Consider the following 55,844-nt stretch of genomic DNA (forward strand, 5'->3'; position numbering starts at 1 on the left):
CGTCTGGATCAATCCGCCCAACAACAAGCTCCAACTCCAAGCTTAATCTATCGCTCCGGCTGTCTCACATTCGTTGACACGCTCCGGCAGCCGGTATTGGTTTCGTCCTTTCCGTTGCGCACGCCTGTCGACATGAACGTAAGGGTTCGTGGCAAATTCAGACGGGCCTTCATTACCGCCGCAAGCTGCTCATAGCTCGCGGCGTCGGTGTCACTCTCCACTAACACCTGTCGACGACCGGAATAATCGATTGAGAGAGTAGGAACCCCAAAGGTAAGCCGGTTTAGAGCTTGCTGTTTCGTGACTTTTCGTGGCGAAGAAGCGCTGTCGGCCATCTCGAACAAGGCATCCTCAGGTGCGAGCGCGACGGTGGTCGGCGAATGCGTCGTGAGGATGCAGAACATACCGCGCTCTACTACTAACCCCTCTTGGATGGCTGTCAGCCACCGATGGACCATTTCAGGATGGAGTGACGCGTCCATTTCATCGAGCAGGAGCAGCTTTGGCTCAGTAACGGTGATCCTGCGCGGATCGAACTGTAACAGAGATAGTGCGAACCGAAGCAACACTTTCTCCACCAATGAAAGTGCTTCGATGGATACCCTTGCACCATTGTCCAATCGCTGCAATACGAAACTGCAAGCCTCGGAAATTTCATGAGACGGTGAAACTACATTATAGTTTAGTCCAAAATTCTTCAATAATGTTGATATTTTTTCCCAAGGTGGGGGACCATAGCTCTCTAAAAATTCAATATTATCTAGATGTTTTTTGGTACCCTCTCTTTCATCCGTCAATCTTTTCATATCATTCGCGAACCTGACATCCCTGTAGACAGCGAAAACACCTGCGATATTTGGTTCAAGCGCGCTGAAAGTGGGCCAACTTGCCAGCTCACGAATCTCTTCATTTGAAATCTGAAGTGGGGAGACATCTCTTAGAGGCCGTTTCGAAACCCCGGAAAGCCGATGTTCGTAGTTTCTCCGCATAACCCCCACGGGCAGGAAACCGGCGAAACTGCATCGCTGACAGCGGCCAAATCTCATTCCGAACTGCGTGGTAGAGAGTTTTGAAACGGACTCTTAGAGGCCGTTTCGAAACCCTGCCAAGACCAGCCTCCATGGTTCACCCGGGACGCCCAAACCCGCGGAAATCGGGTATCATGTCATTGCGGAGCGACCATCCGAGGGGCCTTTGAACCCGCCGCAGTGAGTTTCGAAACGGACTCTTACGTTGGCGGCCTTTGCAATAAAGGACTTAAGCGTCACAAATTCCGGGCGGTGATGATGAGGATGCGTTATTTCTTTCTCTGGCGGTGGCGACACAAGCGCGCTCTCAGAGTCCGTTTCGAAACTCACTGCGGCGGGTTCAAAGGCCCCTCGGATGGTCGCTCCGCAATGACATGATACCCGATTTCCGCGGGTTTGGGCGTCCCGGGTGAACCATGGAGGCTGGTCTTGGCAGGGTTTCGAAACGGCCTCTNTGCGGCGGGTTCAAAGGCCCCTCGGATGGTCGCTCCGCAATGACATGATACCCGATTTCCGCGGGTTTGGGCGTCCCGGGTGAACCATGGAGGCTGGTCTTGGCAGGGTTTCGAAACGGCCTCTCAGCCTTCTTGTAGATCTCGCTTATGGAAGCATTCGTTGATGATGATTCTATCCGAGCGCGGCTCGCGATTTCTTTGGAGCCCAATCGCCAAACATCTTCTCCAGGCTCAAGTAGCGCGCGCCATTCTGGCCCCAGCACCTCATTAAGGGCCGCTAGATTTGGAGCAAGCCATTGCTCTCTTAGCTGCTCGAAACGCCCCAAGAGATTTTCCACTGAATCCGGTTGGGGTGTGTCCGTTGGAATATTTGCGTTTCATGAGTTGTCAGCAAAGCAGCGTGTGGTGCAATTCCATTTTCGAGGCGAAGAACCTGTCCCCAGGGGACTTGGTAGCCGGCGCGTTGTCCCGTTTCGTCTAGGAAAAGGTCAGAACTGACGGCTCCCTGCTCAATGGCTTGAAGGAGATGAGTTTTCCCGCTTCCGTTCGGCCCGACCAAAATGGTCAATGGTGGCAGATCGATGGGCTCGAACGGTTTGATGGATAGGAATTCGCGCAATCCCTCTATCTTCATTTAACCTCCGAAGTTGTCCGAAAATTTTACCGGTCAGCGCTCAGCAGGGCGACAGGTCGCACCATTCATACCGATAGAACGGAAAGGCGGTTTCGTCATCCTCACTTGTGAATGCAGCGCTGCGGGTCATTAAACTCCACTCTCCTGTCGCCGACAACCCGCCTCAATCACGGCCACAATGCCGACAGCCACGGCCCTCTCGCCCCTTGTGGGAGAGAAAGCGATTTCATCGGCTTAGCGAGTAACGCGCTAAACGATAGACATCGCAAGAGAGGGGTGGGCGGCTTCTCCGCCATCGCGGCGGCGGTTGGTCCGGTGACACCCCTCACTGGCCTTTTCTACAGTTTAGACCTCGCAAGGCTCGGCCTAAGCCCGTGAAAAGGCTTTCTCTCCCACAAGGGGCGAGAGGGGTGCCGAGCCGCTATGCCACGCGCCGTTCTCAGCCTCGGCGATTGGCGAAACCGTCCAACACGGTCGTCATCCCGGCCTTGAGCCGGGATCCATTCCAAGCCGCTTGAGCCGCCAATCCGTTGACCGACAGGATGGGGATGAAAGTCGCGGCATGGGTCCCGGCTCAAGGCCGGGATGACGAGGTTCCAAGGGCCGCGCGCTCAGGAAAAGCTCTGCGCGGCGGTCCCTTGCCCTGCAAGGCTTTGGGAATGGTCGGAGCGAGAGGATTCGAACCTCCGACCCCCTGAACCCCATTCAGGTGCGCTACCAGGCTGCGCTACGCTCCGACTGCTGACTGTCCTAGATAATCCGGGCATTGCGCGCAACAGGCAAATGCAGTGCGGCGCACGCGATCTCGCGAAAAGCGCCCTTCCCGCTCCCGATTGAAACGGCGACAATGCCAGTGCCGGATCGCCGTGTGCAGCGGCGGGCCGCGCGAAGCCGTTCAGGCGATCGTCGGAGACCGCAGACTGCGCCGCTGTGGCGGCCGGGTCGAATGCCGTTTCCCGCAGGCCCTGAGCGTCGAAAGGCGCAGACACCGCGTCAAGCCGGTCGACGTCACCGCACCTGGTCGAGAAGACGTTTGCATTCGAGCAACTGCAGGATCACGTCGTCGAGTTCGTCGGCGCTCTCGCGTGGGAGCAATCCGCCGCGTTGGCCGTCTTCGGTGCCGGCGTTGCGGTGACGTTTCAGCAACCCGGCAAAGGGCTTGCCGGGTCCGTCCGCCGCGGCGGTCGGTTTGCCAGCCTCTTCCCGCGATTCGGGCGCAATCAGATCGATATCGTCGAGATGGGGCTCGTCGTTCGCGCCGGCACTTGCCGCGCTTTGCCGCCCCGCCTGAATCTGTTCGAGCGCCGCGATGTCACCCGAACCGACCGCCACGACGAAGCGCGCGCCGTTTTCCTTCAGGATCCGCTGCACGCCCTTGATGGTGAAACCCTTGACGTACAGGAGATACTGGATGCCCTTGAGAAGCTCGACATCGTCCGGGCGGTAATAGCGACGACCGCCGCCCCGCTTCATCGGCTTGATCTGCGGGAAGCGGGTTTCCCAGAACCGCAGAACATGTTGCGGCAGGTCGAGATCTCCCGCGACCTCGCTGATCGTGCGAAAGGCGTCGACGCTCTTTTCCGTCATGGCGGTGACCAATCGACCGTCGCGGCCTTACTCGGCGGCTTTCAGCATCTCGAGACCGTGCGCTTTCGGACGTCGCTCGCCATGCGCCCCCAGTATCCGGTCCTTCAGAACGTTGGAAGGCTTGAACACCGCGACACGCCGGGGCGAGATCGGCACTTCCTCGCCGGTCTTCGGATTCCGCCCGACGCGTTCGTTCTTCTTGCGAACCAGAAACGATCCGAACGACGAAATCTTGACCGATTCCCCGCTGGCGATGGTCGAGCAGATCTCGTCGAGGACCATTTCGACAAGTTGCGCCGACTCCGTCCTGGACAGACCGATCTTCCTGAAAACCGCCTCGGCAAGGTCGGCCCTGGTGAGGGTCTTGTCTCCCATACATGTCCCCTAACTTTCTGGAAGACCGTCGGACACAGATCGCTGGTCGGCGCCCTTACGTATGGCCACACTTTAGCGAAAACATCATCTGAATCAAGGCTTGATATCTACCAGCGGAGCAAAACCGCACCCCAGGTGAAGCCGCCGCCCATAGCCTCCAGAAGCACGAGATCACCACGCTTGATGCGACCGTCGCGAACCGCCGCGTCGAGCGCCAGCGGGATCGAGGCGGCCGAGGTGTTGCCATGCCGGTCGACGGTCACCACCACCTTCTCGGCGGCGATCCCGAGTTTCCTCGCCGAGGCATCGATGATCCGCCGGTTCGCCTGATGGGGAACGAACCAGTCGATATCATCGGCCGTTACGCCGGCCGCCGCGAACGAGTCCTCGATCACGTCGGTGATCATCCCGACCGCGTGCTTGAAAACCTCGCGGCCTTCCATGCGCAGCTTGCCGATCGTCCCGGTGGTCGAGGGGCCGCCATCGACATACAGCTTCGACTGGTGGGCGCCGTCCGAGCGCAGCCGCGAGACGATGATGCCGCGCGCGTCGCCCGCACCGGTTTCGGCGGTCGCTTCGAGCACCACGGCTCCGGCGCCGTCGCCGAACAGCACGCAGGTCGACCGGTCTTCCCAGTCGAGAATACGCGAGAAGGTTTCCGCGCCGATGACGAGCGCCCGGCGGGCCATGCCGCTCTTCAGGTAGAGATCGGCGGTGGTCAGCGCATAGACGAAACCACTGCACACGGCCTGAATGTCGAAGGCGAAGCCATGTGAGATGCCAAGTCGATGCTGAACCTGCACGGCAGAGGCAGGAAACGTGTTGTTGGGGGTCGCGGTCGCCAGGACGATCAGGTCGATGTCGGCGGGTTCGAGACCGGCGGCGGCGAGAGCTTGCCGAGCCGCCGCCTCGGCGAGCGACACGGTGGTCTCGTGGTCGCCGGCGATGTGACGCGCCGCGATGCCCGTTCGCTGGCGGATCCATTCGTCGGAGGTCTCGACGATGCCTTCGAAATCCTGGTTGCGCATGATCCGTTCGGGCAGGGCCGAGCCGGTTCCGCGCACGACCGATCTCGTTTCATTCGTCATTGCAGATTGCTTTCGGGAATTGCGACGGCTTCCTCGGAAACGCGCAGATAGAAGCTATTGAGGTCCGCCTCGATCTTTTCGCGCAGGCCGTTGCGGGCCATCGCGTGAGCCAGATCGATCGCCGCCGCGATCCCTTCCGCATCCGTGCCGCCATGGCTCTTGATGACGATGCCGTTGAGGCCGAGAAACACGCCGCCATTGGCCTTGCGCGGGTCCATCTTGTCGCGAAGCCGTTCGAAGGCGCTCCTGGCCAGGATGTATCCGGCCTTGGCAAGCCAGGTCTGCGACATCGCGGCGCGCAGATAGGCGCCGATCTGCTTGGCGGTTCCCTCGGCCGTCTTCAACGCGATGTTGCCGGTAAAGCCTTCGGTCACGACGACATCCACGGTGCCCTTGCCGAGGTCATCGCCTTCGACGAACCCGCGATAGTCGATGCCGGACAGCGGCGTCTCCTTGAGGAAACGGCCAGCCTCGCGAATCTCGTCCTGACCCTTGACCTCCTCCACGCCGATATTGAGCAAGCCGACGGTCGGGCGCTCCACGCCGAAGAGAGCCCGCGCCATGGCGCCGCCCATCATCGAGAAGTCGATCAATTGCTGCGCGTCCGCGCCGATCGTCGCGCCGACATCGAGCACGATGCTGTCGCCACGCAGGGTCGGCCAGATCGCGGCGATCGCCGGACGCTCGATATTCGCCATCGTGCGCAGACAGAACTTGGCCATGGCCATCAGCGCACCGGTGTTTCCGGCCGAGACCGCGACATCGGCCTCACGCGTCTTCACGGCCTCGATCGCTCGCCACATGGAGGATTTGTACCGGCCCTGTCGGAGCGCCTGCGACGGTTTGTCGTCCATGCGAATCGAAATCTCGCAATGGTGAAACGTCGATGCCGCCGCCAGTTCGGGGTCCGCGTCGAGAAGCGGCATGACGAGATCGCTCTGGCCGAAGAGGACAAAGCGCGTGTCGGGGTGGCGCTTCAACGCGATGGCCGCACCCGCGAGAACCACGTCCGGCCCGTGATCACCGCCCATGGCGTCGATCGAGATCGTAATGCCGGTCTTTGAATTCAAAGGTCTCTCGCTTTCCTGCAGTGCACCCGGACGGCGCGGCGCGAAGATATCCGTTTGCGCGCGAACGGCAACCGTCGATTTTTCATCAATTCTTGTCCTCATCGTCACGCGGAACGAGAGACACCAGGGCCTCGAAGGCAGAGTGCGGGCGGGCGTCGGGATCAGGGTCCGTATCGACACGATCGAAAACCGCGTCCGCCTCGCGTGGATACGGGTCGAGGACCAGCGCCAGAGCCTCCACCAGATACGGACCAAGGTCGATGGTGTGACCGGCGTACACCTCAGGCGGATCCTCGCCCTCGGGATCGGTGTATAATTCCTGCTCGCCCGGTTGATCGATACGCGCCAGCTTGGAGCCCTCTGGCACGAAAATCAGCTCGAACGGTTCCGTGATCGTCTGGCGCAGCGGCTCCAGGCTGACGACGCTCAGCTGCACGACCGTCGCCGCAACCTGCCCGGTGACACGCACGCCCTCGGCCCGCCACGGCAGCACGCGGAGATCGCCGACAAACGTTTCGACGGCCGAAATGTCGAGTTCGCCGGCCAGCGCCCCACGCTCCGTTTCATCCGCCTCGAAGCGGACCAGCATGCCATCGCGCGGCAATTTGAGCGGCGATATGGGGTATCGGATGGCCTTGGACCCCATAAACTCCCGAGTCATGCCGCTCCTCCCAACTCGCCAGTCTCGATGTGTCCCGAAAGAATCGCGGAGACCGTCGTCGCCTGAAACCGCGTTTTCATCCCCGCCATGTAAGTTGCCAGCCGCAAGGCAACACCCTCCCCCGCTTCGGCAGGAACAACGCGTGCCTGGAGTGCGGCAGCGAGGCGGGCGAGCGGCACCTGGGAATCGTCGAGCGCCGCCTCATAGGCGGCGACGCGCTCGTAGAAAATTCCTGCCAGCTTGCGCATGCGCTTTGGAACCGAGGGATCGCCCACTCCCAGTTCGCGGATCGACTGCTCGACATCGGTGATGAAACGGTCGACGACATCCTGCGCGATCGCCTGGAGCGCAGGCTCTTCCCGGCAACGCTGGAGAAACAGGAAGACATGGATCGACAAGGCGTCGAACCGTCCCATCACGGTATCCGGGATGCCATGCTCCAGATAAAGCTCGGGACTGCGGGCCAGCGCCACCAGTTCGCCATAGAGACGCTCAACGACTTCGCGATTACGACGGTTGGTTTTCAGTCGGGCGAACATGGCTGGGTCCGATGCGTTTCGGGCGATATCACCGGGGCGGGTGCCACAGCGCCGAGCCGATTGCAACGCCGCCGAAGGTGCTTTACCTAGTCCGACCGGCTTGGTTTGAAAGGCGGTGGAGGAGACCGCCGTGCCTTCGCGGCGCGTTGGAAATCGCCGTTATGCAGCGCAGCCTGCGGGACGCGACGTCAATGGCCTCAAGGAGAATGATCAGCGTGAACTCATCCGTCCGCCTGAAGCGATCGATGCTCGCTTCCGCCGCCGTCGCGGCGGTTCTCGCCCTGTCCGCGTGCTCGACCAGCGAGGTCCTGAACCAGGGCTACGTCGTCGACGAAAAAAGCCTCGAGCTGGTTCCGGTCGGCTCCAGCCGCGAGCAGGTGCTTCTGGCTCTCGGCTCGCCATCGACGACGGCGACGTTCGACAACGAGGTATTCTATTACATCTCCCAGAAGCGCGTTCGCCCGGTGGCGTTCATGCAGCCCCAACTGGTCGACCAGAAGGTGCTTGCGGTCTACTTCAATGCGGACGGACGCGTCGAGCGGATCGCCAATTACGGCCTGCAGAACGGTCAGCTCTTCGACTTCATCTCGCGCACGACGACGACGGGTGGCAAGGATAAAACCTTCCTCGGCCAGATCCTGACCGATACCGGCAGCGGCGGGCGCGGTATCCGCCTCTGACCTGAGCCGGACAGTCGGCATGAAAAGAGCCCCGCGAGCGATCTCGCGGGGCTCTTTCCTTTTCGCGACTCCCCGCGAGATCAGCTGTGGGCGAGGACCGCCAAAAGCAGCAGCGCGACGATGTTGGTGATCTTGATCGCCGGATTGACCGCCGGACCCGCCGTATCCTTGTAGGGATCGCCGACCGTGTCACCGGTGACCGAAGCCTTGTGGGCCTCCGAGCCCTTCATATGCTTAGTGCCGGAGGCATCGACAAAACCGTCCTCGAAGGACTTCTTCGCATTGTCCCAGGCGCCGCCGCCGGACGTCATCGAGATGGCGACGAAGATGCCGGTGACGATGACGCCGAGCAGCATCCCCCCCACCGCCGAGAAGGCCTGGCTCTTGTCGGCGATCAACAGGACGCCGAAATAGACGACGATTGGCGCCAGAACCGGCAGCAGCGATGGCACGATCATCTCCTTGATCGCCGCACGGGTCAGAAGGTCGACCGCCCTTGCATAGTCGGGCCGCTCCGTGCCGGCCATGATGCCCGGCTTCTCACGGAACTGTCGGCGCACCTCCTCGACCACGGAACTCGCCGCGCGTCCGACCGCCGTCATCGCGATGCCGCCGAAGAGAAACGGGATCAGGCCGCCGAGGAACAGGCCGACGACGACGAAGGGGTTGGTGAGCGCGAAATCGGGCTCGACCCCTTGGAAATATTCGAAGCCCTGCCCTGCGTTGGCCTGCTGGATAAAATATTGCAGGTCGTAGTTGTACGCGGCGAACAGCACCAAGGCGCCGAGACCGGCCGAGCCAATCGCATAGCCCTTGGTGACCGCCTTGGTCGTGTTGCCGACCGCGTCGAGCGCATCGGTCGAACGGCGAACATCGGCGGGCAGACCCGCCATTTCCGCGATGCCGCCCGCGTTGTCCGTCACCGGCCCGAACGCGTCGAGGGCGACGATCATGCCGGCGATGCCGAGCATGGCGGTCACGGCGATCGCGGTCCCGTAAAGGCCCGCGAGTTGGTAGGTCGAGATGATGCCGGCGACGATGACGATCGTCGGCAGCGCCGTTGCCTCGAGCGACACCGCGAGACCCTGGATGACGTTGGTTCCGTGACCCGACACGGATGCCTCGCTGATTGAACGGACGGGGCGGAAGCCGATCCCGGTATAAAATTCCGTAATCCAGACGATCAGCCCGGTGACCACGAGACCGATGATGCCGCTGAAGAAAAGGTTCAGGCCGTTGATCGTCACGCCATCCGTGGACTGGCCGATGTCGCCGAAGCCAATCGTGGCCCAGGTCGCGATCGCGAGGCCCACGATCGACAGCAGCGTCGTCGCCCACAGGCCCTTGTACAGGGCGCCCATGATCGAGCCGTTCGAGCCAAGCCGAACAAAGAACGTGCCGATGATCGACGTGATGATGCAGGCGCCGCCGATCGCCAGCGGATATGCCATCACGCTTTCGATGATGTCGGAGCCGGCAAAGAAGATCGCGCCGAGCACCATCGTCGCGACGATGGTCACCGCGTAGGTCTCGAAGAGATCGGCCGCCATGCCGGCGCAATCGCCGACATTGTCGCCGACATTGTCGGCGATGGTGGCAGGATTGCGCGGGTCGTCCTCGGGAATGCCGGCTTCCACCTTGCCGACGAGATCACCGCCGACGTCGGCGCCCTTGGTAAAGATGCCGCCGCCCAGACGGGCGAAGATGGAGATCAGCGATGCGCCGAAGCCGAGCGAGACGAGCGCGTCGATCACGGTGCGGTCCGAGGCCGCGAAACCGAATTGCGTGGTGAGAAGGAGAAAATAGACGGTGACGCCAAGCAACGCCAGTCCGGCCACGAGCATCCCCGTGATCGCCCCCGACTTAAAGGCAATACCGAGACCGAGGCTGAGCGAGCGCGAGCACGCCTGGGCGGTCCGGACGTTGGCGCGCACCGACACGTTCATGCCGATGAAGCCGGCGAGACCTGACAAGACTGCGCCGATGAGGAAACCGCCCGCGGCATAGGCCGACAGGAGGAACCAGGTGATGGCAGCAACAACCGCGCCGACGATCGCGATGGTGGTGTACTGGCGCAAAAGATAGGCTTGGGCGCCTTCCCGAATCGCACCGGCGATCTCCTGCATTCGCGCCGAGCCCTGATCGGCCGCCATGACTGATCGGGTGGCCCAAATCGCGTAGACGATCGCCAGTAGCCCGCACAGAGCCACAATAATTAAGATTGTCGGCATGCTGTTCCCTCACTCCTCGCCAGATATGTGTCCGGCGATTTCCCCAATTTTCCCGACGAGAACGAATTTCATTCCCCGTCCCGCAAGGCGACCGGGAGGTTATAGAAGGGCCGGATGCCGTCAAGCGCCCAGATTGGTCGGATGGGCGAATTTACCCTTGCGGCTGCGTCCGCGGCGCGAAGCGCGACTGCACGACCAATGCCACGAGACATAGCGCCACGATTGGGAAGATGACGACATTCATCGTCTCCCAGCCCGCGGCTACGAAGGTCCGCCCCGACATGAAGGACGCGAAGGCGACCGTGGAAAACAGCAGGAAATCGTGCAGCCCTTGCGTCTTGTTCTTTTCCGACGGCCGGTAGGTCTCCGCGACCATCGCCGTTGCCCCGATAAATCCGAAATTCCAGCCGAGGCCAAGCAGCGCGAGACCGACCCAGAAGTTCCAGACCGCGAGACCGGACATGAAAATGCCGCCACTCGCCGCAAGCAGCAAAAGCCCGGTCGCCACGATGACCTGTTTTCCGAACCGAGCGATCAGGCGGCCGGTGAAGAAGCTCGGACCGAACATCGCAAGGACGTGCCACTGAATGCCTAAAACGGCCACGTCCTTGGTGAGTCCGCAGCCGACGATCGCCAGCGGCGCGCCGGTCATGACGAAGCTCATCACCCCGTACGTGCCGACGCCACACAGCAGCGCAACCAGGAAACGCGGCTGTGCGACGATCTCGGACAACGGCCGCGCCGGCATCGCATCGTCCGGATGGGTCTCCTCCGGGCCGTCGGGAATTCGCAGAAATGTCAGGACGCCGGCACCGAGGATACCAAGGATGATGACTCCAACAAACGCTCCGGCGAAATCGACCGGCAGAAAGAGGCCGTCCGTCAGCCGCACGGTCTGCGGTCCGATGACGGCGGCCAGGATGCCCCCGGCCAGCACAATCCCGATGGCCCGCGGTTGATACAACCTGGAGGCGCCGTCGGTCGCGGCAAAGCGATATTGCTGGGTGAAGGAGCCGCCGACGCCGACCAACATCAAGGCCAGCGCGAAGAGCCAGAAACTGCCGCCGAACAAGGCAAGGGTCGCGACCAAACCGCCGGTGGACGTCACCAGCGCCCCCGAAACGAAACCGAGCCGCCGTCCGACTGCCCGCATCAGCGCCGCCGCCGGCAAGGCCCCAATTGCGATGCCGAGATTGAATCCGGTCACCGGGAGCGTCGCCATCGACTTGTCTTCGAGGAGCAGCCACGCACCGGCGAGACCGCCGATCGAGATCACGACCGGCGCGGCGCCTCCGACCAGAGCCTGCGCGCCCGCCAGAATGAAGGCGTTGCGGCGCACGGCCCGTTCACCGAGCGAAAGGGGCGCCGCGTTCTCCATCAAACCTTAGCGTCCTTAGCGTCCTTGGCGTCTTTGCCTCGGCCCTCGCCGCGCGCGACGCGGTCGAGCACCGCATTGACCAGCCCCGGTTCGTCGTCGTTGTAGAACGCCTTGGCGACGTCGACATATTCGGAAACGATCACGGCGACCGGAACGTCCTTGCGGTTCGTCAATTCGTAGGCCCCGGCCCGCAGGATCGCCCGCAGGGTGGTGTCGATGCGCGATAGCGGCCAATCCGTAGGCAACGAGGCGTGGATGCGCGGATCGATGACTTTTTGGGTCCGCACGACGCCGGAGACGACATCGCGGAACCAGGCCGCATCGGCGTCGCGATAGATCTCTCCGTCGATCTCCTGGCCGAGCCGGAAACCCTCATATTCCGCTACTGTCTCCAGCAGGCCGGTACCGCCCACATCCATCTGGTAGAGCGCTTGGACGGCGGCGAGTCGTGCCGCGCCTCGCTTGTTGGCGGGCTTGACAACGCGAGGCTGTGGCTCAGTCCCGGCCATGATCTCAGGCCCCCAACCGATCGCGCAGCGCGATCATCTGCAGCGCCGCGCGGGCGGCCGCGCCGCCCTTGTCCTTGCGGCGGCGATCGGCGCGATCGAGCGCCTGCTCCTCGTTCTCAACGGTCAGGATGCCATTGCCGATCGCGACGGTCTCGTCGAGCGACAGCGCCATCAGGCCCCGCGACGATTCGTTGGCAACGAGCTCGAAATGATAGGTTTCGCCGCGGATGACACATCCGAGCACGATGAACCCGTCATAATCGGCCCTTCCCTCGTCCGCGCCGGCGAGAGCGAACCCGACGGCCGCGGGCGCTTCCAGCGCGCCCGGCACAGTAACGACATCGAAGGTCGCGCCAGCTTTGTCGAGTTCGGCCTTGGCCCCTTCGATCAGCAAATCGGCGATGTGCTCATAGAACCTGGCCTCGACGACGAGGAGATGCGGCTTGGATGCCATGGGTGTTCCTTCCTGGCGGTCGAGTATTCCGGCAGACGGGGGCGCGGCGCGGGCGACGTTTCGCCGCAGTGAGATCGCGTGGTTCCGTTGTGGTGACCGGTCGGCGCTTCTTAGAAATTCCCGGCAGCGAACCCCGCCGCTAGGATGCGGTCGAGTTAGCGCCGAACAGGCGCTCGGCATAGCGCGCAATCTGATCGACCTCAAGATTGATGCTGTCGCCCTGGCGGCGGTCACCCCAGGTCGTGACCTCCAACGAATGGCGTATGAGGAGAACGTCGAAGCGATCGTCGGCAACGGAATTGACCGTCAGCGACGTGCCGTCGAGACAAACCGATCCCTTTCTGGCGATGTATCGCTTCAGATCCTGGGGCGCGCGCAAGCGGAACCGGACCGCCTCGCCCTCCTCCTCGACGGCGAAAATCTCCGCCAGACCATCGATGTGTCCGGAGACCAGATGGCCCCCGATTTCATCGCCGATCCTCAGCGAGCGCTCCAGATTGATGGCCGTGCCCTCTGCCCACCGCCCGGCGGTGGTCAGGCGCAACGCCTCCTCCCAAGCCTCGACTTCAAACCAGCCGTCATTCGCGGTCTCGCCGGACAGAGCCGTCACGGTAAGACAAACTCCCGAACATGCGATCGAGGCGCCTATGGCGATCGATGCGGTATCGTAAGCGGTCGCAATTCGGAAGCGGCGGCCCGAATCAAGTCGTTCGACGTGGTCGATCCGGCCTATATCCGTGACAATTCCGGTGAACATCAGGCTTCCCTCCGGGCGAACTCGAACGCGTGGTCGGCGCCGAAGCGATACTCCCGGACCAGGCGAAAACGCCGCCGCGCGGCCGCGACATCGATCGGGCTCGCGATACCGTCTTCGCCGATGACGACCTCGCCCCGCAAAAGCACAAACCGATCGACGACGTCCTCGTAGAGGAAAGCTGCAGCGGTCTCCGCTCCACCCTCGACCAGAACGCTCGACATGCCCCTGGCAGCGAGATCCTCGAGAAGTTCGGGGAGTGCGATCCGGCCGGTGTGCGGATCGGCTTCACAGGCGACGAAACCGACGCCGGCCGCAGCCAGCGCCGCGCGCTTATTCGGGTCCGCATCGGCGAAGCTGGCGATCTGCGTCGGCGTTTCCCTCGCGGTCCGCACGACGGACATCTCAGCTGTCGTGCGCAATCGCGGATCGAGCACGATTCGGGTTGGCGAACGGTCGGCGAGCCCAGGCAACCGGCAATCGAGGCGCGGATCGTCATCGAGAACGGTCCCCGCCCCGACCAGGATGGCGTCGTGTCGTGTACGTGCCAAATGGGTCTGGGCATTGGCGGTCGGACCGGTGATCTTGACCTGTCCCTGCCCTTTCAATCCAAGTTTTCCGTCCGCCGAGAGCGCCAGCTTCAGAGTCACTTCCGGGCGTTTCCTGCGATGCCGGTTGAGATATCCGGAGATCGTCTCCGCCGCTTCGTCCGCCATCAGCCGGCTTGTGACGGCCAGGCCGGCGGCCGCGAGAATTGCGTGCCCCTTGCCGTCGACCCGCGAATCGGGATCGGCCACGGCCGAGACCACCCGTGCGATGCCCGCCGCGATCAAAGCTTCCGCGCAAGGCGGTGTCCGCCCATGATGGGCGCAGGGCTCGAGCGTGACATAGGCGGTCGCTCCCTTAGCCAGTGCTCCTGCTTCGGCCAGCGCCACCGGCTCGGCATGCGGCCGTCCACCGACCGCGGTGACACCGCGCCCGACAATTCGCGGGCCATCGCCGTCGTCGCGAACGATCAGGGTCGCGACGGAGGGATTGGTCGCGGTCCGCCCGACATTGCGCATCGCATAGCGAATGGCGGCGGCCATGAAGCGGTGATCCGCGGCAGTGGCCGCCCTCCCCGCCGACAGCTCGATTGGCGCTGCCGCAGTCATCGGCCGAGCCTGATCCGATCGACGGTCATTGGGGCTCCCCGGCTTTACCCGCCGGATCCGCACGGGCCAATTCGCCGATCAACGACTGGAAATCCTTGGCCTCGCGGAAATCACGGTAGACCGATGCGAAACGGACATAGGCGACGTCGTCGAGCTCCTTCAACGCTTCCATCACCATCTCTCCGATCGTATCGGACGGAATATCCTGCTCCCCGGACTGTTCGAGACGACGCACGATTCCCGAGATCAAGCGTTCGATTCGCTCCGGTTCGACGGGTCGCTTGCGCAACGCCACCTCGATCGATCGGGCCAGCTTGTCTCGATCGAACGGAACTTTCTTGCCCGACTTCTTCAGGACTTGAAGCTCGCGGAGCTGGATGCGTTCGAAGGTGGTGAAGCGACCGTTGCAATCGGGGCAGACGCGCCGGCGGCGGATCGCGCCGCCGTCTTCGGCCGGCCGCGAATCCTTGACCTGACTATCCTGCGAGCCGCAATAGGGGCAGCGCATGGGCCCTCGTTACTTGTAACGGCGTCCAGTCTCTGCCGCCGGACGCCCGATGAAATTCGATGGGTTCTGGATCCGCGGGCGCGCGAGCCTCAGAGGTTCGGGTAGATCGGAAAGCGATCGGTCAATGCGATGACCCTGTCCTTCACCGCCGCCTCGACCGCCGCGTTGCCCTCCTCGGAATTGGCGCTCGCCAAACCGTCCAGCACCTCGACGATCATCCGGCCAACCTCACGGAACTCCTGCGCGCCAAAGCCACGGCTGGTTGCCGCCGGCGTACCCAAACGAACGCCGGAGGTGATCGTCGGCTTCTGCGGATCGTTCGGGACGCCGTTCTTGTTGCAGGTGATGTTGGCCCGGCCCAGCGCCCGCTCGGAATCCTTGCCGGTTAGGTTCTTGGGGCGTAGGTCGACGAGCATCAAATGCGTGTCGGTTCCGCCGGAAACGATGTCGACACCGCCCTCGCGCAACGTCTCGGCAAGGGCCTTGGCGTTGTCCGCCACCGCCTTGATGTAGGACTTGTACTCCGGCGTCAGAGCCTCCCCGAAAGCCACCGCCTTGCCGGCGATCACATGCATCAGGGGGCCACCCTGCAGGCCAGGGAAGATCGCTGAATTGATTTTCTTGGCGATCGCCTCGTCATTGGTCACCACGATGCCGCCGCGCGGACCGCGCAGGGTCTTGTGGGTCGTGGAGGTGGCGACATGGGCATGCGGGAACGGGCTCGGGTGCTGGCCGCCGGCAACGAGGCCAGCGAAATGCGCCATGTCGACCCATAGATAGGCCCCCACCTTGTCGGCGATGGCGCGGAAGCGCGCGAAGTCGATGCGGCGGGAATAGGCCGAACCGCCGGCGACGATGACCGCCGGCTTGTGCTCGGTCGCGAGAGCCTCGACCTGTTCGTAATCGATCATGCCAGTGTCGAGATCTAGACCGTACTGGACGGCATTGAACCAGCGCCCCGACAGATTGGGCTTGGCGCCGTGGGTGAGGTGACCGCCCGCGTCCAGACTCATTCCGAGCAGCGTGTCGCCGGGCTTCGACAGCGCCAACAACACAGCCTGGTTGGCTTGGCTGCCGGAATTCGGCTGGACGTTCGCGTAGGCGCAACCGAACAGCTGCTTGGCGCGCTCGATCGCGAGATCCTCGACGATGTCGACGAATTCGCAGCCGCCATAATAGCGCCGCCCCGGATAACCCTCGGCGTATTTGTTGGTCAGGACCGAGCCCTGGGCCTCAAGAACCGCACGCGAGACGATGTTTTCCGACGCGATCAGCTCGATCTCGTGCTGCTGGCGAGAGAGTTCCTGGCGGACGGCGCCAGCCACATCCGGATCCCGTTCCGCCAGTGTCGCGGTGAAGAAGTCCTCGAAATCAGACGGGGCAACGGCGCCGGAAACCTGGCTCATTCGTGTTCTCTCCTGATCGGCAAGGCGGGCGCGCGCCGCCTTTGAAATGTCCGGTCTGGCCATATCACAGCCGTTACGCCAGACCAATGCGCCAACAAACAACGCAAACGGGCCGGAGACTGTCGCCCCCGGCCCGAAAAATACGTCACTCATCTACGTCTGGAGCGTGGCTTGGGGTCAGTAGCCGTCCTCGCCCCGGGCGTAGGGGTTCTGCTCGTTGGCGGCGTAGGCAGTCGCATTGACATCAGTCATCGCGAGCTGCTGCGCCCCGTCCCGCTGATAGATGTCGTCGCGGAACTGCACCACAGACGGATCGGTCGCCCAGGCGGTGAAATAGCTGAAATAGACCGGGATGGTCGTGGTCAGGTTGATATCCTCGCGCTGGCGCGATGCGATCACCTGTTCGATGCGCTGGCGATCCCAGCCCGGCACGTCGCGGGCGATCCAGACGATCAGATCGCGGACGTTCTGCACCCGCACGCAACCAGAGGATTCGAAGCGCAGCAGTTCGGAAAACAGGCTCTGTTGCGGCGTGTCGTGCATGTAGACAGCGTGCGGGTTCGGGAAGTTGATCTTCACCGAGGCCATCGCGTTGATCTTGCCGGGATCCTGACGGAGCAGATATTTCACCGCCTCGTCGGTATTCCAGTCGATCGACTGGGGCGGAATCTCGTTGCCGCTGCCATCGAAGATCCGGATGCTGTTGCGCTCCAGATAGGTCGGATCCTTCTGCATCAGCGGAATGATGTCCCGGCGAACGATCGATGCCGGCGCGTGCCAATACGGGTTGAGGTTCAAATTGGTGATCTTGGAATTCAGGATCGGGGTCTGACGATCGACTTTGCCGACGATGGCGGTATGGCGCTGGACCACCTGGCCGTTCTCGACCGCCTCGATCGAAGCAGCCGGAATGTTGACCATGACGAAGCGGCCGGCAAGCTCGCCAAGCTTTGACTCGATCCGCGTTATGTTCGTCTGCAACTGACCGAGACGCAGGTCGGCCGGGACGTTCATCGCCTTGTAGGTATAGGTCGAGGCGACCCCGTCGGCTGGCAGTCCGTGGCGCGCCTGGAAGCGCTTCACCGCCGCGTCGACATAGGTGTCGAAGGCCTGCGACGCACCTGCGCTGGCCGGCAGATCGCCGGAGATCGCAAGACGCTGGCGAAGCGCCACGACGGCGGGCGACTGGACACCGAGACGCATTGGCTGACTATCGGGTACCATCGGCCATCCGCCCATCTGGACGATTTGCTGGTAATTGGCGATAGCGGCCTGCATCGACGCGACGGTGTTGGACGACAGCGTGGGTGAATTGGATGCGACCTCGCGGACATTGGTGCCGCGCGTATCGAATTGATCGTCCCAATTGCCACGGCTTGGCGCCTGGAGGAGATCGCTCAGGGCATTCTGGGCCAGAACCGTACCCGGCATCAACGCTGCGCTGGCCGCGGCCGTGCCGAGAACGAAGTTCCGGCGCGTCAGGCGTTTTCCGTGAAGCCGATCGGTTGCGTTGGCCATGAGTTCCCCTCGTCAATCTGTTGGTTGCTCGCCGCGACCCGGTCACCCTTGTGAAGGGTGACTTGCAGGTCGCCAAGCGCTGGCGCAGGGCGCCGCTCCCCTGCGTCATGTCGGGTAAGACATCGCAATATGGCCAAAGCGTGAAGCGCGGGCGATCACGCGGCGGATAGGTACAATCTCCGACGGCGCAAGCTCCGCTATTCAGTCTGAGTGTGCTATTCTGACCGCAACTCTGAGCCCTCGGGCTCATCAGGAAAATGCCGGCTGGCGTTACGAATGTCAGGGACGTCAGGCCACGGAGCACGGCTGGGCGCCGTTACCTTTGTTGCCGCTGGCACATCGATCCATGGAGGACGTCATGTCGCTGATGATCAACGAGACCGCCCCTGACTTCGAGGCCGACACCACCGAGGGACCCATCAGGTTCCACGAATGGATCGGCGATTCCTGGTGCGTGCTGTTCTCGCATCCGAAAAACTTCACGCCCGTCTGCACCACCGAGCTTGGCTATATGGCGAGGATCAAGGGCGAATTCGATAAGCGCGACGTAAAGGTTATCGGCCTGAGCGTGGATCCCGTCGCCGAGCATGCCAAGTGGTCGGAGGACATCAAGGAGACGCAGGGCGTCGCACCCAATTATCCGATGATCGGCGATCCCAATCTAGCGGTCGCCAAGCTTTACGGAATGCTTCCGGCGAGCCTCACCGGGACGTCCGAAGGGCGCACGCCGGCGGACAACCAGACTGTGCGTAACGTCTTCGTCATCGGGCCGGACAAGAAGATCAAGCTGATCCTGGTCTATCCGATGAGCACGGGACGCAATTTCGACGAGGTGTTGCGGGTGATCGACTCGCTCCAATTGACCGCCGCGCACCGTGTCGCCACCCCGGCCAACTGGAAGCCCGGCGAAGATGTCATTATCGCCGGCTCAGTCTCGAACGAAGAGGCCGAGAAGATCTATCCGCAGGGCTGGAAGGCGCCCAAGCCCTACATGCGCATCGTGCCGCAGCCAAGGAGCTGAGCACCGTGTCAGCCGTCCCGCGACGGCGCCAATGCACCGTCTGCGATGGTCGAGCCACGTGCCGTCGGGATCAGAGGCGGTAGAGGATCTGATCGTTCCAGAAGCGATCGAGCCGTTGCAGCGACCGGTTCATCTTCTGGAATTCCTGCTCGTCGAGTCCGCCGACCTTGTCGATGGAGCCGATGTGGCGATCATAGAGTTCCGCGACGATCGCTGCGACGGCCATACCCGCTTCGGTGAGCGAAACGCGGACGGCGCGGCGGTCCACCCGCGACTTCTGATGATTGATGAAGCCGAGGTCGACCAGCTTCTTGAGATTGTAGGAGACGTTGGAGCCCAGATAGAAGCCCCGGCTGCGCAATTCTCCAGCGGTCAACGTGGAGTCGCCGATATTGAAGAGCAGCAACGCCTGCACGGCATTGATGTCGGTGCGGCCGTTGCGATCGAACTCGTCCTTGATGACATCCAGCAGCCGCCGATGCAGCCGCTCGACGAGTTGCAACGTCTCGAGATAAAGCGACTTCAGTTCGTTCTTCGCCGAGGGCTGCGTGGCGATTTCGCTCTTGATCTGCGCGTTCATAGTATTGCTCCGCTGTTGTCTTGATGGATGTTCTTTTCGACCCCATCTTGAGACCCAACTTACGCGACGCATCTAAAATTCGACTTAAACCGCAGGCTTAATGCAAGCTTACGATTGCCCGAACAATTTTTTTGCTTAACAAGACGTCTCTCGGCGGCTCAGTAGCCGCGGGCCAGCCGCCCCTCGCGCCACGCCATGAGACGCAGAACTCCCAGCAGGGACAGACCGGATGCATGAAATCCGAGCCGCAGTAGCTCGGAGCCGAAGAGCTCGGGAAAGCCGAGATACATCACTGCTTCGACGATCGCGATCAGGACCCAGACGACCGAACCCCAGCCGACCGTCATCCACAGCCCGATACCGGCGACCGGATAAAGCACCGCCAATGTCGGGGCCGCCATCTTCCACCAGATCGGCATCAGGTCGAAGCGCGCGAGGGGGCCCGCTTCAATGCCGACGAGCCGAATCCAGTAGCCGACACCTGCGACGAACATGACAACCGCCGACAAGCGGCAGAGCCAGGTCGTCAAGCTGCGATTCAGGCTCCTGGCCTTGTGTTGCGGCGCAAGTTCGATCGTCACATCTTGCCTTTCCCGGCCTGCTGGCCTGCGAACGCAACGCCGCCGCGATCGCCCTGGGAGAGCGGTCGACGATCGAAACCGATGACCAGGATTTTGCGGCATGCCTGTTCGTGGCCGGACCCTATGGTCGCTCGGGTGACCCCGTCAATCTTGAACTCCCGCCCCTGACGGCATAGGCAAATCCAAGTTGGCGCCTCGTGGGTCCTTATCCGCAGCACCAGGTGAGATACCGGCGCGTCCGATCGCGCGAGATCAAGTACGAACAAAGGACGGGCGTTCCATGAGTCAGCCAAGCGGTTCCCTTTCTTCGATAAGTGAACGTATCGACACCGTGACCGGCGGCATGAGAATGCGGCGGCTGCGGCAGGCGGATTGGTCCCGGCGCCTGGTTCGGGAAACCGCTATCGGAGTCGATGACCTGATTTGGCCGATTTTCGTGCGCAACGGGGACGGCGAGCCGCAAGCCGTGCCCTCGATGCCGGGCGTGTTCCGCTTCTCGGTGGAAGACTGCGTCGATGCCGCGCGCAAGGCCCGCGATCTCGGCATCCCGGTCGTCGCGCTGTTTCCTTATACCGACGCCTCGAAGCGCGACGAAAGCGGTTCGGAGGCGCTCAACCACGCCAATCTGGTCTGCACCGCAAGCCGAGCGATCAAGTCCGCCGTGCCCGAAGTTGGCATTCTTTGCGATGTCGCCCTCGATCCCTATACGAGTCACGGCCATGATGGTCTGCTCGAGGGCGAACGCATCCTCAACGACGAGACGGTGGACATGCTCTGTCGCCAGGCGGTCGTACAGGCGGAGGCCGGCTGCGACATCATTGGCCCCTCGGACATGATGGATGGCCGCGTCGCCTGCATCCGCGCGGCACTCGACGCGGCCGGCCATCGCGACACGCTGATCATGTCCTACGCGGCGAAATACGCCTCAGCCTTCTATGGGCCGTTTCGCGACGCGGTGGGTTCGGGTTCGATGCTCAAGGGCGACAAGCGAACCTATCAGATGGATTGCGGCAATTCCGACGAGGCGATTCGGGAGGCGGCGCAGGACATTGCCGAAGGCGCCGACATGATCATGGTCAAGCCGGGCATGCTCTATCTCGACATCGTCGCCCGGCTGGCGGGCGAACTCGGTGTGCCGACCTTCGCCTACCAGACGTCGGGCGAATACGCGATGATCGTGGCGGCGGCGCAGAATGGCTGGCTCGACGGCGACCGGGCGATGATGGAGAGCCTTGCCGCCTTCAAGCGGGCGGGCGCCGCCGGCGTGCTCAGCTATTTCTCGCCGAAGGTCGCCGACATGCTGCGCCGTCGCTGAGCCGTCCTTTGGGAAGGTGTCGGCACGTTGCGCCAACGCGTCACAGTCCCCATTTCAGCCTCACGCAACCAGGATGACAGAGGGCCAGCCGTGATGGACCGAACCGCAAACCCGTCGAACGATTTTTCGACCACTGATCTGGATCTGCCTCGCCTCTATGAAGGCGTGCGGACGCGACGAATTGCTTCGTTCGTCATCGACTATGCGCTGGTGCTTTTCCTGTCGGTTCCAGCCGCGATTTTGATCTTCCTGCTCGGCATCGTCACGCTGGGAATCGCCTGGGGCCTCTATGCGGTGCTGCTGCCGGTGATCGCCATCGTCTATATCGGCTTCACCATGGGCGGACACCGGCAGGCGACACCGGGCATGCGTTTTGCCGGCGTCCATGTCGCGCGCCTCGACGGCGAACGTGTCGATCCTGCTGTCGCCGTTCTTCACGGCGTCCTGTTCTGGGCCTCGGCCTCGATCCTGACCCCGCTCGTTCTGCTGGTTAGCCTGTTCACCGCCCGCAAGCAGCTGCTGCACGATCTTCTGCTGGGTACGGTCGTCGTTCGCGATCGCTGATCCCGCACTCGTAGCGGCTACCCCGGCGGCAATGTCCGGCAGGCAGCGCCAGCACGGGTGGCGGCCTGAATTCGCGTCCGGTGATCGTCGCCCAACGATGAGCGGGATAGACGCAGGTTGCCAACAAGGGGGCGGAGAACGATAAGGTTCCGCGGTCAACGGAACGCGGCGCCACATGGATTCGATACACGTCTGGGCCACCTATCTCCTCATTCTGGCGAGCGTGATCGGCTATGCTTGGGAGCGATGGCCGATCGAAGCCGTCGCAGCGGCCTCGCTCAGCGCCTTCCTGCTTCTCTTTGCGGTCGCGCCATACCGGGATGCCGCGGGCTTTGCGGTCACGAGCGGCGACCTGCTTTCGGGATTTTCCAATCCGGCGTTGATCACGGTGTTGGCGCTGCTGATTGTCGGACAAGGGCTTTTCGCCACCGACGCGATGGCGCGACCGACGCAGTGGCTGACCCGAATTGGGGGTACCGTCGGCGGGCGCGCCACCGCGGTGGTGCTGCTCAGCGCGGCCTTGCTGTCCGCATTCCTCAACAACACCCCCGTCGTCGTCATCTTCATCCCGATCCTGACGATGCTTGCGACCCAGCGTGGTATCCCGCCGGCCCATGTCTTCATGCCGTTGTCCTTCCTGTCGATTCTCGGCGGTATGACGACGCTGATCGGTTCGTCCACCAATCTGCTGGTCGCAGGCGTTGCCGCCCGTTCCGGCATCGAGATCGGCTTCTTCGACATCACCGTGCCGGGGCTTGCGATCGCGGTCGTCGGCGGAATTTACGTGATCGGGTTCATGCCGCGCATTCTCACGCCGCGCCAGGGATCGGAAGGCCGCGTGGCGGATTCGGGCGGCAAGCAGTTCCTCGGCGAAATCGATATTACCGAAGGCCACGCCTTCGAGTGGCTCACGGCGAGAGCGGGCCTCTTCCCCGGTCTCGGCGATCTGATGCCGCGCATGATCCTGCGCGGCGAACGAACGATCCTGCCACCCTTCGACGACATCACGCTGGCGGTCGGCGACCGCCTGATCGTGACGGCGACCCGGCGCGCTTTTTCCAAGGCGCTGTCCACAGGCAATCTGACGGTCAAGGCGCTGGATCCCTCGGCGGAAACCCTGGGCGACCAGACCAACAAGATCGGCCCCGACATGGTGATGGCCGAGGCCGTGGTCGCACCGGGCTCGCGCTATGCCGGCCGCACGATGCAATATTCGGGTCTGCGCACCCAGTTCGGCATCACGCTCTTCGGCTTGCAGCGCAAGAGCCGTATGGCGCGCTCCGCGCTGTCGGAAATCAGGCTGGAGCCCGGCGACACCTTGCTGCTTTGCGGACAGGCAAGCGCGATCGCAAAGTTGAAGGGCAACCACGATCTGCTGCTGCTGGAATATTCCGCCCAGACGATTCCGCAAAGCGCCAAGGCGGGCCTTGCCGCCTCCATCTTCTTCGCCATCGTTCTCATGGCGGCGACCGGCGCCCTTCCCATTGAGGTGCTCGCCGTCGTCGGCGCCCTCCTGATGGTCGCCACCGGGTGCCTGACGGTCGGCGAAGCGGCGCGCGCGTTCGATCGATCTATATTCATGTTGATCGGCGCCTCGATCGCCGCTGCGGTGGCGCTCGAACGGACGGGCGGCGCCGCAATGATCGCAGAGACCGCCATGACGGCGCTGGCTGGCTTATCCACCGCGGCGATCCTGTCCGGACTGTTCCTGGTGATCGCGATCATGACGAATGTGCTATCAAACAACGCCACCGCCGTTCTATTCACGCCGATCGCGCTCGACCTGTCGCGGCGACTGGGAACCTCGCCGGAAGCGTTTCTCGCCTGCGTCATTTTCGCAGCCAACGCGTCCTTCGCAACGCCGATCGGCTATCAGACCAACTTGCTGATCATGGGGCCGGGGCGCTATCGCTTCATCGACTTCGCCAAAGCCGGTGTTCCCCTTGTGATCCTCGTGTGGTTAACATTCTCGATCGTGGCACCGTGGTATTATGGACTATGAGGGAGGCGCGACGGCAGTGACAGTTCATCATCCGCAAACGCCGCAGTTCTTCCTCACCTCGCCCTCCCCCTGCCCGTATCTCAGAGGTCAGGCCGAGCGGAAGGTCTTTACGCACCTCGTCGGCGAGCGCGCCCCGGGTCTACTCGATCTCCTGAGCCAGGGCGGGTTCCGGCGCAGCCAGAACATCGCCTACAGGCCGGCCTGCGAATCGTGTCGGGCCTGCATTTCCGTCCGCATACTGGTCGACGAGTTCAAGCCGAGCCGCTCGATGCGCCGGATCATGGCCCGCAATCAGGATCTGGTCGGCCGGATGGGTGTGCCGGCTCCATCAAGCGAACAGTACTCGCTGTTCCGCCGCTATCTCGAAGACCGGCATACCCATGGCGGGATGTCGGAGATGAGCGTTCTGGACTACGCCATGATGGTCGAGGACAGCCAGGTCGACACGCGTCTCATCCAATATCGCCTGCGGGGGCCGGATTCGTTCTTCAGCGACCGATCGGACGGCGACCTCGTCGGCGTCGCGCTGAGCGACGTGATGGGGGACGGAATGTCGATGGTCTACTCGTTCTTCGAGCCGGGGCAGAAAGCCCGAAGCCTGGGGACCTACATGATCCTCGACCATATCGAGCAGACCAGGAAGCTTGGCCTGCCCTATCTCTATCTTGGCTATTGGGTGAACGGCTCGTCGAAGATGGACTACAAGATCCGGTTTCAGCCGCAGGAGCACCTGATGCCCAAGGGCTGGGAGCGCTACGAGGGCTGAGCGACGCGTCGTTGCGCACGCTTTTCCGGCCGCGGTGTTTCACCGTAGCGTGCGATGATGCTAAGGCGAAGCATATCGGCAGTTTTCGCTGGCGCCGCTCACCTATCCCGATCTGTCCATAACGGAATTTTATGTCTGTCCCGCCGCAAGCGAGCGAGTCGTCGCCGTCGTCATCCTACGCGCAGGGACTCGCCCTTGTCGGTTTCGGCGGCTTCGTCCTCTCTTTCGACATTCCGCTCATTCGGCTGTCGGAGAGCGCCTTCTGGACCGTCCTGCTAGTACGCGGCGCCCTCACCTGTCTGGCGGCGGTGCTGATCTGGCGCATAGACCGCTCGCTGTTTCCGAGCAGCCGGAAGCTGATCGCCGGGCGCGCCGGGCTTATTGTCACGGGCATCTATTCCCTCGCGGCCGCGACCTTCGTCTTTTCGGTTTTCAACACCAGCGCCGGCAACGTCGTCTTCATCCTTGCCTTCAATCCGATGTTCTCGGCGCTGCTGTCCTGGCGGATGGTCGGCGAGCGGCCGTCGACAGCGACCCTCCTGGCCATCCCAGCAACGCTCTTCGGCGTTCTACTGATCATCGGAGCCGGCTTCGAGACCGGCAACTGGATGGGCGACTTGGCCGCGCTCGCCACCGCCTTCCTCATCGCCCTCGCCATCACCCTTGCCCGGCGCAGCCGAACCGACATGCGTTACGCCGCGGCGCTTGGCGCCTTCCTGCCGGCGCTGATCGCCGCTCCCTTCGTCGCCGTCGAGGGCATCCATTCCGAGGCGATTGGGTGGCTCGCCCTTAACGGCGCGGTGATCATTCCCATCGCGTTGATCTGCCTGGCGCTCGGGCCGATGTTCGTGCCGGCGCCCATCGTGTCGATGGCATATCTGGTGGAAACCGTGCTCGCGCCCGTCTGGGTCTGGATGGTGTTCAGCGAGCGGTCGACGGATCTGGCGCTTGTCGGCGGCATCGTCGTCGTCGGAACGCTCGTGGTGCACTCTCTCGTCGAGCTCGGTCGCGCGCGGCGCTCCCGGCGGCCGCGTATCGCGGTCGCATCCCGCCACGTGTGACGGGAGCAACAAGCGCTCACCCGGCCATCGATCGAGCCGACGCGATGCGCCGCGACCTCAGCCTTCGAACTTGTTGGTCTTCGGAAAGCCCTTCGGCACCAGGCGCCCGGCCTGCGCCCGGTCACCGCGCCATTCCAGGAGTTCGGCTTCGGAGCGGGTAAACATCCGGCCGGCGGAATCCGACCAGACCAGACCGCCCGCCATCCCGAAGACCTTGGCGTCCGAGACCCCACCATCCTTGTAACGCTGCAGGCGCACGCCCTTGCCGCGCGCCATCTGCGCCACCTGCGCCAGCGGGAAGACCAGCAGTTTTCGATTCTCACCAACGATCGCGACGTGGTCGCCCTCGTCGACCGTCGGCGCGAGCGCCAACGCGGTCTTGCCGGACAGATTCATCAGTTGCTTGCCCTTGCGCGTCGCCGACAGCATATCGGCCTCCGCAACGATGAAGCCATTGCCGTCCGACGAGACCAGCAGACGACGGCGGTCCGGATCGGACACGAAGGCGATAGCGATGTCCTGCTCGTCGTCGAAGTCGAAGGCGAGACGAATCGGCTCGCCCTGCCCGCGCCCGCCCGGCAGCTTGTCGGCGCCGAGCGTGAACGCCCGACCGCCCGTCGACAGAAATACCAACTTGTCGGTCGTCATGGCATGGAAGGCGAGCTTCAGGCCATCGCCTTCCTTGAAGGTCAATGTCGAGAAATCCGCGAGATGCCCGCGCATGCCGCGTAGGAAGCCCTTTTTGGACAGAACGACGGTCACCGGCTCCTTCTCGATCAGCGCGACGGCGATGTCGTCGAGAGCCCGGTTGGGCGCGTCGGCGAAGAGCGTGCGGCGGCGTCCGAGTTTGGTCTTCTTGGAATAGGTTTCGCGGACTTCGCGAATCTCGCCGGCAACCGACGACCATTGTTGATCGTCGGAGGCGAGTAGCGCTTCCTTTTCGGCTTTCTCTTCCGTGAGTCGGTCGAACTCGCGTCTGAGCTCGAATTCCTCCAGCTTGCGCAAGGAGCGAAGGCGCATGTTCAGGATCGCCTCGGCCTGCACGTCGGTCAATCCGAAGGTGCGGATCAGCACCGCCTTCGGCTCGTCCTCCTCGCGGATGATCCGGATCACCTCGTCAAGGTTGAGAAAGGCGATCAGATAGCCGGCCAGGACCTCCAGCCGCCGCTCGATCTGCCCGAGCCGATAACGCGCCCGGCGCACCAGCACCTCGCGCTGATGGGCGAGCCACTCGCTCAGCACGTCCTTGAGCGACATGACCTTCGGCACCTTGCCGCCGGACAGCACGTTCATGTTCAGCGAGATGCGCGATTCCAGATCGGTCAGCCGAAACAGCGATTCCATCAAGAGTTCCGGATCGACGGTCCGGCTCTTCGGCTCGATGACGACGCGCACGTCCTCGGCCGATTCGTCGCGGATGTCGGCGAGCAGCGGCAGTTTGCGTGCTTGCAGCAGTTCGGCGATCTTTTCGATCAGCCGCGACTTCTGCACTTGATACGGAATTTCGGTGACCACCACGACGTAAGCGCCGCGGCCCTGGTCCTCTGTCTCCCAGCGGGCCCGGACACGGAACGAGCCGCGGCCGCTGTCGTAGGCTTCACGGATCTGCGCATGGCTGTCGACGATGACGCCGCCGGTCGGGAAGTCCGGCCCCTGCACGAAGCGCAGCAACGCATCGATCGAGGCGTCTGGATTTTCGATCAGCTTGAGGGCGGCGTCGCAGAGTTCGGCGGCGTTGTGCGGCGGGATCGACGTCGCCATCCCGACCGCGATCCCGGACGAGCCGTTGGCCAGGAGATTGGGGAACGCGCCCGGCAGGACGATCGGCTCCTGATCCTCCTCGTTATAGGTCGCGCGAAAATCGACCGCGTCCTCGTCGAGGCCCCGCAGGAGCAGCGTCGCAACGTCGGTCATGCGTGCTTCGGTGTAGCGCATGGCCGCCGCGCTATCGCCGTCGACATTGCCGAAATTACCCTGACCGTCGATCAGCGGATAGCGGATGGCGAAGTCCTGGCTCAGCCGCACCAGCGCGTCATAGATCGACGCGTCGCCATGGGGATGGAACTTGCCCATGACGTCGCCGACGATGCGGGCGCATTTCTTGTAGCCTTGGCCTGGGTCGAGCCGCAGAACGCGCATGGCATGGACGATGCGCCGATGGACGGGCTTCAGGCCATCGCGCACATCGGGCAGTGCCCGCCCCATGATCGTCGACAGCGCATAGGCGAGGTAACGCTCCTCGAGTGCCGCCTTGAGATCGATCGCTTCGATGTTGCCGCCGCCCGACGGCGGCTCTACAGCCTTGCCCATGCGGCTGGTCTAGGCCAGGGCGGCGCCCGGAACAACTCCGGAACGTGGTTATTCAAGGATTTGTAGGCGCCTAGGCGAGCGCCGTTACTCTAATTCCGTCGCTCGCCGCCCCTCCCCTTATCGCGACGGGGCTTCCGTCCTACAATAGTACGCGACACCGGTCCGCATTCTCATCGCGCCGCGGCGCGCCCAGGTTCAAGCGAAAGGTTCTCTCATGCTCGCCAGGACAGGCATATCCCTCGCCACAACGACGCTGCTGCTACTCAGCTCGACGTCGGCTTTCGCGGTCGACGCCGAGGCCTTTGCCGAGCGGCTCAAGGCCGTCGCGCAGAAGCAGAACATGTCGCTGACATTCGACAGCGCGGAAGCCGACGGCGAAAATGTCGTCCTGAAGGGCGTCTCTGGAGCCAAGGCCGATGGGAAAGGCACGGTCGCCGAGATCACGTTCGAGAACGTCTCCGGCTCCACCCCCGATGGATGGGAGGTCGAGCGGGTCGCGTTTCCGGACTTCGATGAGACCGAGGATAGCACGCGCACGCGAATCGGCGGCATGGTGGTTGAGGGCCTGGAGCTCGTCGGGACCAGCGCGACCGACGTACCGGCGGCGATGAAATTCTCCGACTTCTATTTCGAGAGCGCCACGATCGGATCCGTGGAGGTCGAGAAGGACGGCAAGAAAATCTTCAGCCTCGCGGATGCTTCCTTGAGCAACGAGATCGGCGACGATGGTGCGTTCACGGCGGAGTTCGATTTCGGCAGCTTCACGGCGGATCTCACTTCGGGAGACGATCCAGAAGCCACGAAAACGATCCAGGAGGTCGGTTACAGCACGCTGAGTGGCGAGATATCCGGCTCCGCCACCTGGACCCCCGCGAGCGGCCTCCTCGAGCTCGATCCGTTCGACATCAATTTGAAAGATGCCGGCAGCCTGTCCTTCACTTACGGAATTTCTGGCTACACACCAGCGTTTATCGAGTCGCTGCAACAGCTGCAGCAGCAGATGGCCGCCAATCCGGACAATCAGCAGGCATCCGGCATGGCGGTCATGGGGCTGATCTCACAACTCTATCTGAACGCCGCCGACATTACCTTCGTCGATGACTCACTCACCGGCAAGCTGCTCGACTACTATGCCGAGAAGAATGGGCAGACGCGCGAGCAGCTGATCGAGGGGCTCATCGGCATGCTGCCGATGTTCCTCTCCTACCTGCAAAACCCTGACTTCCAGAAGGACGTCACCGACGCCGTGACGGCCTATCTCAACGATCCGAAGTCGTTGTCGATCACCGTCGCGCCGGCCAATCCAGTGCCGGCGACACAGCTGATCGGCGCGGCGATGGGCGCCCCGCAGACCTTGCCGAGCGTGCTGTCGCTGACCGTCAGCGCCAACGATTAAGCGTCGACGGCCAACAAAGTAGGGGGAAGTTCAGCGATCGCTGATCGCTCTCCCCTTCGCGAAAGGTGCGGAGGGGAGAGCGCTTGGTCAGTTTTTCGCCGCCGGCGCCAGACGCAGGCCGAGTTCACGCAGCTGAGCCGGACTCGCCTCATTGGGCGCGCCCATCAGCAAATCGTGAGCCTGCTGGTTCATCGGGAACATGGCGATCTCGCGCAGGTTCTTGGCGCCGCACAGAAGCATGACAATACGGTCGACGCCCGCCGCCATGCCGCCATGGGGCGGCGCGCCGTACTGGAAGGCACGGTAGAGCCCGCCGAAGCGCTCTTCCACGGTCTCCTTCGAGTAGCCGGCGATCTCGAACGCCTTCACCATGGTCTCGGGAATGTGGTTGCGAATGCCGCCCGAGGCGATCTCGAAACCATTGCAAACGATGTCGTACTGGAATGCCTTGATCGCCAGCGGCTCGTCGCCCTGCAGCGCGTCCATGCCGCCCTGCGGCATCGAGAAGGGATTGTGTGCGAAATCGACCTTCTTTTCCTCGTCCTGCCATTCGTAGAAGGGGAAGTCGATGATCCAGGCGAGCTCGAACCGGTCACGATCGATCAGGTCCAGTTCCTCGCCGACCCGCGTTCTTGCGGCGCCGGCGAAGGCCGCGAAAGCGTCCGGCCGCCCGGCGACGAAGAAGCAGGCGTCGCCCGCTTCGAGGCTGAGTTGGGTGCGCAGCGCCTCGGTGCGCTCCTCGCCGATGTTCTTGGCAAGCGGACCGGCGCCGGCCAGCTTGCCCTCCTCCTCGCGCCAGAAGATGTAGCCAAGGCCCGGCTGGCCCTCGCCCTGCGCCCAGGAGTTCATCCGGTCGCAGAAGGCACGCGAACCGCCGGTCTTGGCCGGGATTGCCCAGATCTCGACCGCCGAATCGTTGGCGATCATGCCTGCGAACACCTTGAAACCCGAACCGGCAAAATGCTCGGTCACCGCTTGCATCTCGATCGGATTACGCAGGTCCGGCTTGTCTGTGCCGTATTTGCGGATCGATTCGGCATAAGGAATGCGGCGGAAATTCTGGCTGACCGGCTTGCCGTCGGCGAACGTCTCGAAGACGTTGCGGATGACCGGCTCCATGGTCGACAGGATGTCTTCCTGCTCGACGAAGCTCATCTCGACATCGAGCTGATAGAACTCGCCGTAGAAGCGGTCGGCGCGAGGGTCCTCGTCGCGGAAGCAGGGCGCGATCTGGAAATACCGGTCGAAGCCGGACATCATGATCAGCTGCTTGTATTGCTGCGGCGCCTGCGGCAGCGCGTAGAACAGGCCGTTGTGCAGTCGCGACGGCACCAGAAAGTCGCGCGCACCCTCCGGCGAGGAGGCGGTGAGGATCGGCGTCTGGAACTCGAAGAAACCCCCGTCGCCCATTAGCTGGCGCATTTTCGAGACGATCTGCGTGCGCCGCATCATGTTCTTGTGCAGCGTCTCGCGGCGAAGGTCGAGGAAGCGGTATTTGAGCCGGATATCCTCCGGGTACTCCGGCTCGCCAAACACTGGCAGCGGCAGTTCCTTGGCCTGCGACAGCACCTCGATCTCGCGGGCGAACACTTCGACCGCGCCGGTCGGCAGCTTGGCGTTAACGGTTTCGTCCGAGCGCGCCTTCACTTCCCCGTCGATCCGGATGACCCATTCGCCACGCACCGTTTCCGCCACCGCGAAGGCAGGCGAGTCGGGATCGACGACGACTTGCGTCAGCCCGTAATGGTCGCGCAGGTCGATGAACAACAGGCCGCCGTGATCGCGGATTCGATGGGCCCAACCGGACAGGCGGACGGTTTTGCCGACATCGTCCTTGCGAAGGGCGGCGCAGCTGTGACTGCGATAGCGGTGCATGGCATTCTCTCTTGAATCTGGCCCGGGTCCGGCCGCACGTCGGCGCGCGCAGGCACGGTTTGGCGGCTCGATTGAATCGCGGGGGACAAGCGCACGCAGCTTTCGTCCTGTCAAGATTTCACGGGTGCTGTGGCGCATCCGCCTTTCGCACGGCACCGCGATCGGGCTAAGGATATCGGATGCAAATGATCACCACGACCGCGGACCTTGCCAAGGCCTGCTCCAACCTCGCCACCGCCGAATATGTCACCGTCGATACCGAGTTCATCCGCGAAACGACGTTCTGGCCCGAGCTCTGCCTGATCCAGATGGCGTCGGACGATCTTGCCGTGCTAGTGGACCCGCTCGCCAGCGGCATGGATTTGGCGCCGTTCTTCGAGCTGATGGCCGACGAGAGCGTCGTGAAGGTGTTCCACGCGGCGCGCCAAGATCTGGAAATCGTCTACAAGCTCGGCGGCATCTTGCCCAAGCCGCTCTTCGATACCCAGGTCGCGGCGATGGTCTGCGGGTTTGGGGAATCAATCGCCTACGACCAACTCGTCGCCCGGACCACCGATGGGCGCATCGACAAGACCTCGCGTTTCACCGACTGGCGCCGCCGCCCGCTCAGCGAGCAGCAGCTAACCTATGCGCTTGCCGACGTCACCTATCTGCGCGACGTCTATCGCGAGTTGACAAAGCAGTTGGAGGCCGACGACCGCGGCCACTGGCTGGCCGAGGAAATGGCGATCCTGGCGGACCCGGCCACCTACGACCTGCATCCGGACGACGCCTGGAAACGACTGAAGCTGCGGGTGCGCAAGCCGATCGAATTGCAGGTGATGAAAGAACTGGCGACATGGCGCGAGCGCGAGGCACGCGACCTCGACAAGCCGCGCGGGCGTATCCTCAAGGACGATGCGATTTACGAGATCGCCCAGCAGCAGCCGACAGACGAACAGGGGCTCGGCCGCCTGCGGACGATACCGAACGGGTTCGAACGCAGCGCCGCGGGCCGGGCGATCATCGCCGCAGTGAGCCGCGCGCTGGCGGTGCCGAAATCGGAGCTGCCCCCGATTCCGCGCTCTCGGCAACTGCCCGAGGGCACGGCAGCTGCGGTCGAATTCCTCAAGGTCCTTCTGAAGATCGTGGTCGAGGAAAAGGGCGTCGCGGCCAAGATGATCGCGTCGGGAGACGACCTGGAAAAACTTGCCTGGAAGGGTGAGGAAGCCGAAATTGCGGCGATGTCGGGCTGGCGCCGGGAAATTTTCGGCGAACGGGCGCTCGGGCTGCTGCAAGGCGAGACCGCCCTCGTCTATCGCAACCGCAAGGTCGAAGTGGTCTCGCTTGAAAGGGACGCGTGAGGCCGCGCGGCTACCGCACTTCCATGCGCAGTGTCTTGTCGACGGTCTTGGCGAATTGCTGGAGGCGGCCTTCGGGCCGCTCCCCGATCAGTGCGGCGAGTGCGCGCGGGATCACCAGCGTGAAGCCGCCGCGTGGATCCTGTGCCCATTTCAGTTGATCGAGCACGCCAGGCATCGACGCCGTCAACAGATAGGTCGCGCGAAACAGCGATGCGAGAATGCGGGCACGCGTCATCAGTCGGTCCTCGATCAGACGCTCGAGTTCGGGCAGCTGCATCTGCTCGAAACTGCCCTCGTGCCGGTAGTAATTGGTCAGGCCGAGATAGGCTCGGCCGCGATGGTCGACCGCCGGAAAGGCGGCATGGGCGATGATCGAGAGGGATTGCTTGCCGCGATAGTCCGGATGGGCGCGCCAGCCGATGTCGGCGAGAAGACAGGCGGCTTCGCGCAGCCGCTCCTCGTCCTCGGTTTCCTCGATGCCAAACGCCTCGAAGGTGCGCCGGCTCCATTCGACAAGTTCCAGGGCATGGGTGGGCGAGCGAGACCGCAGGATCGACAATTCGCGGGCGGATTCGATTAACGGGTCCTTGGCCTTTTCCGCGGCCGGTAGCAGCGAATAAAGATAGCCCTCGCGCACCCCAAGTGCCGACATCACGATCTTCGACGGCTTGATGTGACGCATGACGCTTTTCAGCGCGACGGCGCCATAGGCGAGCAGTGGCCGGCGCGATTTCGAGACCGCGCTAATTCCCTGCAGCTTCTCGGGATCGCCGCGCAGGATGGTGTCGAGGAAATCCTCGATCCCGGAGGGGTCGATCTCGTAGCCATGCATAACGTGCAACGGGTATTTGGTCTGTGCCATGTGCAGCTTGGCCAAGTTGCGCCATGTGCCCCCGACAGCGAAGAAGGGACGCCCCTCGCCTTTTCCGGCAAGAGCGCAGGCGGCCAGGTGGCTGTCGGCGATGGCCTGCGCCCGCGAAAGATCTCCCTCGGCGAGATCGCGCAGACGCAGACCGCCGAGCGGAAGAGTCAGTCCCCCTTCGAACTGCCCGTCATGAATGTCGACCAATTCGAGACTGCCGCCGCCGAGATCACCACCAATGCCGGCGGGCGTATGGAAACCCGCCAGCACGCCCTCGGCCGCATAGCGTGCCTCGTCGGCGCCCGACAGGATTGAAATCCGGGAACCGATCGCTTCTTCAGCCGCGACGATGAAATCCGGCCCATTCTGGGCTTCGCGCGCGGCCGCTGTCGCGATCGGATGGAGTTCGACGACATGGGCCTGCTCGGCAAGCTTGCGAAAGCGCCTGAGCGCGGCCAACGCGCTATCGATGGCTTGCGGATCGAGCCGGTTGGTCTGGGTCAGCCCCTTGCCCAACCCGCTCAGAACCTTTTCGTTGAACAGGACCGTCAAGGTCCGGCAGTTGCCTTCGTAGATGACCAGACGAACGGAGTTCGATCCGATATCGACGACGCCGACGGGTTGGCGGTCCTGAAGCCGGCCCTGGGCCATCGGCTCAGTCGAAACGGGCGTGGTCCGCACGTTGCCGCGCGATGAGTTTTGGGGCATCCGTTTTCAGTGCTTTCCCGCGCCCCGACAGACTCGGATTGGTCATGAAATAACGTTGGGCGTTGAACGGCTGTTCACCCGGCGAAGGAAAGATATGGCGCGACGTCCCATCGGCGGCGACCGACCAACTCTGCTGATTGTCGAGAATGTTGCCGAGCATGATCTGCGATAGCACCTGACTGTGAACAGTCGGCGTGGTGATGGGCACCAGTGTCTCGACCCGGCGGTCAAGATTGCGCGGCATCATGTCGGCCGAGCCCATATAGACGATCGCCGCCTCGGAGGGCAGTCCCTGTCCATTGCCGAAGCAGAAGATCCGGCTGTGCTCGAGGAACCGGCCGACGATCGATTTGACGCGGATATTGTCTGACAGGCCGGGCACACGCGGTCGCAGACAACAGATGCCGCGCACCACGAGGTCGATCTCGACGCCCGCCTGGCTTGCCCTGTAGAGCGCATCGATGATCGCCGGGTCGACCAGCGAATTCATCTTCATCCAGATCTGGCCCGGACGTCCCGCCCGCACATGAGCGACCTCGTCCTCGATGTGTCCGACGATTCGGCTGCGCATCGTCAGCGGCGAGATGGCGAGCTTCTTGACCTCGGCCGGTTCGGCGTAGCCAGTGATGTAGTTGAACACCAGCTGGACGTCGTGCGCGATGTCCGGGTCGGCGGTGAAGTAGGACAGGTCCGTATAGATTCGCGCGGTGATCGGATGGTAGTTGCCGGTGCCGATGTGAACAAAGTTCACGAGCTTTCCATCCTCCCGCCGAACGATCAGCGATAGCTTGGCGTGGGTCTTCTTTTCGATGAAGCCGAAAACCACCTGGACGCCCGCCCGCTCCAGATCGCGGGCCCAGCGGATATTGGCCTCCTCGTCGAACCGCGCCTTCAGCTCGACCAGCGCCGTCACCGACTTGCCGGATTCGGCGGCGTCGACCAGCGCCCGGACGATCGGGGACTCGTTCGACGTGCGATAAAGTGTCTGCTTGATCGCGATGACGTTCGGGTCCTGCGCCGCCTGCCGAAGGAACTGCACGACCACGTCGAACGATTCATACGGATGATGGACGATGATGTCCTTCTCGCGGATGGCCGCGAAGCAATCGCCATTGTGTTCGCGGATCCGCTCGGGAAAGCGCGGAATGTAGGGTTTGAACTTCAGATCGTCGCGCGGCAATTTGCAGATCTGCGACACCGAATCGAGCGCCAGCATGCCGTCCATGACCGAGACGCGCGACTCCGGCACCGCCAGTTCGCCCGCGACGAAATTGCGCAGCGTCTCCGGCATGACCGAATCGAACTCGATCCGGATTACCGACCCGCGGCGTCGCCGCTTCAAGGCGCTTTCGAAATGGCGGACGAGATCCTCGGCCTCTTCCTCGACCTCGATATCGCTGTCGCGAATGATACGGAAGGTCCCCGCGCCCTTGACCCTGTACCCTGGAAACAATCGACCTATAAACAATGCGACGATGCTCTCCAGCGGCACCAGGCGCAGGAGCCCCTTGTCAGTCGGCGGCATCTCGATAAATCGCTGCAGCGCCGGCGGCAGGCGCAAAAGCGCGTTCATGGGCTGGGAATCGCGCTCGCGCAGCAGGGCGAGAGCGATCGAGAAGCCCAGATTGGGAATGAATGGAAACGGATGCGCCGGGTCGACCGACAGCGGCGTCAGGACCGGGAAGATCGTCTCGTCGAAATGCTTCTCCAGCCAGGCCCGGTCGTCGCGCTTGAGATCGCCAGCGCCGACGATCTGGATGCGCTCCTGCCGCAGTTCCTTGACGAGTTCGGCCAGCGATGCCTGTTGTTCCCCCTGCAGATGCCCCACATCATCGAGAATCCGGTCGAGCTGTTCCTGCGGCGTCAGGCCGTCGATGCTGCGGACGGTGATTTTCTCGCGCACCTGACCGGCGAGACCGGCCACCCGGACCATGAAGAATTCGTCGAGATTGTCAGCCGAGATCGACAGGAAGCGAATGCGCTCGAGCAAGGGATGCGAGGAGTTCTGCGATTCCTCGAGCACGCGGCGGTTGAACTGAAGCCACGAAATCTCCCGATTGATGAAACGGTCCGCCGGCAACTCGCTGTCGGCCGGCCGGTCGTTGTTCGCCGCCGCCTCCACCTCCGCCGGTGGTGTTTCCAGGATGACCGAAGCCTCCGACAGGATCGGCGTGGTCGCGGACGCATCCCGCTCCGGGACCGCCGATGCCGCGGCGTTGTCGACGCTCGCCGGCGTGTCGGCCGGAACCTCAGCAGCCGTTTCCTGCCGCCCTGTTGCCGCGCCAGCCATAGGCTTGCGCGTGCGGGATTTCCTCGATTTGGCCCGGGGCGCCGGTGATGCTGTATCCATGATCAGTCCTCCGTCGCGCCCGGGTAGCGGGCCGGCACGACCGCCTGATGACGCACCGCTTCGCTCTCGCGGTCAAGCACCCGCTTGAGAAGGCGCGTGCTTATGCGCTCCTTGGAAGCCAACGCCTCGCGATCGACGGCGGCGACGACGCGGCGGGCTGAATCGAGCGAGCGCTCCATTCGCTCGGCCAGATAGCGGACCATCCGCGGCGCTATGTCGAGCTGGCGGTCGGCGAAAAGTTTGACCAGGACGCCGGCCAAAAGGTCGTCGTCGGGGGCTCCCAGCTCGGCGATCGTCGCGGCGCAAAGGCGCGAACGAAGATCGCTGAGCGTGAATGCCATTCCCGCCGGTGGCGTCCGGCTTGTCGCAAGCACGCTCCCGGCTCCCAGCCGCGCGGCGTTGACGAGGCCGAACAGGTCGGTTTCCGACAAGTGCGAGCGATCGAGATCGTCGACGACGATGCGAAATCCCGACTGGTCGAGATGGGCGGCCATAGCGCCGGCCTCGGCGGTCAGCGCCCCGGCCCGCTCCGCCCATACATTGGCAAGGTGCGTCTTGCCCGCTCCGGGCGGTCCCACGATCACCAGCACCGAATGCCGCCAATGCGGCCAGGTGTCGACAGCCTCGACGGCGACCCGGTTCGACGCCGAGACGATGAGATCCTCACGGGCGTGCGAGGCGGCGTGGGGAAGATCGAGAGGGAGTTGCGACGGCATGGCGGCCTTGCCCTATTCGCCGGCGCCCGAGCGAGGTTCGGCGCTAATCACCTTCGGAGCCGGAGATTCCTCGACCGTCACGCCAGTGGCATTCTCCGGGGGCGACGGCGGGCCATAATACATCTCGCTTTGTAAATATTGCGTAATTGCAAAGCGGGCCAGAACGCCAACCGCTGCCGCGGCGGGGACGGCGATCAAGAGACCGACGAAACCAAACAGGGCGCCGAAGGCGAACAGCGCGAACATCAGCCAGACCGGATGCAAGCCGACCGAGGCCCCGACCAGTTTCGGCTGCAGGATGTTGCCCTCGAAAAACTGTCCGACGAAGAAAATCGTCGCGACGGCGACGATCCAGATCCAGTCCGGCCAGAACTGCACCAGCGCCACGCCGACGGCGAGCACAAGGCCGACGGTCGAGCCGATATAGGGGATGAACGAGATCAGCCCCGCGAACAGGCCGATCAGCAACCCGAAATTGAGCCCGGTGAGCGTCAGTCCGACGGCATAGAAGGTGCCGAGGATCAGGCTGACGCTGCCTTGGCCACGAAGGAAGCCGGCCACCGAACGGTCGATGTCGTGCGCCAGATGCCGAACGGTCGTGGTGTGCTGGCGCGGGATCCAGGAATCGACCTTCGCGATCATCCGATCCCAGTCGAGCAGGAGATAGAAGGCGACGACCGGCGTCACCACGAACAATGCCACGAAATTGACCACAGCCAGCGACGAGGTCCAGACAGAGCCGAGGAAGGAGGTGATGAACCCGGTTCCCTCATTGACGATCTTGGCAAAATCCTGCTTCAGATTGCTCTCTTCTCCCGAGAATAGAAACGCCAGCGGCCCGCTTCGCGCTGCGGTGGCCAAGCCCTGCAACCGATCGAGATAATCCGGAACGCGCTCTGCGAAACTGGCAATCTGACTGCCGATAACCGGCACGAGAATCAGCACGGCGGCAATGAAGGTCGCCGCAAACAGAACAAGGATGACGACCGTCGCCGCCACCCGCGAAAAGCCGTGGCGCTCGAACCAGTCCGCGACGGGATCGAGGAAATAGGCGATCACCATACCGAGGACGAAGGGCAGCAGAATCCCGGAAAACAGCCATAGCAGCAATACGGCCAGAACCGCAGCTGAGCTCCAGAAGAACACCTGTCGGCGGATCAGCGCACTTCGGTCGTTCATGTCGGATCACCTTCCTCACGCCCGGGATGCCCCTCGGAGGCCATGTGCCGAAGCCAATCAACGAGATAGGCGGCGGCCGACAGTCCGGTCAAGAGCGCTGTGATGCCGACGAGAACGGCAATGAGCAGGTTAAGCTGGAGGCCGAAAGCCGGCTCCGCAAGAGCCACCGCCGCTAACATGAGTTGCGCCAGGGTGGTCATTTTGGAGACCAGCAGGGGACGAACCGTTATCGGCTGCCCCATGACGTAGGACAGAAGCACAGCGGCGATGATGAGAAGGTCGCGGCTGACCACCGCCACCGCCAACCAGGCCGGCAGGTGGTCGAGCAGGCTGAGGCCGACGAAAACCGAAATCAGCAAAGCCTTGTCGGCGAGCGGATCGAGGTAAAGGCCGAGGGTGGACTGCTGATCGAAGTGGCGCGCGATCGCCCCGTCGACGGCATCCGAGATGCCCGCGAGAATGAAGATCAGAAAGGCAAGCTGCCAATCGCCGTCGATCAATGCCCAGACCAGTATCGGGACGCCGAGAAGCCGGGCGATCGAGATGAAATTCGGGACGGTCATGCGGCCGCACCAGTCGTTGCAGAAAACCGCTCGCTCGCCCACCGATACATCGTGACAATTCCTCGCGCCATGGCATCGGGTCTTGCTCACAGGCCGTGATCATGTCAACTCGGCGGAAACGGGTGGGGACCATGACCGAAACGAGCAACTCTCTGACTTACCGGGACGCGGGCGTCGATATCGACGCCGGCAACGAGCTCGTGCAGCGGATCAAGCCGCATGTGCGCTCGACGCGGCGCCGCGGCGCCGACGGCGAAATCGGCGGCTTTGGCGGCCTCTTCGACCTCAAGGCGGCCGGCTTCGACGACCCGCTGCTGGTCGCGGCGAATGACGGCGTCGGCACGAAGCTCAGAATCGCCATCGAGACCGGCCTGCACGAGACGATCGGCATCGATCTCGTGGCCATGTGCGTCAACGATCTCGTGGTCCAGGGCGCCGAGCCGCTGTTCTTCCTCGACTATTATGCCACAGGGCGGCTCAACCCGTCCGAGGGCGAGGCCATCGTCAAAGGCATCGCGAGCGGCTGCCGCCAGGCCGGATGCGCGCTGATCGGCGGCGAAACCGCCGAGATGCCGGGCCTTTATGCCGACAAGGACTACGATCTGGCCGGCTTTGCCGTCGGCGCGGTCGAGCGCGGCCGCCTGCTCCCGGCCGGTACGATCGAAGCTGGTGACATGATCCTCGGGCTCGTGTCCTCCGGGGTTCACTCGAATGGCTATTCGCTGGTTCGGCGCATCGTCGAGCGGTCCGGCGCGCGCTATGGCGACCCGGCTCCCTTCGACGGCGATCGAACGCTGGGCGAAGCCCTGATCGAGCCGACCCGCATCTATGTCAAAGCGCTGCTTTCGGCCTTCGCCGAGACGAACGGCATCAAGGCGCTGGCGCATATTACCGGCGGCGGTTTCGTCGAAAACATCCCACGAGTTCTGCCGGACACGCTGAGGGCCGACATCGACCTGTTCGCGGTTCCGGTGCCGCCGGTGTTCGGATGGCTCTCCAAGGAAGGCGGCATTGCGGAATCGGAAATGCTGCGCACCTTCAATTGCGGAATCGGCATGATCGTCGTCGTGTCCGAGGCCGACGCGGCGACGGTCAGCGCGATCCTGCAGAAAGCGGGCGAAACCGTCGTTCCGCTCGGCCGCATCCTGCCGCGCAAGGACGCGGCGGTGACCTTCAACGGCGCGTTGCCGCTACCATGAACGCGGTCCGCCGGCAGAGGATCGCGATCCTGATCTCCGGACGCGGCACCAATATGAGCGCGCTAGCCGCCGCCTCGATGGATCCGACCTATCCGGGCCAGATCGTCGGCGTCATTGCCAACCACGCCGACGCGCCGGGCCTGGAGACGGCGGAGCGCTCGGGAATTACGGCCATCGCCATCGAACAGAGCGCCTTCGCCGATCGCGCCAAGCACGAGGCTGCGGTCCTCAAGGCGCTGGACGACCTGAAGCCGGACGTCGTCTGCCTCGCGGGCTACATGCGAATTTTGTCGGAAGGCTTCGTGCGGCGCTACAGCGGGCGCCTGATCAACATCCATCCGTCGCTGCTGCCGCTGTTTCCCGGTCTGGACTCCCATAGGCGGGCGCTGGCGACGGGAATGCGAATCCACGGCTGCACGGTCCATTTCGTCACCGAGCGCATGGACGAGGGGCCGATCATCGCCCAGGCGGCGATCGCGATCGAGCCGGACGACACCGCCGAGACGCTGGGGGCGCGACTGTTGCGGGCCGAGCACCGGCTTTATCCGCATGCGCTGAAGCTGGTGCTCGACGGCACCGTGCGCATGTCGAACGGCCGGGCAATCACGAAGGGCTCGCGGAAATCGGCGGAGGACAACACGGCCAACCCGCCGCATATCCTCGTGTCTCCGGACGCCCGGAGGGATTGAAACGGGATTGGGAATTCTGTTTCAGATTCGGCGGTGCGGGGGCGGGCGGGCAGCCCACGAAGTCGATCCGCCTTCGTTCGGTGACAAGCAGCGGATTTCAAGGCGGGTCAAACCTGAAGTTGCTGTCAACATTCGCGCCCTCAAGGCTGCCGAGACGAGCGATGACGATGTCGCGTTCCGTCACGTCGCCGTATTTCGCGTTGATGTCAAACAGGTTGGCCTCGTGCGGGGCGCTGTGCCGGTCGCCAACGCATTCGCGCGGCACGATGACCCGGAAGCCGTGCTGCATGCCGTCGATCGCGGTGGCGCGGATGCAGCCGCTGGTCGAGCAGCCGGCGAGCACGATCGTGTCGACCCCCTGGGCCGAAAGCGTCGGCTGCAGCGAGGTGCCGAAGAACGCGCTGGCGTAGTTCTTCACGATCACCAACTCGTCCTCGCACGGCGCGACCTGTGGATCGAATTCGCCGAGCGGCTCGCCGGCCACGAGCGTGCGCAAGGCCGGCACCTTGCGCACAAACAGGCCACCATCCATGCCGGACGGGTGGAACTCGATCCGGGTATGGATGACGGGGATCCCCGAACGCCGCGCCGCGGTGAGAAGTTCGACGCTTGCGGCCACGGCCTCGACCACGCCCTGGGCGAAGAAGGGGGAACCCTCCTCGGTATAGGCCCGCATGAAGTCGATGACGACCAGCACCGGCCGCCGACCGAACCCGATGCTGCCGTCAAAGACTCCCGTGTAGTTCTCGGCAAGCTCGCTCATCCCGATTCGGCCTCCTTGGCGTGGCGTTTCTCGAACTCTCAGACCTCCTCGATGCCGACGGCCCGGCTGAATGCGTCGAAGTCCTCGAGTCGGTCAAGCAGCGGCGTCCGCGACATCTCCAGCCTCTGAGCCAGGCGCGCCTCGACGAGGCGGTCTCCCATCGCGATCTCGCCGGCCAGAATCATCTGACGGATTCGGGCATAGACGTCTCGGCGAGATTCTCGCTTACTGTTCACCATTGTCAATTGTATACATACTCGATGTCAGGGCTTGCGAAAAGCGCGAATATACGATCTCTATGCAGCGAGAGCATCGAGTCTGCACCGTCATTGTATGCAATCTGGCATGACGCTGGTCGGAGAGACGGTGCTGAGACCTGAACAGTGACCGCGCTCTGTGCCGAGCGCGGCGGCGCAGCCGCCAAAACCGATCCGAAGACCGAAACCATCGTGGGGTTACAGAATGATTCAGAACCGCCGCAACTTCCTGATGACTGCTGCAGCCTTCGGTGGGGCGGCGGTTGTCGGCTTCACCAGTCGGCCGGCCCGTGCCGGGACGACCATGACCGGCGTCTACTACATTCCTCAGAGCTACCGGGCCCTTTCCTACGGCCCGAACGGCTTCGTCGAGCGCCTGAACGCCAGCGACGCGGTCGACGTGGAATACTACGACAGCGGCAGGTTGGTGAAGGCGGACGAGCAGCTTCCGGCGCTGCGCGCGGGATCGATCGACTTCATGTTCCACACCACGAGCTATATCAACCGCTCTATTCCGATCCTCGGGGCGGTGGGCCTGCCGAGCGTGGCGGGCGAACTTTACGCCAATCCCAGCCGGCTCGCCAAAGGCAGCCCGCTGTTCGAGCTCATCAACGAAGAACTCGCCAAGGATGACCTCTACATGGTCTCGATGATGGGTAACATCCTCGAACCCGAATACATCTGGTCGACCAAGGATGCGCCGATACGCTCGATCGACGACCTCAAGGGCAAGAAGGTGAGCGTGGTGAGCTACGAGGCCACCAAGGTGATCGAGAGCTTCGGCGCGGCCGCGGTGCGCATCCCGTCTTCCGAGCTCTACCTCGCCTTGCAGCGCCGCACCGTCGATGCCGCTGTGGTCAATCCCTCCACCGTCATCGGACGCTCGTTGGAGCCGCTGCTCGACATTGTCTACAAGCTCCCGATCAACGGCTACGGCATCGCCCTCTTCGTCGATCGCCGCAAATGGGAGGTTATGGACAAAACCGTGAAGGCGGCCGTCGAGGAAGCGGCGGCTTGGCTCGACGAGAACGGCGCCGCCCACGCGAACGACAAGATCTATCCCGAGGAATACTGGCCGACGATCATCGAGGCAGGAACCGAGGTGGTCGAACCGCCGGAAGATGAACTCACCCGGCTCGAGCAGGCGGCCGAGACGGTGATCGCCGAGTGGAAAGCTGGAGTTGGCGAGGGTGCCGGCGCCCGCGCCATCGCGCTCGCCACCGGCGCCGGGGGCTAAGCCATCGGCGCCGTCGAGAGAGCGTTTGGCTGGCTCGCCTAGGCGCGGCCGGACAGCGGACAGGTCGTGCCCGACCTTATGGTCGGCACGATCCTGCAAAAGGCCGGCGAAACCGTCGTGCCGCTCTGACGCATCCTGCCCCGCAAGGACGCGGCGATAACCTTCAACGGCGCGTTGCCGCTACCATGAACGCGGTCCGCCGGCAGAGGATCGCGATCCTGATCTCCGGACGCGGCACCAATATGAGCGCGCTAGCCGCCGCGTCGATGGATCCGACCTATCCGGGCCAGATCGTCGGCGTCATTGCCAACCACGCCGACGCGCCGGGCCTGGAGACGGCGGAGCGCTCAGGCATCATGGCCGGCGCGGTCGATCAGGCCAACTTCGCCAGCCGTCTCGTGATGCTTTGATCGCCTTCAAGATGCCCGCAACCACACCCGATTATCGTGGAACTCTGCGCCGCAGGGTGAAGCGTTGTGGTGGTCAAATCGGATGCTGTCAGTAAATTTCGATGGAGGCGAGGGCTTCTGTTTCCAGAGCAGCAATGATTTGCGCGCAGTGCCGACGCAGCTTTTGCTCCACGGTTGCCGTTGGCTGATTTCCACCGCGCAGCCAGACGAGCTTCGGCGGCGGACCACGAAATGCGACCATTTCCGCAAATCTGAATCCTGCGAAACCAGACCGAAACCGTTTTCCGCCGCAAAGCGCCAGATTTCGCGGTCCGTTGCCCTGTCAAACCCGACGAGGCGAGCCTGGGTGGTTCCCGGATAAAGATCGGCGAGACGATCGCAGAGTTTGAAGCTGAGATTCTGGTCGAAAAACAGCTTTACTCTGCCGCCGTGATCGTATGGCGCTCCCATCAGCGGCATAGCTCAAGGCCGCGCGGATATCAGCCTCAGTCAATTCGGGGAAATCAGCCAGAATTTCACCATTGCTCATACCGGACGATAGCCAGCCAAGGACATCAGCGACCGTAATGCGGGTGCTGCGGATGGTCGGCCGACCGCCGCGGATGTTCGGATCGAGAGTGATATGACCATCGGGCGACTGACGCATTGGTTTTAAGACCCTTTTCCCGTCGCAAGCGGCATAAGATCACCCTTTACGCGCTGGTTTTCAACCACACCCGATTGTCATGAAACGCCGCGCCGCCGAAGGGCGCCACCGGATCGGCACCGGTGAGCGTGTTGATCCCCTCCTCGTCGAGGAAATCGGTATTCGCCCAGATCCCCTCATGAACGAGAACGCCGGGCTTGACGGTCTCGGTGATGGTCAGCGCCAGCCGGACTTCACCTCGCACATTGCCGATCGTCACGATATCGCCCGCGACCAACCCCTCACGCGCCGCGTCTTCGGGATGAATCATCAGCTCGGGCGCCCCTTCCCGCGAGCGCGAACCGGTCGTCTCGGCGAAGGTCGAATTGAGGAACTGCCGCGCCGGTGATGTCGCGAGCCGGTAAGGATGCGACGCGTCGGCTGCCTCGATCAACTCGGCATGATCGGGAAACACCGGCAGAGCCGCGACCGGACCCTGCGGCCCCAGACTGTCAGGCGGCCGGTTCGGCGCATGGCCGCCGGTCCAGTCGGGCTTGAACCGGAACTTGCCGCCCGGCCAGGCGAAACCGTTCAGGAAATGCGCCTCCTCGAAGGGCGGCTGACAGTCGATCCAACGGCCGCGTTTCAGCCCGTCGTAACCCTCGGTGTGGCCGGCGGCCTTCACCATGTTGTCGATGAGCTGGCGTTCGCTGAGGCCGAAACCCGGCCGGTCGGCGACGCCGAGGCGTTTGGCCAGTTCCTCGAAGACGAAATGGTTTGTCCGCACGGTTTGCGGCGGCTCGACCAGCTTCGGCCCCAGGACAATGTGGTTCTGGCCGCCGCCCCGATAGATGTCGTCGTGCTCCAGGAACATCGTCGCCGGCAGCACCAGGTCGGCGAGCTTGGCCGTGTCGGTCATGAACTGCTCGTGGACGCAGGTGAACAGGTCGTCCCGCGCGAAACCCCGTCGCACCAGTCGCTGCTCCGGGCAGACATTGGCCGGGTTGGTGTTCTGGATCAGCATCGCGGTGACAGGCGGCCCGCCGGACAGCGCCTCGGCATCGCCGGTCAGCGCCGCACCGATCCGGCACTGGTCGATAAAGCGGATCGCCGGGTCGCGATAGGCGGTGCCCATGATCTCGCTCTTGTCGAGCCCGAAGATGTCCGAGTTCGAGTGGAAGGCGCCGCCGCCTTCATAGCGCCAATGGCCGTAGACGGCGGGAATCGACATCGCCGCATGCATCGCCACCGCGCCGTTGCGCTGGCGGGTAAAGCCGTAGCCGAGGCGGAAATAGCTGCGCTGCGTGCGGCCGATCAGCGCCGCGAAGGCCTCGATCTCCTCGACGTCGAGCCCCGTGATCGCCGCCGCCCATTGCGGCGTGCGGGTCGCCAGATGCGCTTCCAGTCCGGCCGGGTCGTCGGTGAAGCGGGCGAGATAATCGCGGTCCGCCGTCCCATCGCGAAAGGCGATGTGCATCAGCGCGCAGGCCAGCGCGCCGTCGGTACCTGGCCTGAGCTTCAGCGCCAGATCGGCCTGCTTCATCGTGGCGTTGTCGTAGACGTCGATGACGACGATCTTGGCTCCGCGCTCCTTGCGCGCTTTGGCCGCGTGGGTCATCACATTGACCTGCGTCGCCACCGCGTTGGTGCCCCAGATGATCACGCAGTCGGACTTGGCCATCTCGCGCGGGTCGGCGCCGCGCATGGCGCCGGCACCGACGAACCAGCCGGTCCAGGCCATGTTGGTGCAGATCGTGTCGAACTGGCCGGAATAGCTCTTGGCATGGCGCAGCCGGTGGATGCCGTCGCGCTGCACCAGGCCCATCGTCCCGGCATACTGATAGGGCCAGACCGTCTCGGACCCGTGCCTGGCTTCGGCCTTGATAAATTCCTCGGCAGCCAGATCGAGCGCGTCGTCCCAGCCGATCTCGCGCCAACCGCCCTCGCCTTTCGCGCCGACCCGCTGCAGCGGCTTCAACAGCCGGTCCTTGTGATGGATGCGCTCGGCGTAGCGGGCGACCTTGGCGCAGATCACCCCGGCCGTGTAGTCGTTCGCCGCCGCACCACGCACGCGGCCGATCGTGCGGCTATCGAGCACCTCGACGTCGAGAGCGCAGGTGGACGGGCAGTCATGCGGGCAGGCTGAGTGCCCGATGGCGACGGGGAGCGGCTTGTTCATGCCTGATCCATACCGCAGTCGGCCGGCCCGCCAAAATTCATTTTGGCGATCGCATCCATTCGTGGGGCGGTCGAAGCCGCCGGTGCTGATTTGCGCACCGGGCAAGAAAAAGGGCCGGAACGCGCGTTCCGACCCTCGTCATGCGGATTTCGCCGTCGCCCGATCAGGCGGCCTCGGCGTAGCGGGCGCGTTCTTCATCGCTCAGCGCGGGATAGTCCAGGTAGCCCTCCCTGGCGCCGCCATAGAAGGTGGCCTCGTTCCACTCGGCCAGCGGCGCGCCGATTTCGAGCCGCGCGACCAGATCCGGATTGGAGATGAAGGGCCGGCCGAAGCAGATGAGATCGGCCTCATCCGCCTCGATACGCTCGATGGCGAGCTCGCGGTCGTAGCGGTTGTTGCCCATGTAGAGACCGTCGAAATGGTCCTTCAGCGTCCATGCCTTGAAGGCGTGCGGATCGCGCTCGGTCCGCGTCGCGCCCTCGATGACATGGAGATAGACGAGCTTACGCTTCGACAATTCCTCGACATAGCGGGTGAACAGCGGCTCCGGATCGCTGTCGCGAAGATCGTTGGCCGGGCTCACCGGCGAGATGCGGATGCCGACCCGGTCGGCGCCCCAGACCTTGACCACGGCGTCGACGACTTCCAGCGGGAAGCGCATGCGGTTTTCGATCGAGCCGCCGTAATCGTCGGTCCGCTGGTTGGCGCCGTCGCGCAGGAACTGGTCGAGCAGATAGCCATTGGCCGAGTGGATCTCGACGCCGTCGAAGCTCGCCGCCTTAGCGTTTTCCGCCGCCTTCACATAGTCGGCGACGATGCGCGGCAGTTCGTCCCGGTCAAGCGCCCGCGGGGTCTCTGCGTCCTTGAGGCCATTGGCGGTAAAGGCCTGCATCTGCGGTTTGATCGCCGACGGGGCGACGGGGAGCGCGCCGCCCGGCTGCAAATCGGGATGCGAAACCCGCCCGACATGCCAGAGCTGCAGGACCATCTTGCCGCCCTCTGCATGGACGGCATCCGTCACCTTCTTCCAGGCCGCGACCTGCGCGTCGGAAAAAATGCCCGGCGTCCAGGCATAGCCACGTCCTTCGGGCGAAATGTTCGTCGCCTCGGCAATGATCAGCCCGGCGCTCGCGCGCTGGCGATAATATTCCACGTGAAGGTCGTTCGGCACGCCTGCTTCATTGGCGCGGCTGCGGGTCAACGGCGCCATGACGACGCGGTTGGCGAGCTTTATCGGGCCGAGATCGACGGGCTGAAACAGTTTCGACTGAACCATTGCGGTGTCCTTTCGTGAATGCCAAGACGGGCGAAGATGGGCGTCATGTCGCAGCCCAAGATGGGACTTTGCCGCAGCGCGGTAAGGGCTATGAACGCAGCGTTCGCCGCGAAAGCTCCTGTTCAGGCGCTGGCGTGCCCCCTGAACCCTAAGGGGGTACGGCCATGTGGCCCCCTGCAGCGCAAGAGAACGGCAGCAGGATGAACTACCGTCATGCCTATCACGCGGGAAACTTCGCGGACGTCGTGAAGCATGTGCTGATGAGCCGGCTGATCGAATACCTGAAGCGCAAGGACAAACCGTTTCGCGTCTTCGACACCCACGCCGGACGCGGTCTTTACGCCCTATCCGCCAACGAAGCGGTTCGAACCGGCGAGCATGCCGAGGGCATTGGCCGCCTGCGCGCTGCCGCCGAATTGACGACAAACCCGCTCTTCGAGCCTTATTTCACCGCGTTGCAGCCGGACTTGGAACAGGAACGTTATCCTGGCTCGCCGTTGATCGCGCGACGCCTCTTGCGCCCAAAGGATCGTTTGTCCGCCTACGAGCTTCATCCCGAGGAGGCGACGGTATTGAAAGCAGTCTTCGTCGGCGACATCCAGACCAAGGCGATCGAACTCGACGGCTGGCTCGCGCTTGGCTCGCACGTGCCGCCGAAGGAAAAGCGCGGACTCGTTCTGATCGACCCGCCCTTCGAAAAGCCGAGCGAGGTGGAGGATATCGTCCTGGCTCTCGGCAAGGCGCTGCGCCGCTGGCCTGGCGGGATCTATGCGCTTTGGTATCCGCTGAAACACCGGGAGACCGTCGAGGCGCTGCATGACGGGCTGCGCGCGCTCGGTATCGCCGACATGGTGGTGGCGGACTTCTTCCGCGCGCCCTATTCGGCGGACCAGCGCTTCGTCGGCACCGGGATGGCGGTGATCAACCCACCCTTCGTGTTCGCCGAGGAAGCCGAAGCGATCATGAAAGCCCTGCTGCCGGTGCTGGGGCGCGACCCCGGCGCAACATATGAGGTTTTTGCGCCTCCTCCCGCCAAGCCCTGACGGCGCCTGGGCCGTTTCATGCTATTTGTCGACAGGATCAGTCCTATCGCAGCGAGTTCCCATCATGCGCCGTCTCCTTACTGCTCTTCTCTCCGCGTCCCTCGCCAGCTTGGCGACGGCCGGCCCGACGACCGCCGCGGACATGCAACGCTTGCAGGCGCCCGCCGTCGCGAGTGCCAATGTTCCGGCCTGCGACGACGCTGACGTGCTGGCCGAGGTCGAAGACCAGTTCGAATATGGCGCCCCACGCATGCTCGAAACCAAGCTCGAAATCCTCGAATTCAGCGGCATGATCGAGACCGGCTATTTCCCCCAGCGGCTGGACGAACCACTGCCCAGCAGTCCGATCGAGCGCCGCTACTGCCGGGCGACGGCGTTGATTTCCGACGGCAAACACCGAACCGTCTACTACGTCATCGAACACCCGATGGGCTTTGCCGCGGCGGGCGGCCATCTTGGCAGGTTCTCGCCGGTCAAATCCTGGCGGGCCGAGGGCTGCGTGCTGGGACTTGACGAGTGGCATATCTATGGCGCCGATTGCCAGTCGCTTCGCCGGTTCCCGGCGGCGGGACGCACCAGTCCCGGCTATGTCACGAAATAAGGTCGATCCATCACCATGCGTCTTTATTATTCCCCCGCCTCGCCGTTCGCGGCCAAGGCCCGGATGGCCGCGCGCCATTGCGGGATCGAGATCGAAAGCGTCGCGGTCGACACGTCGGCCGAGCCGGTCGAACTCACCTCCGCCAATCCGCTCGGCAAGATCCCCGTGCTGGTCCTCGACGACGGCACCTCGGTCTACGACAGCCGCGTCATCTGCGATTTGTTCGACCGGATGAGCGGCAACCAGCTCGTCCCGCAAGAACTCGACGCCTGGCGGTCGGTCAAGACCTTCGAGGCCGCCGCCGACGGGGTCGGCGACGCGCTGATTCTCACTGTCTACGAAGTGCGTTACCGGCCGGAGGAAAAGCGCCATCAGGCTTGGGTCGAGAAACAGATGCGCAAGGCCGATCGCGGCCTGGCGTTCCTCGAAGACCATATCGACGAACTCTCCGACGAGCCGACGACCGCTCATTTCGCGCTGGCGGGCCTGCTCGGCTGGATGGCATTCCGCTTTGCCGGGAAAATCGAGAGCGAGCGGCCGAAGCTCGCGCAATGGCTCAAGCAATTCCCCGAGAGCTTCCCGGACTACGACGAATTGCAGCCCCGCGCGGCGTAAGGGTCAGACGCCAGGGCGCCCGACGGTCCGGCCGGCATCAGAATTTCAGCGCGATGCCGGCGCGGATCGAGTGCTCGTCGAAGCCCGACGAGATGCTGGTATTGCCAAGGTCGTAGGTCTCGCTGCCGAAATCGGAATAGCGATATTCGAGCCGCGACGTGACGCTGTCGGAAATCTTGGCCTCGATCCCGGCGCCGAGCGTATAGCCGATGCTGGTCTGGCTGTCGGATGCTCCGCCCAGGGACAACTCGTTGCGAGACGCGGCGACGCCGCCGGTCGCGAAGACGAGGAACGGGTCGACCGCAACACCGGCCCGCGCCCGCAGCGATCCAAAAATATTCGTTTCAGCGTCGATCGGCGCTCCGACAGCACCATTAAAGCCGCGGCCGTCCACACCCGAGCCGCCGATATCGGCCTCGATCCCGTAAACGATGCGATCGGTCTGTAGATTGTAGCCGGTGTAGACACCTCCGACGAAGCCGTCGCCGTCAAACGTGGCTCCGCCGGACTGATCGAAATTGGACGTGTTGTAGCCGACGAAAGCGCCCGCATACGGGCCAGACCATAAGTGAATCGGAACGGACGGGGCGAGCGGGGCCGGAACGGGTGGCTGCGGGCTGTCGAAGACCGCATCAGCCGCATGGGCCGACGTTGCCAGCAGTGCGACGGTCAAGCTCACCATCAAATGTCGAAGCGGCGTCACCATTGGGCTTCTCCTCTCTTCAACCGACCACATTCTGCTCTCATCGAGCCGAGCGGGTCCGGAACGCTCTCGTCAAAATGACATCGCATTCATCGTCAGTAGATGGGGTGCGTTGTGTGAGGCGAACAGGACCTGCCTCGGGCCATGGTGTGGCGATCGATGAATTTTTTATCGTCGTTGCCGATTTGCAACTTGGACGTCATCAACCTACCGACAGCTCATTCCGGCGGGCGAATTGTCCACTGAAAGCCCCGTGAATTTCCTCTTTCGCGCAATCATATAAGAAGCCGGATGATAGAGATGGACGGACATGAGCCGATCGCGTCCGCAACGCATTTTCCAGAGAGTCCGGCTGAGCGCTAAACCGCGTGGGCCGGCCCAGGATGACATGACCGCCGAAACCGAAGACTTCGACGACGAGCGTGTCCCCGAGACGGGAAACGCGGCGACCGATACAGCGGCCGCGATCGGCGCCTCGCTGATCGCGGCGATAGACTGGGACGATGCCGGCAAGTTCGTCGCCGGTGATCTCGTCGGGGTTGAGCTGATCGCGGCGCTGGCAAAGCGCCTGCCCAACCAATCCGGCGTCTACCGCATGTTCGGCAAGGACGGCGAGGTTCTCTACGTCGGCAAGGCCCGCTCCTTGAAGAAGCGGGTGACGAGTTACACGCGGATGGGCGGTCACACCCAGCGCATCGCCCGCATGATCCGCGAAACGCGGCAGATGGAATTCGTCACCACGCGCACCGAGACCGAGGCGCTGCTGCTCGAAGCCAATCTGATCAAACGCCTCAGACCACGCTTCAACGTCCTGATGCGGGACGACAAGTCGTTTCCCTATATCCTCGTCAGCGAGGACCACGAAGCGCCAGCGATCATGAAGCATCGCGGCGGGCGTTCGCGAAAAGGCAGCTATTTCGGCCCCTTCGCCTCGGCCGGCGCAGTCGGTCGCACGATCAACTCGCTGCAACGGGCCTTCCTGCTCAGAACCTGCACCGATTCGGTCTATGAGAGCCGGACGCGCCCGTGCCTGCTCCATCAGATCAAGCGCTGCTCGGCCCCCTGCACCGGCGAGATCGGAATCGACGATTATCGAGGTCTCGTGAACGAGGCCAAGGCGTTCCTGTCCGGCCGCTCCAACCAGATCAAGAACGGCATGGCCGCCGCGATGCAGGACGCGTCGGACGACCTCGATTTCGAGCGCGCCGCCATCTACCGCGACCGTCTTGCCGCGCTGTCGCACGTCCAGAGCCATCAGGGCATCAATCCGGCCGGGATCGAGGAGGCGGACGTCTTCGCCATCCATCAGGAGGGCGGCCTTACCTCGATCCAGGTGTTCTTCTTCCGCACCGGCCAGAACTGGGGCAACCGGGCCTATTTTCCCAAGGCCGACCCCTCGCTGGAGGCAGCCGAGGTGCTGGGAGCCTTCCTGGCGCAATTTTATGACGACAAACCGGCTCCGCGGCTGATCCTGCTGCCGATCCAAGTCGAGGATGAAGCGCTGCTCGCGGAAGCCCTCAGCGTCAGGGCCGAACGGCGCGTCGAGATCGCTGTGCCCTCGCGCGGGCTGAAGAAGGATCTGGTCAACCATGCCGCCGCCAACGCCCGCGAGGCGCTCGGGCGTCGGCTGGCCGAAACCTCGTCCCAGGCGCGGCTGCTCAAGGGCTTGCGGGAAACCTTTGCCCTGCCCCATCCGCCCCGACGAATCGAGGTCTACGACAACTCCCACATCATGGGCACCAACGCTGTCGGCGCGATGATCGTCGCCGGGCCGGAGGGGTTTGCCAAGAATCAGTACCGCAAGTTCAACATCAAGGGCGCGGACATCACGCCGGGTGACGATTTCGGCATGATGAAAGAGGTCATGACGCGGCGGTTCTCGCGGCTGCTCAAGGAGCACGCAGAAGGCCCGCAGGCTCCTGAACCCGTCGTCGAGGAAGACGAGGATGACGCCGCACTGTCCGACACAGCGATGCCGGCCTGGCCCGACCTTGTTCTGATCGACGGCGGCAAGGGTCAGATTTCCGCAGTGCGCGGGATTCTCGCCGAGCTGGGCATCGCCGACAAGGTCACCACGATCGGCGTCGCCAAGGGCGTCGACCGTGACGCCGGGCGTGAGCGATTCGTCACCGAGGGCCGCGAGCCGTTCTCACTGCCACCGCGCGACCCGGTTCTGTATTTTTTGCAACGGCTTCGCGACGAGGCGCACCGTTTCGCCATCGGGTCGCATCGCGCCCGCCGCAAGAAGGAGCTGGTCAAGAACCCGCTCGACGAGATCGCCGGCATCGGGCCAAACCGCAAGCGTGCACTGCTCCATCATTTCGGCACGGCGAAGGCCGTTTCACGGGCGGCCTTGAGCGACCTGCGGGAGGTCGAGGGCGTCTCCGCCACGATGGCGAAGTCGATCTACGACCATTTCCACGAACAGGGATGAGACAATCGTCACGTTTCGTTGCGATGATGACGGTTGACGCGAGGCCGGCGGGCAGGCTTGTACTGTCGCGCACAGCCGAAGCGGACGATCTCATGGCATCTCAGGCCCTCAGCCTACCCAACATCCTCACCTATGCACGCATTGTCTGCGTGCCGCTGGTCGTCGCCTGCTTTTTTGTGGAGGGCGAATTCAACGCCTCGGAAGCGGCGCGGTGGTGGGCGCTGTTCATCTTCGTGGCCGCAAGCATCACCGACTTCTTCGACGGCTATCTGGCGCGCGCCTGGCAGCAGACCTCGACGATCGGGCGCATGCTCGACCCGATCGCCGACAAGCTTCTGGTCGCGGCAGCGCTGCTTCTACTCGCGGCCGCGAATACCATCGTTGGCTGGAGCCTTTGGGCGGCGATCGTGATTTTATGCCGTGAGATTCTGGTCTCTGGCCTCCGGGAATATCTGGCCGAACTCAAAGTATCCGTCCCGGTCACCCGGCTCGCCAAATGGAAAACGACGATGCAGATGATCGCCATCGGCTTCCTTCTCGCCGGCCCCGCAGCCGACAAGATCGTCAGCTTCACCACGGAAATCGGGATCGGGCTGTTGTGGATTTCGGCAATCATCACGCTCTATACGGGCTATGACTATTTCCGGGCCGGGCTTCGGCACATCGACGTTTGATCGTCACGCCCCTGGATCGCGGCGGCGCGAAAACCCATCTGTTCTTCTGAACGATTGACGAGGTCCACGGCCATGAAACTTGCTTATTTCGCATGGGTCCGCGAGCGGATCGGCGTCGCCGAGGAAGAGGTGGAACTGCCGGCCGGCATCACCACCGTTGCGGATCTGCTGCATTGGCTGAAGGGCCGTGGCGAGACCTACGACATGGCGCTGCAGGCGCCCGAGATCATCCGCGTCGCGATCGACCACGAGCATGTCGATCATTCCGAGCCGATCGCCGGCGCCAGGGAGATTGCACTATTTCCGCCGATGACGGGCGGCTGACCATGGCCGCGAAATCCGATCGATCGGCCGTCAGCGATCCCTCCGGCATATCGCCGGTGGTGCGAATTCAGGCCGATCGCATCGACATCACCGCCGAGATCGCAGCCATGACGGGTGGCGCGGCCGAGGGCGCGGTCGGCGGCCTCGCCAGCTTTTCCGGCTATTGCCGCGACGAAGGCGGGCGTCTCCGCGCCCTCGAGCTCGAACACTATCCGGGCATGGCCGAGCGCGAAATCGAGAGGATAGCGCGCGAGACAATCTCTCGCTGGCCCCTCCTCTCCTGCCGTGCCATCCATCGCTTCGGCCTGATCGTGCCCGGCGAAGAGATCGTCTTTGTCGCCTGTGCCTCGGAGCACCGCCAGGCGGCCTTCGAGGCGGCCTCCTATCTGATGGACTTCCTCAAGACGCAGGCGCCATTCTGGAAGCGGGAGCATCTGAAGGACGGTGCGACGGGCGGCTGGGTTGAGGCGAAGGACACCGACGACAGCGCCGCCGATCGCTGGCACCGGCTCTGACGCAAGGATCGATTGCCGCGTTCGACGGCTCGCACGATCGCCGCCATCGTCGTCGAATACAAAAAAGGGAGGCACGTGGCCTCCCTCCAAACCCCTTTATCGAGGGCCGCATTCAGACTGATAGCCTTAGCCGACGATCTCGGTCTCGGAGAACCAGTAGGCGATTTCTTGCTGCGCGGTCTCTGGCGCATCCGATCCATGCACGGAGTTCTCGCCGATCGACTGGGCGTGCGCCTTGCGGATGGTGCCCACGGCGGCGTCGGCCGGGTTGGTCGCGCCCATGATTTCGCGATTGCGCGCGATGGCGTTCTCGCCCTGGAGAACCTGCACGATCGTCGGACCCGACGACATCGACTCGACGAGTTCGCCGAAGAACGGCCGCTCCTTGTGGACCGCGTAGAAGCCCTCGGCTTCGCGGCGGCTCATCCAGACCCGCTTGGACGCGACGACCGTCAGACCGGCCTCCTCCAGCATCTTGGTGATGGCGCCCGTGAGGTTGCGACGGGTGGCATCGGGTTTGATCATCGAGAACGTGCGTTCGACCGCCATGGCGTGGTCCTTCTTTCGGAATGGTTCGGGAAAAATGTGGGCGACCTATACCCGCCGGCCCGAGGACGGGCAAGGCATGGACTGAAGCCTCGCGCACTCATCGACGCCTCGACCGACCGCCGTGGTTAAGCGGACGCCATGACCTCCCTGCCGCATTGCGGCTGCTCCGACTCACCTATAGGCACGCAAGCCGAGCAACCCTTCCATCGCCGCAAGATCGCGATCGTTATGAATAATGGCGGTGTCGTTCTCGAGGCACCAGGTGGCGATGACCACGTCGATAGTGCCGCGGACGGTGATTCCCCGCGACCGGAGCAATCGATAATTCGCCGCTGCCGCCTCGGCAATCGCAAAGCCGCAGAGGTTTTCCTGCCGATATTGGGACAACGCCTCGATCATCTGACGGCGGCCGCTTTCTTGACGAACCCCTTGGAGAAGTTCGACCAGAATGAGGTCTCCGACGACCACATCTTCGAGGCGCGCCGCATGCGCAACATCCTTGGTCCATGACGTCCGGATGCCTTGGAAGA

General features: G+C 63.3%; 54 protein-coding genes, 1 tRNA gene and 1 pseudogene (1 of these 56 running past the window's edge). 20 read left to right on the forward strand and 36 right to left on the reverse strand.

Annotated features, from left to right (window positions below):
* Positions 1-47: 47 nt before the first annotated feature.
* The 9 genes from VQ044_RS07945 to VQ044_RS07985 form a co-directional block, all read right to left on the reverse strand.
* On the reverse strand, positions 48-1,046 hold the full coding sequence (locus VQ044_RS07945; protein WP_327650900.1) for an AAA family ATPase: 999 nt from the start codon (positions 1,044-1,046) through the stop codon (positions 48-50).
* Between the two features lie 741 nt (positions 1,047-1,787).
* A complete protein-coding gene (locus VQ044_RS07950; RefSeq protein ID WP_327650445.1) occupies positions 1,788-2,117 on the reverse strand; it encodes an AAA family ATPase in 330 nt (109 codons plus the stop codon).
* A gap of 660 nt (positions 2,118-2,777) precedes the next feature.
* A tRNA-Pro gene (locus VQ044_RS07955) sits at positions 2,778-2,854 on the reverse strand.
* Positions 2,855-3,125: 271 nt separating this feature from the next.
* The gene (locus tag VQ044_RS07960; protein WP_327646515.1) at positions 3,126-3,704 is read right to left on the reverse strand and encodes a MerR family transcriptional regulator; all 579 of its coding nucleotides are present in this window, start codon (positions 3,702-3,704) and stop codon (positions 3,126-3,128) included.
* A gap of 27 nt (positions 3,705-3,731) precedes the next feature.
* A complete protein-coding gene (locus VQ044_RS07965) occupies positions 3,732-4,079 on the reverse strand; it encodes an integration host factor subunit alpha (RefSeq protein WP_327625578.1) in 348 nt (115 codons plus the stop codon).
* A 107-nt stretch (positions 4,080-4,186) separates the two neighbouring features.
* A complete protein-coding gene (locus VQ044_RS07970; RefSeq protein WP_327646513.1) occupies positions 4,187-5,167 on the reverse strand; it encodes a beta-ketoacyl-ACP synthase III in 981 nt (326 codons plus the stop codon).
* Positions 5,164-6,237, reverse strand: a complete 1,074-nt coding sequence (gene plsX, locus VQ044_RS07975) for a phosphate acyltransferase PlsX (RefSeq protein ID WP_327625576.1) — start codon at positions 6,235-6,237, stop codon at positions 5,164-5,166. Before plsX ends, VQ044_RS07970 begins: the two co-directional genes overlap by 4 nt.
* An 85-nt stretch (positions 6,238-6,322) precedes the next feature.
* Positions 6,323-6,898: a YceD family protein gene (locus tag VQ044_RS07980; RefSeq protein ID WP_327646511.1), complete on the reverse strand. Its 576-nt coding sequence runs from the start codon at positions 6,896-6,898 to the stop codon at positions 6,323-6,325.
* Entirely contained in the window at positions 6,895-7,437 is a 543-nt protein-coding gene (locus VQ044_RS07985) for a ubiquinol-cytochrome C chaperone family protein (protein ID WP_327625573.1), read from the reverse strand. The genes VQ044_RS07980 and VQ044_RS07985 overlap by 4 nt, the downstream gene beginning before the upstream one ends.
* 206 nt (positions 7,438-7,643) lie before the next feature.
* Here VQ044_RS07985 and VQ044_RS07990 point away from each other — a divergent pair, with 206 nt between their 5' ends.
* A complete protein-coding gene (locus VQ044_RS07990; RefSeq protein ID WP_327625572.1) occupies positions 7,644-8,117 on the forward strand; it encodes an outer membrane protein assembly factor BamE in 474 nt (157 codons plus the stop codon).
* 80 nt (positions 8,118-8,197) lie between these two features.
* On the opposite strand, the gene VQ044_RS07995 is transcribed toward VQ044_RS07990, so the two are convergent.
* The 9 genes from VQ044_RS07995 to VQ044_RS08035 all read right to left on the reverse strand — a co-directional run bounded on the left by VQ044_RS07995 (position 8,198) and on the right by VQ044_RS08035 (position 18,029).
* A complete protein-coding gene (locus VQ044_RS07995; protein ID WP_327625571.1) occupies positions 8,198-10,348 on the reverse strand; it encodes a sodium-translocating pyrophosphatase in 2,151 nt (716 codons plus the stop codon).
* Positions 10,349-10,499: 151 nt separating this feature from the next.
* Entirely contained in the window at positions 10,500-11,726 is a 1,227-nt protein-coding gene (locus VQ044_RS08000; protein ID WP_327646519.1) for an MFS transporter, read from the reverse strand.
* Positions 11,726-12,235, reverse strand: a complete 510-nt coding sequence (gene nusB / locus VQ044_RS08005; protein ID WP_327646510.1) for a transcription antitermination factor NusB — start codon at positions 12,233-12,235, stop codon at positions 11,726-11,728. The genes VQ044_RS08000 and nusB overlap by 1 nt, the downstream gene beginning before the upstream one ends.
* A gap of 4 nt (positions 12,236-12,239) precedes the next feature.
* Positions 12,240-12,689 (reverse strand): 6,7-dimethyl-8-ribityllumazine synthase, encoded by a 450-nt coding sequence (locus tag VQ044_RS08010; RefSeq protein ID WP_327646509.1) that lies wholly within the window; start codon positions 12,687-12,689, stop codon positions 12,240-12,242.
* Between the two features lie 139 nt (positions 12,690-12,828).
* Positions 12,829-13,446, reverse strand: a complete 618-nt coding sequence (locus VQ044_RS08015) for a riboflavin synthase (RefSeq protein ID WP_327646507.1) — start codon at positions 13,444-13,446, stop codon at positions 12,829-12,831.
* The gene (ribD, locus tag VQ044_RS08020; protein WP_327646505.1) at positions 13,446-14,531 is read right to left on the reverse strand and encodes a bifunctional diaminohydroxyphosphoribosylaminopyrimidine deaminase/5-amino-6-(5-phosphoribosylamino)uracil reductase RibD; all 1,086 of its coding nucleotides are present in this window, start codon (positions 14,529-14,531) and stop codon (positions 13,446-13,448) included. Before ribD ends, VQ044_RS08015 begins: the two co-directional genes overlap by 1 nt.
* A 91-nt stretch (positions 14,532-14,622) precedes the next feature.
* Positions 14,623-15,105, reverse strand: coding sequence for a transcriptional regulator NrdR (nrdR, locus tag VQ044_RS08025; protein WP_327646503.1), 483 nt, complete (start codon positions 15,103-15,105; stop codon positions 14,623-14,625).
* An 89-nt stretch (positions 15,106-15,194) separates the two neighbouring features.
* Complete coding sequence (glyA, locus tag VQ044_RS08030; RefSeq protein ID WP_327646501.1) at positions 15,195-16,511, reverse strand: serine hydroxymethyltransferase; 1,317 nt, start codon at positions 16,509-16,511, stop codon at positions 15,195-15,197.
* A 177-nt stretch (positions 16,512-16,688) separates the two neighbouring features.
* Entirely contained in the window at positions 16,689-18,029 is a 1,341-nt protein-coding gene (locus tag VQ044_RS08035) for a L,D-transpeptidase family protein (RefSeq protein WP_442872883.1), read from the reverse strand.
* A 358-nt stretch (positions 18,030-18,387) separates the two neighbouring features.
* On the opposite strand from VQ044_RS08035, the gene VQ044_RS08040 reads away from it, so the two are divergent.
* Complete coding sequence (locus VQ044_RS08040) at positions 18,388-19,050, forward strand: peroxiredoxin (protein WP_327646500.1); 663 nt, start codon at positions 18,388-18,390, stop codon at positions 19,048-19,050.
* Between the two features lie 70 nt (positions 19,051-19,120).
* On the opposite strand, the gene ldtR is transcribed toward VQ044_RS08040, so the two are convergent.
* Positions 19,121-19,630 (reverse strand): transcriptional regulator LdtR, encoded by a 510-nt coding sequence (gene ldtR, locus VQ044_RS08045; protein ID WP_206455070.1) that lies wholly within the window; start codon positions 19,628-19,630, stop codon positions 19,121-19,123.
* Positions 19,631-19,788: 158 nt separating this feature from the next.
* Entirely contained in the window at positions 19,789-20,211 is a 423-nt protein-coding gene (locus VQ044_RS08050) for a DUF6163 family protein (RefSeq protein ID WP_327625559.1), read from the reverse strand.
* A 280-nt stretch (positions 20,212-20,491) separates the two neighbouring features.
* Between VQ044_RS08050 and hemB the strand changes: the two genes are divergently transcribed.
* The 5 genes from hemB (at position 20,492) to VQ044_RS08075 (ending at position 25,919) form a co-directional block, all read left to right on the forward strand.
* Complete coding sequence (gene hemB / locus VQ044_RS08055) at positions 20,492-21,526, forward strand: porphobilinogen synthase (protein ID WP_442872884.1); 1,035 nt, start codon at positions 20,492-20,494, stop codon at positions 21,524-21,526.
* A gap of 93 nt (positions 21,527-21,619) precedes the next feature.
* Positions 21,620-22,090: an RDD family protein gene (locus VQ044_RS08060; protein ID WP_327646497.1), complete on the forward strand. Its 471-nt coding sequence runs from the start codon at positions 21,620-21,622 to the stop codon at positions 22,088-22,090.
* Between the two features lie 175 nt (positions 22,091-22,265).
* Positions 22,266-24,092, forward strand: a complete 1,827-nt coding sequence (locus VQ044_RS08065; RefSeq protein ID WP_327625557.1) for an SLC13 family permease — start codon at positions 22,266-22,268, stop codon at positions 24,090-24,092.
* A 16-nt stretch (positions 24,093-24,108) separates the two neighbouring features.
* Positions 24,109-24,858 carry an arginyltransferase gene (locus VQ044_RS08070; protein ID WP_327646494.1) on the forward strand — a complete coding sequence of 250 codons (750 nt, stop codon included), beginning with the start codon at positions 24,109-24,111 and terminating at the stop codon, positions 24,856-24,858.
* Between the two features lie 131 nt (positions 24,859-24,989).
* The gene (locus VQ044_RS08075; protein WP_327646493.1) at positions 24,990-25,919 is read left to right on the forward strand and encodes a DMT family transporter; all 930 of its coding nucleotides are present in this window, start codon (positions 24,990-24,992) and stop codon (positions 25,917-25,919) included.
* A 57-nt stretch (positions 25,920-25,976) separates the two neighbouring features.
* On the opposite strand, the gene parC is transcribed toward VQ044_RS08075, so the two are convergent.
* A complete protein-coding gene (parC, locus tag VQ044_RS08080) occupies positions 25,977-28,229 on the reverse strand; it encodes a DNA topoisomerase IV subunit A (protein ID WP_327646492.1) in 2,253 nt (750 codons plus the stop codon).
* 214 nt (positions 28,230-28,443) lie between these two features.
* Between parC and VQ044_RS08085 the strand changes: the two genes are divergently transcribed.
* Positions 28,444-29,625 carry a hypothetical protein gene (locus tag VQ044_RS08085; protein ID WP_327646491.1) on the forward strand — a complete coding sequence of 394 codons (1,182 nt, stop codon included), beginning with the start codon at positions 28,444-28,446 and terminating at the stop codon, positions 29,623-29,625.
* An 87-nt stretch (positions 29,626-29,712) separates the two neighbouring features.
* On the opposite strand, the gene aspS is transcribed toward VQ044_RS08085, so the two are convergent.
* On the reverse strand, positions 29,713-31,500 hold the full coding sequence (gene aspS, locus VQ044_RS08090) for an aspartate--tRNA ligase (protein WP_327646490.1): 1,788 nt from the start codon (positions 31,498-31,500) through the stop codon (positions 29,713-29,715).
* Positions 31,501-31,685: 185 nt separating this feature from the next.
* Here aspS and rnd point away from each other — a divergent pair, with 185 nt between their 5' ends.
* Positions 31,686-32,843: a ribonuclease D gene (gene rnd / locus VQ044_RS08095; RefSeq protein ID WP_327646488.1), complete on the forward strand. Its 1,158-nt coding sequence runs from the start codon at positions 31,686-31,688 to the stop codon at positions 32,841-32,843.
* A gap of 10 nt (positions 32,844-32,853) precedes the next feature.
* Here the strand turns inward: rnd and ppx are convergent, their stop codons facing one another.
* Genes ppx through VQ044_RS08120 form a run of 5 tightly spaced genes read right to left on the reverse strand, consistent with a single transcriptional unit; the run spans position 32,854 to position 39,221 of the window.
* Positions 32,854-34,356, reverse strand: a complete 1,503-nt coding sequence (gene ppx, locus VQ044_RS08100) for an exopolyphosphatase (RefSeq protein ID WP_327646487.1) — start codon at positions 34,354-34,356, stop codon at positions 32,854-32,856.
* Positions 34,357-34,360: 4 nt separating this feature from the next.
* Positions 34,361-36,763, reverse strand: coding sequence for an RNA degradosome polyphosphate kinase (locus VQ044_RS08105; RefSeq protein WP_327646486.1), 2,403 nt, complete (start codon positions 36,761-36,763; stop codon positions 34,361-34,363).
* Positions 36,764-36,765: 2 nt separating this feature from the next.
* Positions 36,766-37,479, reverse strand: coding sequence for a hypothetical protein (locus tag VQ044_RS08110; protein WP_327646485.1), 714 nt, complete (start codon positions 37,477-37,479; stop codon positions 36,766-36,768).
* A gap of 12 nt (positions 37,480-37,491) precedes the next feature.
* Positions 37,492-38,658 (reverse strand): AI-2E family transporter, encoded by a 1,167-nt coding sequence (locus tag VQ044_RS08115; protein ID WP_327646483.1) that lies wholly within the window; start codon positions 38,656-38,658, stop codon positions 37,492-37,494.
* Positions 38,655-39,221: a CDP-alcohol phosphatidyltransferase family protein gene (locus VQ044_RS08120; protein WP_327646481.1), complete on the reverse strand. Its 567-nt coding sequence runs from the start codon at positions 39,219-39,221 to the stop codon at positions 38,655-38,657. The genes VQ044_RS08115 and VQ044_RS08120 overlap by 4 nt, the downstream gene beginning before the upstream one ends.
* A gap of 131 nt (positions 39,222-39,352) precedes the next feature.
* Between VQ044_RS08120 and purM the strand changes: the two genes are divergently transcribed.
* Both purM and purN read left to right on the forward strand, forming a co-directional pair.
* Positions 39,353-40,420, forward strand: coding sequence for a phosphoribosylformylglycinamidine cyclo-ligase (gene purM / locus VQ044_RS08125; RefSeq protein ID WP_327646480.1), 1,068 nt, complete (start codon positions 39,353-39,355; stop codon positions 40,418-40,420).
* Positions 40,417-41,109, forward strand: coding sequence for a phosphoribosylglycinamide formyltransferase (gene purN, locus VQ044_RS08130; RefSeq protein ID WP_327646479.1), 693 nt, complete (start codon positions 40,417-40,419; stop codon positions 41,107-41,109). Before purM ends, purN begins: the two co-directional genes overlap by 4 nt.
* 97 nt (positions 41,110-41,206) lie before the next feature.
* Here the strand turns inward: purN and VQ044_RS08135 are convergent, their stop codons facing one another.
* Positions 41,207-41,872: an N-carbamoylsarcosine amidohydrolase gene (locus tag VQ044_RS08135; RefSeq protein WP_327646478.1), complete on the reverse strand. Its 666-nt coding sequence runs from the start codon at positions 41,870-41,872 to the stop codon at positions 41,207-41,209.
* 38 nt (positions 41,873-41,910) lie between these two features.
* Positions 41,911-42,111 carry a GntR family transcriptional regulator gene (locus tag VQ044_RS08140; protein WP_327646477.1) on the reverse strand — a complete coding sequence of 67 codons (201 nt, stop codon included), beginning with the start codon at positions 42,109-42,111 and terminating at the stop codon, positions 41,911-41,913.
* A 223-nt stretch (positions 42,112-42,334) separates the two neighbouring features.
* Here VQ044_RS08140 and VQ044_RS08145 point away from each other — a divergent pair, with 223 nt between their 5' ends.
* Positions 42,335-43,366 (forward strand): TRAP transporter substrate-binding protein, encoded by a 1,032-nt coding sequence (locus tag VQ044_RS08145; RefSeq protein ID WP_327646475.1) that lies wholly within the window; start codon positions 42,335-42,337, stop codon positions 43,364-43,366.
* Between the two features lie 185 nt (positions 43,367-43,551).
* The gene (locus tag VQ044_RS08150; protein WP_327646473.1) at positions 43,552-43,776 is read left to right on the forward strand and encodes a formyltransferase family protein; all 225 of its coding nucleotides are present in this window, start codon (positions 43,552-43,554) and stop codon (positions 43,774-43,776) included.
* A 6-nt stretch (positions 43,777-43,782) separates the two neighbouring features.
* Here VQ044_RS08150 and VQ044_RS08155 read toward each other — a convergent pair whose 3' ends face one another.
* From VQ044_RS08155 to VQ044_RS08170, 4 genes and pseudogenes are all read right to left on the reverse strand, one after another.
* On the reverse strand, positions 43,783-44,235 hold the full coding sequence (locus tag VQ044_RS08155) for a DUF5615 family PIN-like protein (RefSeq protein WP_327646521.1): 453 nt from the start codon (positions 44,233-44,235) through the stop codon (positions 43,783-43,785).
* A 55-nt stretch (positions 44,236-44,290) separates the two neighbouring features.
* A pseudogene (locus VQ044_RS08160) lies at positions 44,291-44,422 on the reverse strand (DUF433 domain-containing protein); the annotation flags it as partial.
* 46 nt (positions 44,423-44,468) lie between these two features.
* The gene (locus VQ044_RS08165; RefSeq protein ID WP_327646472.1) at positions 44,469-46,580 is read right to left on the reverse strand and encodes a molybdopterin oxidoreductase family protein; all 2,112 of its coding nucleotides are present in this window, start codon (positions 46,578-46,580) and stop codon (positions 44,469-44,471) included.
* Between the two features lie 163 nt (positions 46,581-46,743).
* The gene (locus VQ044_RS08170) at positions 46,744-47,856 is read right to left on the reverse strand and encodes an alkene reductase (RefSeq protein ID WP_327646470.1); all 1,113 of its coding nucleotides are present in this window, start codon (positions 47,854-47,856) and stop codon (positions 46,744-46,746) included.
* Positions 47,857-48,020: 164 nt separating this feature from the next.
* Here VQ044_RS08170 and VQ044_RS08175 point away from each other — a divergent pair, with 164 nt between their 5' ends.
* The 3 genes from VQ044_RS08175 to VQ044_RS08185 all read left to right on the forward strand — a co-directional run bounded on the left by VQ044_RS08175 (position 48,021) and on the right by VQ044_RS08185 (position 50,115).
* Positions 48,021-48,899 (forward strand): 23S rRNA (adenine(2030)-N(6))-methyltransferase RlmJ, encoded by an 879-nt coding sequence (locus tag VQ044_RS08175; protein WP_327646469.1) that lies wholly within the window; start codon positions 48,021-48,023, stop codon positions 48,897-48,899.
* 64 nt (positions 48,900-48,963) lie between these two features.
* Positions 48,964-49,500, forward strand: coding sequence for a hypothetical protein (locus VQ044_RS08180; RefSeq protein WP_327646468.1), 537 nt, complete (start codon positions 48,964-48,966; stop codon positions 49,498-49,500).
* Positions 49,501-49,515: 15 nt separating this feature from the next.
* Entirely contained in the window at positions 49,516-50,115 is a 600-nt protein-coding gene (locus VQ044_RS08185; RefSeq protein ID WP_327646466.1) for a glutathione S-transferase family protein, read from the forward strand.
* A 37-nt stretch (positions 50,116-50,152) separates the two neighbouring features.
* Here the strand turns inward: VQ044_RS08185 and VQ044_RS08190 are convergent, their stop codons facing one another.
* Positions 50,153-50,821, reverse strand: coding sequence for an outer membrane protein (locus VQ044_RS08190; RefSeq protein ID WP_327646464.1), 669 nt, complete (start codon positions 50,819-50,821; stop codon positions 50,153-50,155).
* A gap of 385 nt (positions 50,822-51,206) precedes the next feature.
* Here VQ044_RS08190 and uvrC point away from each other — a divergent pair, with 385 nt between their 5' ends.
* The 4 genes from uvrC (at position 51,207) to VQ044_RS08210 (ending at position 54,765) form a co-directional block, all read left to right on the forward strand.
* Positions 51,207-53,252, forward strand: coding sequence for an excinuclease ABC subunit UvrC (gene uvrC, locus VQ044_RS08195; RefSeq protein ID WP_327646462.1), 2,046 nt, complete (start codon positions 51,207-51,209; stop codon positions 53,250-53,252).
* 92 nt (positions 53,253-53,344) lie between these two features.
* Positions 53,345-53,926 carry a CDP-diacylglycerol--glycerol-3-phosphate 3-phosphatidyltransferase gene (gene pgsA / locus VQ044_RS08200; protein WP_327646461.1) on the forward strand — a complete coding sequence of 194 codons (582 nt, stop codon included), beginning with the start codon at positions 53,345-53,347 and terminating at the stop codon, positions 53,924-53,926.
* 72 nt (positions 53,927-53,998) lie between these two features.
* Positions 53,999-54,250: a molybdopterin converting factor subunit 1 gene (gene moaD / locus VQ044_RS08205; protein ID WP_327624587.1), complete on the forward strand. Its 252-nt coding sequence runs from the start codon at positions 53,999-54,001 to the stop codon at positions 54,248-54,250.
* Between the two features lie 2 nt (positions 54,251-54,252).
* A complete protein-coding gene (locus VQ044_RS08210) occupies positions 54,253-54,765 on the forward strand; it encodes a molybdenum cofactor biosynthesis protein MoaE (protein WP_327646459.1) in 513 nt (170 codons plus the stop codon).
* Positions 54,766-54,891: 126 nt separating this feature from the next.
* On the opposite strand, the gene ndk is transcribed toward VQ044_RS08210, so the two are convergent.
* On the reverse strand, positions 54,892-55,314 hold the full coding sequence (gene ndk, locus VQ044_RS08215; protein WP_327624589.1) for a nucleoside-diphosphate kinase: 423 nt from the start codon (positions 55,312-55,314) through the stop codon (positions 54,892-54,894).
* A gap of 171 nt (positions 55,315-55,485) precedes the next feature.
* Positions 55,486-55,844, reverse strand: partial view of a type II toxin-antitoxin system VapC family toxin gene (gene vapC / locus VQ044_RS08220; protein ID WP_327646458.1) — the 3' portion only. The gene runs 34 nt beyond the window's last position; the window shows 359 of its 393 coding nt (coding positions 35-393); its start codon lies beyond the right edge, outside the window — the gene reads right to left on this strand; it ends in the stop codon at positions 55,486-55,488.

It is taken from the genome of Aurantimonas sp. C2-5-R2 (assembly GCF_036549495.1).
Lineage (GTDB): Bacteria > Pseudomonadota > Alphaproteobacteria > Rhizobiales > Rhizobiaceae > Aurantimonas > Aurantimonas coralicida_A.

Coding starts and splice junctions, on each gene's coding strand:
- VQ044_RS07945 (WP_327650900.1), bottom strand. CDS start 1,046: ATGAGATTTGGCCGCTGTCAGCGATGCAGTTTCGCCGGTTTCCTGCCC.
- VQ044_RS07950 (WP_327650445.1), bottom strand. CDS start 2,117: ATGAAGATAGAGGGATTGCGCGAATTCCTATCCATCAAACCGTTCGAG.
- VQ044_RS07960 (WP_327646515.1), bottom strand. CDS start 3,704: ATGACGGAAAAGAGCGTCGACGCCTTTCGCACGATCAGCGAGGTCGCG.
- VQ044_RS07965 (WP_327625578.1), bottom strand. CDS start 4,079: ATGGGAGACAAGACCCTCACCAGGGCCGACCTTGCCGAGGCGGTTTTC.
- VQ044_RS07970 (WP_327646513.1), bottom strand. CDS start 5,167: ATGACGAATGAAACGAGATCGGTCGTGCGCGGAACCGGCTCGGCCCTG.
- VQ044_RS07980 (WP_327646511.1), bottom strand. CDS start 6,898: ATGACTCGGGAGTTTATGGGGTCCAAGGCCATCCGATACCCCATATCG.
- VQ044_RS07985 (WP_327625573.1), bottom strand. CDS start 7,437: ATGTTCGCCCGACTGAAAACCAACCGTCGTAATCGCGAAGTCGTTGAG.
- VQ044_RS07990 (WP_327625572.1), top strand. CDS start 7,644: ATGATCAGCGTGAACTCATCCGTCCGCCTGAAGCGATCGATGCTCGCT.
- VQ044_RS07995 (WP_327625571.1), bottom strand. CDS start 10,348: ATGCCGACAATCTTAATTATTGTGGCTCTGTGCGGGCTACTGGCGATC.
- VQ044_RS08000 (WP_327646519.1), bottom strand. CDS start 11,726: ATGGAGAACGCGGCGCCCCTTTCGCTCGGTGAACGGGCCGTGCGCCGC.
- nusB (WP_327646510.1), bottom strand. CDS start 12,235: ATGGCCGGGACTGAGCCACAGCCTCGCGTTGTCAAGCCCGCCAACAAG.
- VQ044_RS08010 (WP_327646509.1), bottom strand. CDS start 12,689: ATGGCATCCAAGCCGCATCTCCTCGTCGTCGAGGCCAGGTTCTATGAG.
- VQ044_RS08015 (WP_327646507.1), bottom strand. CDS start 13,446: ATGTTCACCGGAATTGTCACGGATATAGGCCGGATCGACCACGTCGAA.
- ribD (WP_327646505.1), bottom strand. CDS start 14,531: ATGGCCGCCGCCATTCGCTATGCGATGCGCAATGTCGGGCGGACCGCG.
- nrdR (WP_327646503.1), bottom strand. CDS start 15,105: ATGCGCTGCCCCTATTGCGGCTCGCAGGATAGTCAGGTCAAGGATTCG.
- glyA (WP_327646501.1), bottom strand. CDS start 16,511: ATGAGCCAGGTTTCCGGCGCCGTTGCCCCGTCTGATTTCGAGGACTTC.
- VQ044_RS08035 (WP_442872883.1), bottom strand. CDS start 18,029: ATGGCCAACGCAACCGATCGGCTTCACGGAAAACGCCTGACGCGCCGG.
- VQ044_RS08040 (WP_327646500.1), top strand. CDS start 18,388: ATGTCGCTGATGATCAACGAGACCGCCCCTGACTTCGAGGCCGACACC.
- ldtR (WP_206455070.1), bottom strand. CDS start 19,630: ATGAACGCGCAGATCAAGAGCGAAATCGCCACGCAGCCCTCGGCGAAG.
- hemB (WP_442872884.1), top strand. CDS start 20,492: ATGAGTCAGCCAAGCGGTTCCCTTTCTTCGATAAGTGAACGTATCGAC.
- VQ044_RS08060 (WP_327646497.1), top strand. CDS start 21,620: ATGGACCGAACCGCAAACCCGTCGAACGATTTTTCGACCACTGATCTG.
- VQ044_RS08065 (WP_327625557.1), top strand. CDS start 22,266: ATGGATTCGATACACGTCTGGGCCACCTATCTCCTCATTCTGGCGAGC.
- VQ044_RS08075 (WP_327646493.1), top strand. CDS start 24,990: ATGTCTGTCCCGCCGCAAGCGAGCGAGTCGTCGCCGTCGTCATCCTAC.
- parC (WP_327646492.1), bottom strand. CDS start 28,229: ATGGGCAAGGCTGTAGAGCCGCCGTCGGGCGGCGGCAACATCGAAGCG.
- VQ044_RS08085 (WP_327646491.1), top strand. CDS start 28,444: ATGCTCGCCAGGACAGGCATATCCCTCGCCACAACGACGCTGCTGCTA.
- aspS (WP_327646490.1), bottom strand. CDS start 31,500: ATGCACCGCTATCGCAGTCACAGCTGCGCCGCCCTTCGCAAGGACGAT.
- rnd (WP_327646488.1), top strand. CDS start 31,686: ATGATCACCACGACCGCGGACCTTGCCAAGGCCTGCTCCAACCTCGCC.
- ppx (WP_327646487.1), bottom strand. CDS start 34,356: ATGGCCCAGGGCCGGCTTCAGGACCGCCAACCCGTCGGCGTCGTCGAT.
- VQ044_RS08105 (WP_327646486.1), bottom strand. CDS start 36,763: ATGGATACAGCATCACCGGCGCCCCGGGCCAAATCGAGGAAATCCCGC.
- VQ044_RS08110 (WP_327646485.1), bottom strand. CDS start 37,479: ATGCCGTCGCAACTCCCTCTCGATCTTCCCCACGCCGCCTCGCACGCC.
- VQ044_RS08115 (WP_327646483.1), bottom strand. CDS start 38,658: ATGAACGACCGAAGTGCGCTGATCCGCCGACAGGTGTTCTTCTGGAGC.
- VQ044_RS08120 (WP_327646481.1), bottom strand. CDS start 39,221: ATGACCGTCCCGAATTTCATCTCGATCGCCCGGCTTCTCGGCGTCCCG.
- purM (WP_327646480.1), top strand. CDS start 39,353: ATGACCGAAACGAGCAACTCTCTGACTTACCGGGACGCGGGCGTCGAT.
- purN (WP_327646479.1), top strand. CDS start 40,417: ATGAACGCGGTCCGCCGGCAGAGGATCGCGATCCTGATCTCCGGACGC.
- VQ044_RS08135 (WP_327646478.1), bottom strand. CDS start 41,872: ATGAGCGAGCTTGCCGAGAACTACACGGGAGTCTTTGACGGCAGCATC.
- VQ044_RS08140 (WP_327646477.1), bottom strand. CDS start 42,111: ATGGTGAACAGTAAGCGAGAATCTCGCCGAGACGTCTATGCCCGAATC.
- VQ044_RS08145 (WP_327646475.1), top strand. CDS start 42,335: ATGATTCAGAACCGCCGCAACTTCCTGATGACTGCTGCAGCCTTCGGT.
- VQ044_RS08150 (WP_327646473.1), top strand. CDS start 43,552: ATGAACGCGGTCCGCCGGCAGAGGATCGCGATCCTGATCTCCGGACGC.
- VQ044_RS08155 (WP_327646521.1), bottom strand. CDS start 44,235: ATGCCGCTGATGGGAGCGCCATACGATCACGGCGGCAGAGTAAAGCTG.
- VQ044_RS08165 (WP_327646472.1), bottom strand. CDS start 46,580: ATGAACAAGCCGCTCCCCGTCGCCATCGGGCACTCAGCCTGCCCGCAT.
- VQ044_RS08170 (WP_327646470.1), bottom strand. CDS start 47,856: ATGGTTCAGTCGAAACTGTTTCAGCCCGTCGATCTCGGCCCGATAAAG.
- VQ044_RS08175 (WP_327646469.1), top strand. CDS start 48,021: ATGTGGCCCCCTGCAGCGCAAGAGAACGGCAGCAGGATGAACTACCGT.
- VQ044_RS08180 (WP_327646468.1), top strand. CDS start 48,964: ATGCGCCGTCTCCTTACTGCTCTTCTCTCCGCGTCCCTCGCCAGCTTG.
- VQ044_RS08185 (WP_327646466.1), top strand. CDS start 49,516: ATGCGTCTTTATTATTCCCCCGCCTCGCCGTTCGCGGCCAAGGCCCGG.
- VQ044_RS08190 (WP_327646464.1), bottom strand. CDS start 50,821: ATGGTGACGCCGCTTCGACATTTGATGGTGAGCTTGACCGTCGCACTG.
- uvrC (WP_327646462.1), top strand. CDS start 51,207: ATGACCGCCGAAACCGAAGACTTCGACGACGAGCGTGTCCCCGAGACG.
- pgsA (WP_327646461.1), top strand. CDS start 53,345: ATGGCATCTCAGGCCCTCAGCCTACCCAACATCCTCACCTATGCACGC.
- moaD (WP_327624587.1), top strand. CDS start 53,999: ATGAAACTTGCTTATTTCGCATGGGTCCGCGAGCGGATCGGCGTCGCC.
- VQ044_RS08210 (WP_327646459.1), top strand. CDS start 54,253: ATGGCCGCGAAATCCGATCGATCGGCCGTCAGCGATCCCTCCGGCATA.
- ndk (WP_327624589.1), bottom strand. CDS start 55,314: ATGGCGGTCGAACGCACGTTCTCGATGATCAAACCCGATGCCACCCGT.